This window comes from Streptomyces sp. NPDC059010 (assembly GCF_042740355.1).
In the GTDB taxonomy this organism is placed as follows: domain Bacteria; phylum Actinomycetota; class Actinomycetes; order Streptomycetales; family Streptomycetaceae; genus Streptomyces.
This window is the reverse complement of sequence record NZ_JBHYJA010000030.1, coordinates 18,576-74,776: the sequence shown is the minus strand read 5'-3', so window position 1 is coordinate 74,776 and position 56,201 is coordinate 18,576. Positions and strand designations below refer to the sequence as shown.

The following is a 56,201-nucleotide window of genomic DNA, read 5'->3' as shown; positions in this document are numbered from 1 at the left end:
GCCTGAGTAGAGATACTCAGGCCCCCGGGCCGCGTTCTCCCGGCTCAAGGCCGGGCGCGGGGATCAGTACTGCTCGGTCTCCACGAAGCCCGCGTCCGCGTTGTCGTCCGCGTCGAAGGCGGCGGCGGTCGGGTCGAATCCGGGCGGGCTGTCCTTGAGGCCGAGGCCCAGGCCGGCCAGCTTCGCCTTGACCTCGTCGATGGACTTCGCACCGAAGTTGCGGATGTCCAGGAGGTCCGCCTCGGAGCGTGCCAGGAGCTCGCCCACGGAGTGGACGCCCTCGCGCTTGAGGCAGTTGTAGGAGCGGACGGTGAGCTCCAGCTCCTCGATCGGCAGGGCGAGGTCGGCGGCAAGGGCGGCGTCCGTGGGGGACGGGCCCATGTCGATGCCCTCGGCGTCGATGTTCAGCTCGCGGGCGAGGCCGAACAGCTCGACCAGCGTCTTGCCGGCCGAGGCCATGGCGTCACGCGGACGCATGGCCTGCTTGGTCTCGACGTCGACGATCAGCTTGTCGAAGTCGGTGCGCTGCTCGACACGGGTCGCCTCGACCTTGTACGTGACCTTGAGCACGGGGCTGTAGATGGAGTCGACCGGGATACGGCCGATCTCCTGGCCGACCTGCTTGTTCTGCACGGCGGAGACGTAACCGCGGCCGCGCTCGACCGTGAGTTCCATCTCCAGCTTGCCCTTGCCGTTGATGGTGGCGAGGACCAGGTCGGGGTTGTGTACCTCGACACCGGCCGGGGGCGCGATGTCGGCGGCGGTGACCAGACCCGGGCCCTGCTTGCGCAGGTACATCACGACCGGCTCGTCGTGCTCCGAGGAGACGACCAGCTGCTTGATGTTGAGGATCAGGTCGGTGACGTCCTCCTTGACGCCCGGCACGGTGGTGAACTCGTGCAGGACACCGTCGACGCGGATGCTGGTGACAGCAGCGCCGGGAATCGATGAGAGGAGCGTACGACGCAGGGAGTTGCCGAGGGTGTAGCCGAAGCCCGGCTCCAGCGGCTCGATCACGAACCGGGAGCGGAACTCGTCGACGACCTCTTCGGTCAGGGACGGACGCTGAGCGATCAGCACGAGAGTCTTGCCTCCAATGTTTGGCGCCCGCTATGTGACGCCGTAGACAACACGAGGGTAAGGGCGGTTCGGCCTCCTTCAAGACCGAACCGCCCGACCCCGCCCGTGCGGAAGGGGGTCAGTGTGACGGGAAGAACACCGTGAGGCGTCCCCAGGCGGCCAGCGTGAGCACCGTGCACGGAAGAATCCACCACGGCCGCAGCCAGCGGCGGGCGACGGCCAGGATCGTGACCGGTGCGGTAAGCAGGGCGACGGTGAAGCCCAGTTCACCGAAGAGACGGATGTGGTCGAAGGACTGGTGGTCCCAGGGGCCGAGCGGGTTCGACAGGTACGCGATGCCCGTTGCGGCGCCCGCCGCGAGGTGGCCGAGGACCAGCAGGGTCGCGCACACGACGCCCATCACCCCTGATACCCGGGTTGCCCGAGTGGCCCGGGTTGCCCCTGATGCCTGCGGTGCCGTCATCCTTCGAGTGCCCGCCTCGCGTTCCCCACGTTCTCGTCGAACCTCCGGCCGTACACCTGAGCGTCGTCGCTCCGGTAGTAGGGGCCGCCGTTGTAGCGCGCCGCCAGCTCCTGCATCTGCTCTCTCGTCATCCGCTCCGGCGGTACGTCGGCGAATTCGCTCTCGGCCTTCAGCTGGGCGAGGTACTCCGAGGCGATGTAGATGTTCTGGCCGGGGTCCTTGGAGGCGTTGACCACCTCTTCGCGCTGTGCGTCGGTCAGGTGTTCAGGGTCGTAGCCGAGGACTTCGGCGGAGCGGCGTACCTGGATCGCGATCGGGCCCATGGAGGTCTGGTCCGCCTCGCCCAGGCCGGGGACGTGACGGCGGACCCCGTAGGCGGCGTCGTCGATCCAGGAGGGGTCGCCTTCGACTTCCTGCCAGGCGATGCCCGCCAGCATCTCAGGGGGCAGCCCGGAGTTGCGCGCGGCGTCGTTGATCAGCGCCTTGTTTCCCGCGATGTACTTGCGGCGGCCGGCGTCGTCGTTCGACGGCAGGTACAGGTAGTGGTCCTGCGCGGGCGGCAGGTGCGTGAGCCTGTCCCGTATGCGCTGCAGCGACGGCGAGACCGCGGTATCGCTCGGCACCCCGGTCATCGCGTCGGCCTTCATACCCGTGCCGGCGAGCTGCGTCATCGGGTCATGGCTCGCGGCGCTCACCTCCTGGCGCAACGCGTCCACCGCGCCGACCAGGAGGGCGGGGTAGTCGCCGTCGCCACCGCGGAAGTCCGGCAGGGACCGCAGGGCCGCCCGGATCTCGTGGAGGCAGTCCTCCCGGGCCGCGGACTCCACGCGCTGGGCGTCGCCGTAGTGGTTCTTGGTGGCGTGGTAGTAGTGCTCGGCCTCTTCGCGGATCGCGTCCACGTCGGCGGTGAGTTCCGCCGCCCAGTCGAGGAAGCCGGTCGTGGAGCGTAGGTCTTCCCACTGGTGCAGGGGTTCAGCGGCGCGCGCCGTGGGAGTGATCGGGTCGGCTTCGCGGGACATCACCTCGGCCAGACGGCTCTCCGTGGCCTGTCCGCTCTCGAAGTGGCCCTTGGCCCGCTCGACGGCCGTGGCGTAGTCGTCCAGCGCCCTGCGCACCCGGCCGAAGGCCGCCGAGAGGTGTTCCGCCAGGTCGAGCGCTTCCCTCAGCCGCCTGGTGTAGCGCTCCCGGTGCTCGCTCTCCCACTCGACCTTGCCGGCCTTGCGGAAGTCGTCGTCGCAGGAGGCCAGGAGGGTGTGGAGGCGGCCGTACTCGGCTGCGGTCCGTTCGATCAGCCGAGGGTTCGACGCGTCGAGGAATGCGACGTCCGCGCGGTACGCCATCGTGCTCACCGGTCCTCGGGGGCGACGTAACGCCCCTTGTCGAGGATGTCGTCCATCGCCCGCTGTGCGTCGGTGTCGGCCTGCACATAGGCGTTTCCGGTCGACCGCAGCTTCGTCGACAGGGCCGACAGCAGCGTCACCAGGTCGCCGTACTGATCCCCCGCGAAACGCGCGAAGTCCTCCACCGCTTCCGCCACTTGGGGGTGCGCGCGCGGTACGCGGCACTGGGTGGCGTTCTCCCCGTCCATCCGCCCGGCGTACAGCAGTCCGGCCAGTTCGTTCAGAAGATGCGAACTGCCGTCGATGGACTCGGCTCGCGCCGAGAACCCTCCAGGCCCTGTGGTCACCGTTCCCCCGATGTCGACAATGATCGCGACTGTGACGACCGTGAGCATGCCAGTTGCGGATGCAAGCTGTCACGTCGTGGTCTCCCACTCGACCGGACTCTGGTCATGCCGCCCACACCCCACGGGGCGGACGGTCAGTCTGCCCCCTTCGATGTGCCAGAGCGCGTCCGCGCGGGCGGCGAGCGCGGGGTCGTCGGTGACGTAGATGACCGTGCCCGGATAGCGCTCGAACAGCCGTTCCGCCAGGTCGGAACCGAGCGCCTCGTCCAGTCTGGCCTCGTCCAGCAGCAGCACCCGGGGTGCGCTGCGCAGCGCCCGCACCATCGCCACCTGGTAGCGCACGGCCATGGACAGACCGTGCCCGCCTTCGCCGAGCCGGGTGCGCAGACCGTGGGGCAGCAGCTCGGCCAGGGCCTCGACGTGGTCGCCGCACCCGTTCACGTCCCGGTTCGCATCCCCGTTCACGTCCCCGCTCCCGTGCCCGCCCTCGCCCGCCCCGACGGCAGCCCCCTTGGCAGCCCCTTTGGCAGCCCCGCTGACCGCCCCCGGAGGCTCCCCGAGCCGCAAGTTATGGCCCACGCTGCCGCGCAGCAACGGCAGTTCGGGGCTGGTCAGCCGGATCGCGCGCCGTACCGATTCGGGGTCGTGGCGGGCGAGGTCCTGCCCGTCGAGGAGCACGGCGCCGCCGTCCGGCTCCTGGAGGCGGGCGATGAGGCGGAGCAGCAGGGACTTTCCGGCGCCCGGAGGCCCCTGCAGCACTATTCGCTGGCCGGGCAGGGCGACGGCCGACATCTCCTTCAGTACGCCGTCCACGCGCAGGCCCGCCAGCTCCAGCCGCCCGGGCCCGTTCGCGAGGGGCTCGGCCCGGCGGGGCCGGCCCAGGCGGGCCGGTGCGGCGAGGATCTCGGTGATACGGCCGCGGGCGACGCGCGACTGCTGCCAGTGCTCCTGGACACGGACCAGTGACGACAGGGGCGCGCCCAGGAAGCCCGCCACCGTCAGCAACGAGGCGAGGGCCTCCCAGGTGGTGCCCGCCACCAGGCCCACGGTGACCACGATCAGCAGGATCCCGATGCCGCACGCCTCGGCCGTGGCCGACATCGCCCCGGTGAGACGGGCCTGGCGCACCATGGCACGGCCGTAGTCGCGACTGCGGCGCCGCATGACCCGGCGCTCCTCGCCGACCCGGCCGAGGGACTGCATGACGGCGGTGTGGGTGACGCGTTCGTTGACGAAGGCGGCGAGCCTGCCGTTGTGCCGTCTGGTGTCACGGACGCGTTCGCGCAGCCGCCGCCCGAACAGCGTGACGGCGGCCGCGGCGAGCAGGACCAGCGCCACCGAGAGCGCGCCGATGCCGGGCGCGGTGACGGTCAGGATGACGAGCGCGCACGCCACGAACACCCCGTCCACCAGGATCGGTGCCACGCCCTTGCTGATCCACAGCCGTAGCGCGGAGGCGTCGCCGGTGAAGCGGAGCACGGTCACACCGACGGTGCGCCGGTACGGTCCCCCGGCCTCGCTGGCGGCGACGTGGTCGAAGAGCCGCATTCTGACGCTGTGTACGTAGCTCTGGGCGAGGCGTTCCGCGAGTGGTTCGCCCGCCGCCTTGAGCAGCACGGTCGCGCAGGCCGACGTGATGAGTCCGACGGCGAGGGTGGTGGGCGCGTACCCGGCGACATGCGTGTAGATGGCGCTGCGGTCGTGGCCGGACGCGGTCTGCCCGCCGTGTGTGACGCGGTAGGCCGCGCCGTGCACCAGCAGGGCGAAGGCGACCACGCAGACCGCCTGCCCGAATCCCGCGAGTACCAGCAGCAGCATCAGTCGGCGCCGCACACCGCCCAGTGTGTGCGGCATCCGGACCCGCCGCCGCCGTGCCGCCGCGCTCACGCCACCGTTTCGGCCGGCAGCGGACCGCTGTAGGCGGCCGGCCGGCCGCGCTCCTGCGGCAGCCCGCCGTAGTCCGCCAACTGACCGGCGTCCTCCGGCAGCCTGCTGCCTTCTCCTACGACCCCGGCGGTGACGGTGCCGGTGAGCAGCTGGACGGCGACGGCCGGGTTGGCCATGGCGGATGCCGCGTACACCGGGATGTCCACGCCGGTCACCGCTTCGGCCGTGGCCAGCGGAGACGACGTCAGCACCCCGCTCAGGGCCACGACGGGAAGTCCCTCCTCGCGCAGCTGCCGTACGCCCGCCACCGCGCTGATCGAGTCACCGGCCGCGAACACGATGCCGTCGACACTGGAGCGGAACTCCGGTGTCCGCAGGAGCGCCGCCGTCTCCTTTTGGAGGAGTCCGTCCGCGACCTCCAGCACGATGGCGTCCGCCTGGTGGCTCGTCAGATCCGTGATCGCGCTGCGCAGCACGCGGATCACCTGCGGCATCGGCAGCTGGTAGGTGGTGGGGAAGCCCAGGTCGGTGAAGTCGATGACCCGCGAGGCGCCCGCGTCGGCCATCAGGGTCGGGTCACCGGGGGCACCGGTGCCGGTCACCTTCGCGGCGCCGACGCGGCGGCCGGCCAGGCCGAGGCCGCGGATGAGGGCGGCGGCCACGGTCGTCTTGCCCGCGTTCATCGAGGTGCCGAGTACGGCGATGGTGCGTGGGCGCGGAGCGAGGACCGGCACCACGGGCCGGGCCAGACGGGCGAGGTTGATGACTTCGCCGTGTTCGTCGGTCACCAGGCCCAGGGGCTCCACCCGGGTGGGGGTTTTCATTCTTGAGTGGGAGGCCACCACCCGTCCGGCTATGCCGCCACCGGCGACCAGATCGCAGGGTCCGAGGTGGTCGGGCACCTCCGACTCGAATTGGTCCGGGGCGTAGCGTGCGCCATAGGCGACCACGATCAGGTCGCCCACGAACAGCCGATTTCGCTTTCCGTGCACCTGCCCCAGGAATCTGTGCTGGCCGATTTCGGTGACCCGGCAGAGCACCAGGTCACCGGCGCGCGGAGGTACGTCCTCCACGCTCAGCCCCAGTGCTTTGGTGCTTCCGTAGCCCAGTTCGACAAGGCGGCGAGCCGTATAGGAAACCTTCGCCACCTCATTACGGGCTGAATTGAACCGCACGCTCTGCATGCATTTCTCCTTTACCCCGTCGTCCCGCGGAGCACCAGCATCCGCCGCACTCGGGGACCTCGCACTCCGGCCTCCGTCATCTGCGCCAAACGGGAACTCCTAATGGACGACGCCCCGATGGAGCAGGCGCTTCACCCGCGCGCGGCAGAACGGCACCCCAGCGCTTCGAATCCCCCTTTTCCGAAGGCGCTGGGATGCCGTGGATTCACTGTCCTGTACGCGAGCCGTTCAGGTCGTTGGCGGAGCGTGCGGTTCTTCTTCGCATCCAGTGCACTCAGCGCGTCCGCCCGTACCTCGCTCGGCGGCACGCCGTACGTGTTGCGGAAGGCCCTGCTGAAGTTCCGGATCGGCCAGGTGGTGGTCGATGAAGGCGTTGACGCGGGCCAGCAGGGTGGCCTGCCGGGTCTCGGCGGGCAGCCGGTCCGTGTCGCCGAGGTGCGCGGCCGGCAGGGAGGCGGCCAGGTCCACTCCGACGGCACCGAGCCTGGCGAGCTCGGCCGTACCCGCCTGGTCCGGCAGAGCCCACCCCGGTCGAGGCCCACCATGTCCCCCCACCAGCCGAACCGGTCCGGCGCCGGGATCGCATCGGTGTCCACCGTCACCACGGGCCCCGCCGCGGCGCTGTTCCGCTCCGCCGTCTCCTTGAGGATGGACATACAACGATGATGCAGGGCCGGGGAGTTGACCACTACAGGCACGATCGGAGACCTGCCGCGACGGAAGCCGGGTTCGGCCGGCTCGCACCGAACAGGCCGCACCGTGACTCAGGGCTTGCGGCCCACCCCGCAGTAGGCGTCGACCGCGGCCGTGGCCGGATCCGTGGGGCCGAGGGCGTCGGGGCGCCACTCGGGTACCTGGACGATGCCCGGGTCCACCAGGTCGAGCCCGTCGAAGAACCCGGCGATCTCACCGATGCTGCGGACGTGGTACGGCACGGCGCCGCTCGCGTTGTACGCCTCCGACGCGGCGATCATGCCCTCACTCGTCGCCGTACTGTCGCTGATCACCAGGTGGCTGCCCGACGGGAGGCCGTCCAGGAGGCGGCGTACCAGGTCACGGGCCTGGTCGTAGTCGGCGACATGGCCGAGCGTGTTGAGGATCATCAGGGCGACCGGGCCGGACAGGTCGAGCGTGCCCGCGGCGGCCTCCAGGACGGCGTCGGGGTCGTACAGATCGGCGTCCAGGTACGTCGTCATGCCCTCGGGCGTGCTGGTGAGCAGGGCGCTCGCGTGGGCCAGCACGACGGGGTCGTTGTCGACGTACACGATCCGGGCGTCCGGGGCCACGCGCTGGGCCACCTCGTGCGTGTTGTCGGCGGTCGGCAGCCCGGTGCCGACATCCAGGAACTGCCGTATGCCCACGTCGCCTGCGAGATGGCGGACCGCACGGCCCAGGAAGAGGCGGCTGGTGACGGCCACGTCGACCAGGCCGGGGAAGATCTCCTTGATCTCGTCGCCGATCTGCCGGTCCACCTCGTAGTGGTCCTTGCCGCCGACGAAGTAGTTCCAGAAGCGCGCCGAGTGCGGCTTCGTGGTGTCGATCCGGGCCCGCGCCCGAGCGGCCGCGGTGATGGAGGTGTGGGGATCGGACACGGTGGGCCTCCTGGGTACGGTGCGCATCGCTGCCGGTGATCAATTCAGCACTCAACCTAAGTCAACTGCCTTTGATACAGCGGCAGTTGGCGCGGAAACGCCTCACGCACCGTGATGTTTTGGCCATCTCTCGCGTCACTGGTCCAGATAGGCGAGCACCGCCAGCACCCGCCGGTTGTCCGCGTCCGCCGGAAGCAGTCCCAGCTTGCCGAAGATATTGCCGATGTGCTTGGCGACCGCCTTCTCCGAGATGAACAGCCCTTGTGCGATACCGGCGTTGGAGCGCCCCTGCGCCACCCACTCCAGGACCTCGCGCTCCCGTGCCGACAGGCTGCCCACGGCCTCGTCGCGCTCCTTGCGGACCAGGAGCCCGGCGACCACCTGGGGGTCCATCACGGTGCCGCCCCCGGCCACCCGGCGGATGGAGTCCAGGAACTGGGCCCCGTTGGTGACCCGGTCCTTCAGCAGATAGCCGACGCCCCGGCCGCCCCCGGCGAGCAACTCACGGGCGTAGAGCGGCTCCACGTACTGGGAGAGCAGCAGAACCGGCAGCTCCGGCAGCCGCTCGCGGGCCGCCAGCGCCGCGCGCAGCCCCTCGTCGGTGAAGGTCGGCGGCAGCCGGACGTCGACGACCGCGACGTCCGGCCGCTGTCTGATCAGCGCGTCCAGCAGCTCCGTACCGTTGTCCACGGCGGCCACCACCTCGTGGCCGTGGGCGCCGAGCAGCCGGATGAGTCCGTCCCTCAGGAGGAAGTGGTCTTCGGCGAGGGCAATACGCACGGAAGCTCCATCGTCACCGTCGTCGGTCCGTTCACGGGGCTGTGCACGGCCAGCACCCCGTCGAACGTGGCGAGCCGGCGCTCGACGCCCCGCAGACCGCTGCCGCGCAGGACGTCCGCGCCGCCGTGGCCGTCGTCCGTGACGGTGATGCGCAGCATGCCGCGAGCGTAATGGATGTCGATCAACGCCCGGTCGGCACCGGAGTGCTTGGCGACGTTGGCGAGGAGCTCCGAGACCGCGAAGTACGCGGCCGACTCGACCGGCATCTCGGGGCGGCCCGGCAGGTCCACCCGGACCTCGGTGCGGACCGGGCAGACCATCGCCAACGCCCGTACCGCGTCCGCCAGTCCGCGGTCGGCGAGGACCGGCGGATGGATGCCGCGGACCAGGTCACGCAGCTCCTGAAGCGCCTTGGCGGAGGACTCGCGCGCCTCGGCCAGCAGGGCGCGCACGGCCTCGGGGTTGGTCTCCAGCAGGGTCTCGGCGGCGTCCAGGGTCATGCCCATCGCCACCAGCCGGGCCTGGGCGCCGTCGTGCAGGTCGCGTTCGATACGGCGGATCTCGGCCATCTGTGTGTCGACGGCGTCGGAGCGGGTGGCGGCCAGATGCCGGATGCGGCTCGCCATCAGCTCGGCTTCGCTCGGGGCGAGCATCGCCCGGGTGTACAGGGCGTGCCGGCGCACGACACGCGGCGCCGACCACAGGGCCAGCGGCAGTTGCAGAACGCCGAGCACACCGGCGAGTACGGCGGTGGCCTGTCCCTCGATCGGGATGAACTGGTACCAGAGCCCGTCCCACTCGACGGACAGCGGAACGCCGAAGAAGCCGAGGAAGACGCCCCACACCCCGCTCAGGACCAGGGCGACCGGCAGGAAGGCGAGGAACGCGCCGGCCAGCGGGTCGGCCAGCACCCAGACGTACTCCCGCCGCAGCTGCGGATCGCTCATGATCCACCGGTAGCGGGCCACCGCCCCGGAGGCGCCCTCGGGTGCGGGCGGCAGCGGACCGGGCGGGCCCGGTATCTCCACCCCCGCCCAGCGCAGCGCCAGTTCACGCCGCCGCGCGGCCAGAGCGCGTACGCCCTCCATGGCGCGCGGCACCATACCGAGGCCGGGCCCCACCAGGGTGATCGCCCCGGAGACCGCCAGGGAGCGGCCCAGGGCCGCGACCGACGACCAGCACAGGGCCGTCGCCCGCCGCAGCCCGACTGCTCCGGCCGTGACGGAGAACCCCCTGATCTCGTCCGGCATGCGGTCCATACGCGGTGCTCCTCTCGCTGTTGCCTGTGGGCGCCGAAGTGCCCGTGCCCTCATTCTGGCGAGGCCCGGGGCAGAGATCAGTGGGAATAACTCCCCTCTTCGGCCTCCCTCCCGGCCACCCGGGAAGGGCGCTGCAGGCCGGCCGCCGCCAGCGACAGCGTCACCGCGACCGACGCCACCGCCATCACCGTCATCCCCTGGGCGGGCGAGGTCAGTTGGGCCACCGCGCCCGCCAGCGCCGCACCCACCCCCTGCATGGTGAGCATCCCGGAACCGTGCAACCCCAGGACATGACCGCTGAGTTCGTCCGGGGTCAGGGCCATCAGCCGCTCCTGCTGGACGAGGCTCGCACCGAAACCGACGGAGGCGACGGCCGCGGCGACGGCGGCCAGTGGCACCGCCGGACGCAGGGCGAAGAGCAGATACGGGGCGGCCAGCAGGAGCAGCAGCGGTACGCCGAGCCGCGGGCGCAGCCGGGGCGGCACCAGACGGCCCACCGTCACATCGCCGACGAACATCCCGAGCGCCGCGCAGGCGAACAGCGTGCCCGCCGCGTCCGGGGCGTAGGAGACGTACAGGGATTCGCAGCCGACGATCAGGCCGTTGGGGATCCACAGGGCGAGCAGGACGAGGCGGCGCGGGCGCGAGGACCACAGCAGGGCGTTGTTGCGCCAGGTCGCCGCGACCGACGGGCGGCCCTCGGCGCGGGGCGGACGGGCGGTCAGGCCGAGGCGGAGCCCCGCTGCCGCCACCCCGTACAGCGCCGCCGCCAGCAGCAGGGACAGACGCGGCGACAGGGCCGTCACCAGGATGCCGCCCGTCGCATAGCCGGTGATCTGGGTGATCCCGGCCATCATGTTGAAGAGCGAACGCCCCAGCATGAAGCCGTCCTTGGTGAGGATCTCGTTCACCAGTCCCCAGCGGACGCCGCCGCCGAGCGAAGCGACCAGGCCCTGTCCGAGGCTGACGGGGAACACCGCCCAGAGGGGCAGCGCGGGCAGCGCGAGGACAGCCGTGGTGGCGGCGAAGGCGAGGGAGATCCCGGTCAGCGCGGCCCTCGGGGACAGCCGGTCGGCGCCGGACAGCAGGAAGGTCGCCCCGAGCACCTGCGCCAGCGACGGACCGAACATGCTCACCGCCGACAGCAGCGGCGACTGCGTGGCGCGGAACACCAGGACGCCGAGGGCGAGACCGCTGATCGTCTGGGCCATGACGTTGGCCGAGGAGGCGAGGAAGAGGGGGGTGAACTCCGGGGTGCGGAAGAGGTGTCGGTAGCTGCGCATGCGCGGAGTCTGCGGCGGCCGGGAAACCGGTCGTTATTGTTTCGCCGGGACGCGAAAGGTTGGGGAGGCCGAGGCCACGGGGACGGCCAGGGCCGCTGGGACGGCCACGGGGAGGGTTCATGGGCTGGTGGCAGATCAACGCCGACACCCTCGCCGCGAGCCGGTTCGTCCTCTCGCCGTTCGCCGAGACCTTCGCCGCGCTGAAGCTGCTGCACTCGGCCGCCGCCGCCCACCCCGGCGAACGCGCCTGGCTGGACGCCCGGCTGCCCGGCTACCGGGCCCGCCTGGCCGCCGACCCGGTCACCGCACGGCTGGTGCGGGCCGGGCTCGGCAAGGACTGGATCGCCGACTTCCTCACCCCGACCCCGAAGGACGGGGAGACCTTCGAGGAGACCGTGGACCGGGTCCGCGCGGCCGACCCCGGCGAGGCCCGCGCCCACCTCACCGTCTCCCTCGCCGGCCCCCTCCCCGCCGTACTCGACCGGGACGACCTGCCCGAACGCGCCGCCGCACTCCTCGCATACGTCTGGACCGAGGCGGTACGCCCGGACTGGGACCGGCGTCGACGCGTCCTGGAGGCCGATGTCGTCGCGCGGACCGCGCAGGTGAGCCAGGGCGGCTGGGCGGCCGTACTGGACTCCCTGCGCCCCGGACGCACCCGCTGGCTCGGCGACAGCAGGCTCCAGGTGAACCTGCACGAATACCCGCCCCGCGAGATCTCCGGCGCCCAACTCCTCTTCGTCCCGGTCACGCCGAAGGGCGGCTGGGTGTCCTGGGAGGGAGCCGACCCCGACCGGTACGCCGTGGTCTATCCGTGCGCGGGCGCGCTGACCGACCCGGGCGCCAGGGCGGTCCCCGCGAGCCTCGGCGCCCTGCTCGGGCCCGCCCGTGCCGCGGTGCTCGTCCTGCTCGGCTCCCCGCTGAGCACGACCCAGCTGGTCGCGGTGACCGGGCAGGGACTGGGTTCCGTCGGCCGCCATCTGAAGGTCCTGCTGGACGCGGGCCTGGTGGAGCGGCGGCGGGCCGGGCGGGCGGTGCTGTACTCGCGTACGGCGGCCGGGGAGGTGCTGGTGGAGGCCCGGCACCGGCGCGACACTTACCGGAGTTAGCATCCGGTAATGACGACCAGTGACAGCAACTCTCCCCTCTCCGTCGAGATCGGCACCCTCCAGGGCGGCTCCGCGGACCTCTCCCAGTACGCGGGCAAGGCCGTGCTCGTCGTGAACGTCGCCTCCAAGTGCGGCCTCACCCCCCAGTACACCGGCCTGGAGAAGCTCCAGGAGCAGTACGCGGACCGTGGCTTCACCGTGCTCGGCGTGCCCTGCAACCAGTTCCTCGGCCAGGAGCCCGGCAGCGCCGAGGAGATCGCCGAGTTCTGCTCGGCGACGTACGGCGTGACCTTCCCGATGACCGAGAAGGTCGAGGTGAACGGCGAGGGCAGGCACCCGCTGTACGACCGCCTGGTCGGGTTCGCCGACGCCGAGGGGCACAGCGGCGACATCCGCTGGAACTTCGAGAAGTTCCTGATCGGCCGGGACGGCAAGGTCGCCGCCCGCTTCTCGCCGCAGACCGAGCCGGCGGCGGCGGAGCTCGTCGCGGCCGTCGAGGCCCAGCTGGCGTAGCCGGGCGTTGACCTTGCCCCTGGGGCAGGGCCGACCGTTCTTCGCACCGGGCGGAGCAGCCGCCCGGTGACGGAGGATGAGGCGTGGACGACGAACTGCTCACCATCGGCGCGTTCGCCGCACGGGCCCGGCTCTCGGCCAAGGCGCTCCGGCTGTACGACCGCCTCGGACTACTGCCTCCCGCCCACGTCGACGAGCTCAGCGGTTACCGCTACTACCGCGCCGACCAGATCGAACGCGCCCGCCTGGTGGCACTCCTGCGCCAGCTGGACATGCCGCTCGCGCGGATCGCCGAGGTGGTCGAGGCCCCGGACGGGGCCACGGCGGCCAGCCGGCTCACCGCGTACTGGGCGGACGTCGAGGCGCGGATGGCGGGACAGCGGACACTCGCCGAGTACCTCCGTGGACGACTGTCGGGGAGGAGCTCCGAGATGTACGGGAAGTTCGAGGTCGAGACGGTGGAGGTGCCCGAGCAGGTGCTGATCACCGAGACCCGGCATGTGCTGGCGGGCGAGCTGCCGGCGTGGATCGGGGCGTCACTGGGGCGGCTGGAGGAGGGCGCGCGGGAGTGCGGCGGCATCACGGCGCCGCCGTTCGTCGTCTACCACTCCGAGGTGTCGATGGAGAGCGACGGCCCCGCCGAGTCGTGCGTGCCGGTGGCCGACGAGGCCGCCGCCCGGGCGTGGGTCGAGAAGCAGGGCCGCACCCATGCGACGAAGCTGCGCGTGGAGCCGGCCCAGCGGCTGGCGTACACCAGGATCACCAAGGCCCAGGTCGCCCATCCGCAGATCCTGGCCGCCTTCGAAGCGGTGGAGGAGTGGATTCCGCGGCAGGGTCTGTGGATGGCGGGCCCGTGCCGGGAGGTCTACTTCGCGGACTGGGACGCGGCGGGCGCCGAGGACCCGGTGTGCGACGTGGCGTTCCCGGTGCGCTGACCGGCAGACCAGCCGGCCGACCCGCCCGGCTGACCAAGGCGGGCTGCGCCGGGCTCAGCCCTGGCGCAGCTCGTCCGGGCAGGGCGTCCCGCGCGGCACGTCGTACGGCGCCGCCAGGCGGTAGGTGCCGGCCTTCGGCGCCAGCAGCACCGTCCACTTGTCGCCGAACGCGTCCTCGTCCGTCTCCATCAGGCAGCCGTTCACGTTGTCGTACGACTTCGGTCCGCCGTCGGGGCGGTTCTTGGACGCCTTCGTCTCCCGCGGCGGGTCGAGCTTCGCGCCCTCGGCGTCGACGATGCTCAGCCACGGCGAGTAGGGGATGCGGATGAGGACGCGGCCCGGCTTGCTCACCCGCATCGTCATCTCGCCCTGCTCGGCCCGGTCCACGACCGCGTTCGGCTCAGCGAACGGCGCTGGGGCGGTCACCTGGAACAGCTGCCAGTTGGCGTCGCCCCACACCTGCTTGAGGTACGGCAGGCCGCGCCGCAGCAGCTGCCGCTCGCGCTCGGCGGCTGTGGGGTCCGGCTCGTCCTTGGGCAGCACGACGAAGTGCACGGCCCAGCGCTGGAGCCACTCGCGGTAGTTCGCGGAGTTGAGCGTGTCGTCGTAGAAGAGCGGGTTGCGCTCCATGTCGAGTTGGCGGTTCCAGCCGCGGGCCAGATTGAAGTACGGGGCGAGGGCGGAGGCCTCGCGGTGGGAGCGGGCGGGCACGACCTCCACCCGGCCCTTCTCGGCGCCGACCTCCTGGAGCTCGTTGACCAGCGGCGCCAGCTCGCGGGCCCAGGACGCCTCCGGGGCGGCGTGGACGATGTCGTCGCCCGTCTTGTAGCCGATCCAGCCGGCGAAGGTGACCAGGGCCAGCACGGTCGTGTACCACTTGCGCGAGCGCGGCACCGTGAACGGCAGGGCGGCGACCAGGACCACTCCGGCGAACAGCATCGCAAGGCGCGTGATGTTGGAGCCGATCTGCGAGCTGACCACCCAGACCAGGACGACGGCCAGGCCGTAGACCGCGGCCACCAGCCGGACCGTCTTCCACTCCTCCGGAACGACCACGAAGGTCACGACCGCGAACAGCAACGGCAGCAGCACCGAACCGATCACCATCGGCTGGGTGCCGGAGAAGGGGAAGAGCCACGCGGACACGGCCACGACGGCCGTCGGCGCCAGGCCCAGCGCCCATGCGCCCGGCCGTCGCTTCTGCAGGAACAGCGCGACCGCGACGAAGCCCACGAACAGCCCGGCCACCGGCGACGCCATGGTGGCGAGCGCGGCCAGCGGGGCCGCGCACAGGGCCTTCGCCCACCGCTTGTAGCGCCAGCGGTACGGCCAGCAGAACACCACGGCGACCGCGCCCAGCGCGAACATCGTGCCCAGGGCGAAGGTCACCCGCCCGGAGATCGCGTTGGCGATCAGCCCGAAGACCCCGGCGAGCGAGGCCCACAGCGGGTTCCGTACCGAGCGGGTGCGCAGGAGCACCAGCATCAGCAGGCCCGCGGAGATGGTCCCCGCGATCATCATCGTCGTACGGACACCGAGGACCGACATCAGATACGGCGACACCACGCTGTACGACACCGGGTGCATCCCGCCGTACCAGGCGAGGTTGTACGCCGAGTCGGGGTGCCGGCCGACGAACTCGGCCCAGGCGTCCTGGGCGGCGAGGTCGCCGCCGCTGCTTGCGAACGTGAAGAACCAGATGACGTGGAGAAGCCCGGCGAGGGTCGTGATCGACAGCACCGGGTGACGCAGCAGACGCTCACGCAGGGCGTGGACGGAGGCGGTCAGCCGCGACGGCGGTCTGTCCTGCGGACGGCTCGGGCCGTCTCCCTGGCGCGGCGCGGGCACGCGTATTCGCGGTCCGGCTCCTCGTCCCGGATCGGCGTCGTCGGCGCGTGTCGGCTCCGCAGTGGCCACTTGTGAGGCACTCCCCGTGTGTCCCGTCTTCTGTTCTGGCCGCGTCCCGTTTCCCGCGTGTTGTCGGCCCAGACCCTGAAGGTTCTCCGGTCGCGCCTTGTGAGCGGCGACCTGCCCGTTTCGTGACGCTAGCACGCGGCCCGCCGACGAGCGCCGTCGAGCGCCGTCGGCGGGTGCGTGCTGCGGGTCAGCCGACGCGGGTCAGCTTCTGGGCGAAGCCGGGTTCCGTGAGGTCCTTCTGCAGGGCCACCGGGACCTTGACCGCGCCGCTGGTGCCGTCGCCGACGGTGAGCGTGCCCACCTTGGTGCCGGCCTTGGCGGTGTGCGGGACGTCGTCGGCGTCGAAGGACAGCTTCACCTTGAAGCCTGCCCAGCCGACGGCGGTGACGTCCTTGGTGAGTACGACCGGGGTGTGACCGCCGAGGCCGTCGTCGACGTACCCGACGACGTCGCCCTTCTTCAGGATCTTCGCCGAGGTCAGCTCGTCCTGGGCGGCCAGCATCACGACCCTGCTGACGTCGTTGACGGTCTTGATGATCGGCGACTTGTGCTGCCCGAGGACGGCGCCGACGAGGGTGATGGTCTCGCCACCGACCTCCTTGCGGGCGGCGAAGAGCAGGTTGCCGCCGGCGGCGCTGGTCGTGCCCGTCTTGATGCCGATGGCTCCGTTGTACGGGACCAGGTAGTTGTAGTTGTAGTGCTTCTTCCCGGAGGGGTCGAACCACTGGCCCATGGAGGTGATCTCCACCAGCGCCGGGATCTTGACCAGCTCATGGCCCAGCTTCACCTGGTCCTCGGCGGTGGAGACGGTGCTCTCCTTCAGGCCCGAGGCGTCGGTGTACGTGGTGTTGGTCATGCCGAGTTCCTTGGCGGTGGCGTTCATCTTCTCGATGAACGCCTTCTCCGAACCGGCGTCCCAGCGGGCCAGCAGGCGGGCGATGTTGTTCGCGGACGGGATCATGATGGCCGCGATCGCGTCGTGCAGCGTGATGACGTCGCCCTCCTTGACGGTGTTGAGGGTCGACTCGTTGTCCTTGTCGTAGCCGCCCTCCTTCTCCGCCAGGGCGTCGATCGTGATCTTCTCGCCGTCGTCGCCCGACTTCAGTTCGTGGTCCTTCAGGACGACGTACGCGGTCATGGCCTTGGCGACGGAGCCGATGGCCACGGGCGTCTGCTTGCCGAAGTTGCCCATCGTGCCGATGCCGTCGACGTCCATCCAGCCCTGGCCCTCGCCGGGCCAGGGGAGGGCGGCCTTGTTGCCCTCGAAGGCGTACGACTCCTCGGCGGTGAGCGCGAGGGTGGGGGCGGGCAGCGGGCGTACGGCCTGTGCGATCGCGAAGACGACCGCGAGCAGGAGGACCAGCGGGGTCCAGATCTTGATACGCCGGACGACCGTCCGGACCGCCGTGTCCGGGGGCGGCGGGGTGTTCGTCAGCTCGGCCAGCAGGTCGAGCGGGGGCTTGGGGGGCAGGGGTTGCTGGGCGGTGCGCTCAGGGCCGACCTGGGGGACGGCGGCGGTCTCGTCGGGGGCCGGGGCCTTCGGCGCGGCCGGGGTGTCCTGCTTTATGTCCGGCTTGAGTGCGACGAACTTGCTGGTGCGTTCGGCGGGGGCCTCGGGCTTGGGGGCCTTCAGCGGGGCCTTCAGCGGGGCCTTCAGCATGGTGGTGGGCTGGTCCACGTGGGGCTTGGGTGGACGTACGGCCTTGAACACGGCGGTCGGCTGATCCACGGCCTCGGCTACGCCTTCGGCCTTGGTGCTCCCACCCGCACCACCCGTGCCACTTTCGTCGTCGGCTGCGGGTGGCCCCTGCGGGGCGCCCTCGCCGTCGGCGGCTGCGGGTGCGTCGTCGGGAGCGGGGGTGTCGCCCGGAGCGGTGGTGCCGCCGGGGGCGAGGGTGGTGGCGCGGTCGGTGGTGGCGGCAGGGTCGGCGCCGGTGGGCTCAGGCGCGGTGTCAGCCTCAGGCTCGGGCTCGGGCTCAGTCTCGGCCTCGGCCTCGGGCTCGGCCCCAGCCTCGGGCTCGGCGTCGGGCTTGGCGTCGGGCCTGGCGTCGGGCTTGGCGTCAGCCTCGCGGGTAGTGGCGGCCTCGGGAGCGGTGGCGGTGTTTTCGCCCTCGCCTGCCTCCTCGGCCGCTTCGGCTTCGGCTTCCGCCTCCGCTTCGGCGTCCTTGGCCGGTTCGGTCTCAGCGTCCGGCTCGGTTTCGGCGTCTGCGGGGGTCGCGTCGGCAGGGGCGGCTGCGGTGGCGGTGTCCACGCCCTCGCCCTCGCCCTCGCCCTCGCCCTCGTCCTCGCCTCTGTCGGCCTCCTGGGCCGCGTCCGCCTCGGGGAGCGTCTTCGAGCCACCCGTGGGCCCGTCCGAGCCGTTCTCGGCGTCGTCAGCCTCGCCGGACGCCTGCGTGTCGTCCTCGGCCTCCGCCTTGTTGCTCGCGTCGGAGTCGGCGTCTGCGTCGGCATCCGGACCCTCGGCAGGCCCGTCCTCCCCGTCCGCGGAAGCCACCCACGCCGCCACAGCAGCCCTCAGCCGGTCATCACCCTGCGCAGCGGAGCCGTCGCCCTTGCCGTCGCCCTCGGCCTCCGCCGTCTCGGCGTCTCGGACCCGGTCCTCATCGCGCCCGGCGTCGCCGGCCTCAGCCTCATCGCCCCCGGCGTCGCCGGCCTCGGCCTTCGCCAGTTCCGCGCGCACCGCCTCCAGCTCGCGTCGCGACAGCACACGCGTGGCCGTGTCCACGCCACCACGCGGTGCGGTGATCGAGCTCTTCGGCGCGGCGTCCTCGCGGGCCATGGCCAGCCTGGGATCGCGCTTCTCGGATGGGGCCGGACTCGCTGCGGCGGTGGATTCGGGACGTTCGGGAACCGGACCCGCGCTCCCCGACGTCGGTTCTGCCGACGACTCGCGCTTCTTCGACCTGTCGGGGGACTCGCCCGCCACCGATGCCTCCTCCATGTGCCCCGCACGCGCCGCGTGCGTCTGCCGAACCGTGAGCCGTCGCCCGGACACGGCGTCCGTGCGACCCCCGTGTCGCTGTCCGAACCATGTACCAGTGTCCTGTGCGCTACCCACTACCGGTGCGGTAGACGAGAACGACATACCTACTGGTTCCCTCACAAACAGGTCACGCACTCTCGACAGACCAATGTGAGAGGGGTCACCCTGTCATTCATCCACGCGGGGAGGCATGGATGGGCAGGAGCCGCAGAACAATTCCGGAGGAGCTTCTGCTGCTGGCGTTGGACCCGACCACGGGAACCACCGCACAGCCGCAGTCGCTCGACCTCGGCCTGGCCGGAGCACAGCTAGTGGAGCTGGCGCTGGCCGGTCGGATAGCCCCTGACGGGGATCGTATCGCCGTGGTAGTACCACGGCCGACTGGAGATCCGACACTGGACTGCGCGTTGGAGTTGCTGCGAAGGCGTGGCGCTCCCGTGCGTGCCGTCCATTGGATTGGCGGGCCCCGGCTGGGGCTGCGCCAGACCTATCTCTCGCATCTGGAGAGGTGCGGCATGGTTGCCGCCGTACCAGGACAGATGTGCGGAGTGCTGCCGACGACTCGCTACCAGGCGACGGACAACGACATCAGCCGGGAGATCAGGGCCCGGCTGGATTCCGCGATCCGTACCGGCGTACCGCCGGACCCACGGACCGCGGCGCTCGCCGCCCTGGCACACGCGGTCGGCCTCGGCAAACACCTGTATCCGGGCAATGAGGGCAGGTCCTCAAGGTCCCGGCTGCGGGATCTGATCAGGCACGACCCCATGGGCGGTCTCGTCGCGCACGCCGTGATGGACGTCCAGAACGGTGCGGCGGCCCAGCCGCGCCGCAGCCCCGCCCCGGCGGCCGGCCGTCAGGCCGCACCCGGAGGCAGGGCCGCAGCGGAACCCGCCCGTGGCGTTCCGGTGCAGCCGCACCGCGGATCCATGGCGCGTGTCGTGGCCCACTGAGCCGCAGTCCCACGACCGCACCACCGGAGCCGTTCACCCAGCACAACCGCAGGCACCACGTACGACACGCTCCACACGCACACCGAGCGCCGCGCCGCAGTCCCCAAGACCCGGTTCGGGAGCCGCTGGTCCGCGCGGGGCGACGGAACCGTATGTCCGTGAGACACGGACGGGACACGGGTTCCGCCGCCCCGCGCGGCCGCATGTCCCGGCGTTGTCCCCGAACTGGCGCGTATCCAGCGCATATCCACCGTTTCCCAGCGGTAGTAAGCACCTTGGTGGCAGTCTGCTCAACAGCAGATACGCAAAGTGGCAATCACAGGCAGGCAGCCGGAGGTGCACGTCCCGTGGCGTCCAATGTCAATCCCACCGTCAGGCGACGCCGGCTGGGCCAGGAGCTGCGCCGGCTCCGCGAGCTCAAGGGCATGACGGCCGAAGAGGTGGCCGAACGGCTGCTGGTGTCGCAGTCGAAGATCAGCCGGCTGGAGAACGGACGGCGCAGTATCAGCCAGCGCGACGTCCGCGATCTGTGCGGGGTCTACGAGGTGGAGGACCACCGGATCGTGGATTCGCTGATGCAGATGGCCAAGGATTCGCGGCAGCAGGGGTGGTGGCATTCCTTCGGCGACATCCCTTACAGCGTCTACATCGGGCTGGAGACGGACGCGGCGAGTCTGCGCGTGTACGACCCCCAGGTCGTCCCGGGCCTGTTGCAGACCAAGCAGTACGCGGAGGCCCTGATCTCCGGGGCGTTGCCGGAGACGGCGCCGACCGAGATCGAGAAGCGGGTCCAGGTACGGATGCGGCGACAGGAACGAATCTCCACCCAGGAGAACCCGCTGCGCCTGTGGACCGTCATGGACGAGGCCGCCCTGCGCCGGGTCGTCGGCAACCGCTCCCTGATGCGTGACCAGTTGGAACAGCTCGTCGAGCAGTCCCAGCTGCCGCACGTCACCGTGCAGGTGATCCCCTTCGAGATGGGCTCGCACCCGGGCCTGAACGGGCAGTACGCGATCCTGGAGTTCCCGGACGCGGCCGACTCCAGCGTCGTCTACATCGAGGGCGTCACCAGCGACCTGTATCTGGAGAAGGCGAACGACGTCCAGAAGTACAGCGTGATGTACGAGCACCTGCGGGCGCAGGCCCTGAACGTGGACCAGTCACGCCAGTTCATCGCGGACATCGCGAAGGAATACGCCCGCTGAGCACCCCGTCCCGACCGGAGGACGCCGCACGGTACACCTCCTCCAGGGCGGGATGGAAGAGTCCACTGGAATATGCACCCACCCGAGTGAATAGTCGCTTCGTAAGCCGATGTTGGCGAGTAGCGTCGATCACGCCACCGAGCAACAAGGTTGGCGTGAATCGTCCCGCAGGTCCCGGCCTGCAGTTCCGGTCCGGACACGCGGGACGGTGACAGCATTCAACATCTGGCAATTCGGAGCAAACATGGCAATTCGTCAGGGTTCCACGGACACGTGGACCAAGTCCTCGTACTCGACAGGAAACGGCGCGTGCGTCGAGGTCAAGTCACCGGTCACGGCGGCCATGGCGGTGCGGGACTCCAAGGTCCCCGCGGGCCCGATCCTGGCGTTCCCCGCTGACGCGTGGAACACGTTCGTGGCGTCGGTCAAAGCGTAAGGGGCGGGTCTGTCTGATCCTCACCCGTCAACCGACTCCACGATCGACAACTGCACAAGCACCACAGCCAGAGCCCTCTCGACCAGCCCGCCGTCCTTGCCGAGGGGGCTCGGCCATGCCCGCGTCCGGCCGCGACAGTGCGGAGCCCGGCCGCCTCTGCGCAACGCCGGCCCTCTTCAGCGCAGTTCCGCCACGTACCGGTCCGTGCCCGGCACCGTAGGCACGAACGGCGCCACCAGCTCCACCCTCCCCAGCCCCGACTCCCCCACCGCCGTGCCCAGGTCGGTGAAGTGTTCCTCCCAGCACTGCCTGGGGTCCTCCTCCAGGAACCACAGCAGCGTCAGGCGGGTGTCCGTGCCCTCGACCTGCTTGACGTACGACATGCGGTCCAGCGGGAGGGGCGTGGGCCGGAAGAGAGTCACCATCGCGGCCGGTGAGCCCGCGAGGCGCTTGGCGAGATGGCGGGCGCGCAGCCACTCCAGCAACTCGGCGCGCCGCTCCGGCGACTCGGCGTCGACGACCTGCACGACCAGGCCCGCGTAGGGGTGGTCCAGGGCGTGGAAGTCGCGGGGGCCCGCCGCGCCGTCGCGGTACACCGTCGCCTCGTGGTCCTGGAACGCCGTGAAGACATGGGTGCGGTCCTGGTAGACGCGGGCGTCGCGGTTGAGGCGCTTGTTGATGGCGACCGTCCAGCGCATGTGGTCGGCGTAGCGGCCGGCGGTGATCCAGTACGTCGAGATGTAGCAGCCGGCGGTGACCGGCTGGGCTATCGCCGACTTCTCGGGGTAGCGCAGGAGCTGGAGATCACGGGTCGCGACCCAGCGGCGGCCCGCGTACATCCAGGGCATCGCCATCGCGCCGGCGTAGTAGTGGTCGTCCTCGTACCAGCGGTTGTAGGCGTACTCGTGCCCCGGGTGCGGCTCGACCATGGTGATCAGGGCGTGGCCGGGGCGGACTCCGTACGGGCCTACGGCGGCCAGTTCGGCGTATGCCTCGCTATGCGTGTCCTCGCTGCGGGTGTCCTGGCTACGCGTGTCCTCGCTCATGCGGTTCCCCTTTCCTGCTGTCACCCATACTCTGACGGGCCGTCAGATATCGCGTCCAGAGTCGGGAGGCAGCGGAATGTCACTGCTCGTAGGCAAGACCGTCGTCGTGTCGGGAGTGGGCGCCGGCCTCGGTCACCAGGTCGCCGCCGCGGTGGTGCGCGACGGCGGGAACGCGGTCCTCGGGGCGCGCACGGAGGCCAACCTCGCCAAGAGCGCGGCCGAGATCGATCCGGACGGGGCGCACACGGCGCACCGGGCGACCGACATCACCGACGAGGCGCAGTGCGAAGCGCTGGCGGCGCTCGCGCGGGAGCGGTTCGGGCGGATCGACGCGGTCGTCCATGTGGCCGCCTGGGACAGCTACTTCGGCGGCCTGGAAGACGCGGACTTCACCACGTGGCAGTCGGTGATCGACGTGAACCTGCTGGGGTCGCTGCGCATGACACGGGCCTGTCTCCCGGCCCTCAAGGAGCGCGGGGGCTCGGTCGTCTTCATCGGGACACAGTCCTCGGTCGCCGCCCCCTCGCAGGTGCGGCAGGCAGCGTACGCGGCGTCGAAGGGAGCGCTGACCAGCGCGATGTACTCACTGGCCCGCGAGCTCGGCCCGCACCGCATCCGGGTCAACACCGTGCTGCCGGGCTGGATGTGGGGGCCGCCGGTGCAGGCGTTCGTCCAGTTCACGGCGCACACGGAGGACGTGCCGGAGGCGGACGTACTCAAGCGGCTGACGGAGCGGATGGCGCTGCCGGAGCTGGCCACGGACGGGGATGTGGCCAACGCGGCCGTGTTCCTCGCGTCGGACCTGGCGCGGGCGATCACCGGGCAGTCATTGCTGGTCAACGCCGGGGAGCTGATGCGATGACGTTCATGTAGATGAACGCAGGCCATCATGCCGAATACTTTTACCTCCCTTTGACCTTACACTCACTTGTCGTGTTCACGCGACAGCACCCACGATGAGCCCCGGGCCGAACCCTGGGAGGACGCACATGAACGGTCTCGACTGGGCCGTGCTCGTCGGCTACTTCGGCGTGATGGTGGCGATCGGCGTCTGGTCGCACAAGCGGGTGGACAACGTCAGCGACTTCTTCACCGCGGGCGGCAAGATGCCGTGGTGGCTGTCCGGGATCTCGCATCACATGTCCGGATACAGCGCGGTGATGTTCACCGGATACGCGGGCATCGCCTACACCTACGGCGTCACGTCCTTCGTCACCTGGTCCTTCCCCATCGCACTAGGCATCGCCATCGGCTCGAAGCTTTTCGCGCCGCGTATCAACCGGCTGCGTTCACGGCTGCATGTGGCCTCTCCGCTGGAGTACCTGAAGAGCCGTTACGACCTGAAGACCCAGCAGGCGCTGGCCTGGTCCGGCATGCTGCTGAAGATCGTGGACGTGGGCGCGAAGTGGGCGGCGATCGCGACCCTGTTGTCGGTCTTCACCGGAGTGTCGCTCAACCAGGGCATCCTCATCACCGGCGGCATCACCGCCGTCTACTGCACCATCGGCGGGCTGTGGGCGGACGCGCTCACCGAACTCGGCCAGTTCGTCATCCAGTTGCTGGCAGGCGTCGCGATGTTCGTCGCGGTCATCCTGAAGCTGAACGACAAGGGCATCGGCTTCCTCGGCGCCTGGGACGAGCCGGAGCTGCAGGGACACGGCGAGCCGCTGGTCGGCCCGTACGGCACGGTCTTCCTGCTCGCCTTCCTCTTCATCAAGCTCTTCGAGTACAACGGCGGCATGCTCAACCAGGCCCAGCGCTACATGGCCACGGCCACTCCGTACGAGGCCGAGCGCTCGGCACGGCTGTCGGCCCTGCTGTGGCTGGTCTGGCCGGTGGTGCTGTTCTTCCCGATGTGGATGTCGCCGCTGCTGGTCGAGTCCCAGAAGCCGGACGGATCCGACTCCTACGGCCTGATGACCGAACAGCTGCTCCCGCACGGCCTGTTGGGCCTGGTCATCGTCGGCTTCTTCTCACACACCATGGCCATGTGCTCCTCCGACGCCAACGCCATCGCGGCCGTGTTCACCCGGGACTGCGCGCCGGTGATCTGGCGCCGGGCGCGGACCTGGAGCGAGGGGCAGGGGCTGAAGGTCGCCCGGATCACCACCGTCGTCTTCCTCGGCCTGTCCATGGCGGCGGCGACGCAGGTCAACTCCCCCGCGTTCAAGGACATCATCACCGTCGTGATCAAGTGGGTGGCCGGCCTGATGGGCCCGATGGCGATCCCGATGATGCTGGGCCTGCTCCGCCCGTTCCGCCGCTCCGGCCCCACGGCCGCGCTCACCAGCTGGTCGATGGGCCTGCTCGCGTTCTGGCTGGTCAACTACCCGATCAGCTGGCAGATCGAGGGCGGCGTACCGCTCCAGTACCAGGTCTCCATCCCGCTCGCGGTCTCGCTGGTCCTGTACATCCTCATCGGCTTCCTCAAGCCGGAGGACACCCCGGAACGGCTCGCGATCGTGGAGCGCATCAATACGGACGGGGACGGGGCCGCGGCGGCCGCGGTGCCGGCGCCCGCCGGGGGCGTGGAGGACGCGGTGGGCACGCACGCGAAGGACTGACATCCCGCGCCGGTGTGGGCGCCTGCCGCGGCGAGCCCACACCGGCCAAGCAGGCCGGTGGGACGGTCGAGCTCAGGACTGGGGTACTGGCGGTGGTGTGGACGGGGCGTCGTCGTCCAGGTCGCCGCGCAGGGCGGCGAGGACGAAGGCCACCATGCAGGCCAGGAGGAGCAGCGCGAGCGGCCCCCAGATCGCCGGGATCGCCCACATCGGCCAGTCGTTGGCCGACTGCGCCCAGAGCGTCAGGATGGCCGCGCCCCCGATACCGACGGCGTGCCACCGCACCACGGTCGCCGCCTTCGCGTGCCGCCGGTTGCGCCGTGCGAAGAGCGGCCACAGCGATCCGACCAGGGCGGTCAGGCCGAACGCGGTACAGGCGAGCGCGCCGCCGAGGCGGTCCTCGGGCCACCCCACGGGCCCGGACGAGGTCTGCTGCCGTCGTCCGTCGGCGTCCCGGACCTCGACGACCTGACCGTGCCAGATCAGGCCCACGACCTTCTCGCCCGGTGCCATCTCCGACACCACCGGATCCGCCTGCCGGAACGTCACCTCCCACGGTTTACCGCTCGGCAGCAGCAACTCCGCCTCAGGTGACCCGTTCCTCCTACCGCGGTTCAATTCCGCCGCCCGAACGGTGAAGTCCTGCTCCCACCGGCACCCCGATGCCTTCACCGGGACGGAGGCGCACGTCGGCGCGGCACGGAACTCCCGCTCCCGCTCCATCGCTCCGCGGACCTCGAAGGCCATCACCACTCCCAGGACGAGAGCCGTGGCGGACAGCACCAGCCATATGACGGTCCGTACGACCTTGTTCCCCGCCGCCCCCACCGTTCCCCCTAAGCCCGTGGATATCTGGCCAGCCACCCCGGGGACGAGCCCCCCGGCCCGTGCAGGGCCGGCCCCTGGGTCATCTCCATCGCGAAGTCGTCGGCCAGTTCGAGGATCGTGGGGCGGCCCTCCAGTTCGGCCAGCCACGCCGGGGGCAGGGCGGTCTCGCCGTGCAGGGCGCCGAGCAGGCCGCCGGTGAGGGCGGCCGCGGCGGCGGAGGGGCCGTCGTGGTTCACGGCGAGGCAGAGCCCGTGCCGGACGTCCTCCCCCACCAGGGCGCAGTACACGGAGGCCGCGAGCAGTCCGTCAGCCGAGCCGTCGGCCGCGAGTTCCTCCACCCGCGCCGGGCTGGGCATGCCCTGCCGTACGGCACCCAGCGCATGCTGCAACGCGTCGGACACGGGCTCGTGCCCGGGCCGCAGGGCGAGCAGTGCGAGGGCCCGCTGTACGGCGCCGTCGAGGCTCTCCCCGCAGGCGAGGCCGTGCACGATCACCGCGTACGCGCCCGCCGACAGGTAGGCGACGGGGTGGCCGTGGGTCTGCGTCGCGCACTCCACGGCGAGCTGCACGACGAGCTGCGGCTCCCAGCCGACGAGCAGCCCGAAGGGCGCGGAACGGGCGACTGCCTCCGGCCCGAGCTCGGCGGCGTTCTTGGGCGACTCCAGCGTGCCCATGGCGTCGTCACCGAGGCCGAGGAGCAGGGCGCGCGTCGGGTCCCGGCGGGCGTACAGCCACTCCTCGCGGGCCAGCCAGCCGTCGTCCTTGCGGCGCTCGTCGGGTCCCCAGTCCCGCTGGGTGGCGGCCCAGCGCAGATACGCCCGGTGCAGGTCGGTCGGCGGATGCCAGGCGCCGGTGTCCCGTCTCACCTGGGCTCTTATCAGGCCGTCGACCGAGAAGAGGGTCAGCTGGGTGAGATGACTCACGGCGCCGCGCCGACCGTACCCGAACCCGAGATCGGCGAGGCCCTCGGCGCCGTACTGCTCCTGGATCTCCTCCAGCCCGAGCCCGTCGACGGGCGCCCCGAGGGCGTCTCCGACGGCCACACCGAGCAGCGTGCCGCGCACCCGGCTACGGAAGTCCTGCTGTTCGGTACGGCCCCAGACGGCGCCGGCTGTCGCACTCACCAAGACCTCCCCGGGACACCGTCCGACCGCACGACAGTTCGCCACTGTAATCGACCGGGGACGATCGGTTCAGGGTGCGGATCGGTATGCGAGGTGTGACCGAAGTGGTCCTGAGTGATCCCGGGTGGTTCCGAATGGTCCTGAGTGGTCAGCTGTCCCCCGGACCGGGGCCGGCCGCCCAGTCCGTCACAGTCCCGCCTCTGCCTCAGCGGTCTCTCGGATCGCGCGGATCTCGGCGATCGCCTCCGCCGGGTCTGCTCCCCCGCGTCCACGATTCGCTCCAGCTCACGCAGCCGCGCCGCGCGTTCCGGGTGCCGTTCGATCGCCACGAACACGGCCCAGGAGTGAACGAAGGTCGCAGCGGGGCGAGGCTCTGGGTCTGCTGGGCGTTCGTCGTGGCCTCGAAGAGGTGTTGTGTGGCCTGGATCCGGCTCGGCGCGATGCGCGCGACGGCAGCCCGCAGCGCGTCCGGAGTCAGCTCAGGCATGGGGGATCAGCGGTCTCTACGCCGCCACGCCGACCGGACGGCAGTCCCGGCATCGTCCCGGCCGTGAAGAGCGGAACGTACGCTCGCAGCCGTCGCAGGTCTGGAGTGGATCCGGGCGGACGGGGGTCGGGGGATGTGCCGGGGCCGGGAGAGGCGGCGGGAGGAGCGCTTCGAGGCGGTGGGCCAGGAATGCCGCCGGGTTCTTGATGGGGTCCGCGGGCAGGCCGTTCGTCAGGGCCCCCTGTACGACGGTGGACGGAACACCCCTCTCCAGCCAGGCGGAGACCGCCGGGGCCAGGCGCCGTACGTCCCGTTCGGCCAGCAAAGGTCATTCCGCTTAACGCGCCCGTACCGCCTCGCATGCCTCGGTGACCGCCGTCAGGCGGGGGGCGAGGTGGGTCCGGTGCGTGTGGGGGCTGTCCAGGAGGTCGGTGAGGATGGCGGCGACGTTCGCCAGTTCGTCCCAGCCCGGCTCCATGGCGAAGAAGTCGGCCAGTCCTTGGTCGGCCTCGGCCCAGTCGGCGAGTGCGCAGGCGATGAAGCAGCGTGCCTGGGCGCGTTCCGGCTCCCCCAGCTCATCGTCCTCGTCCAAGGACCGGGCCAGCTCCCGCCACAGAGGTTCCGCCGACCGCAGGCCCTCGGATCGGCCCATGGTCAAGGCCAGTTGGAAGGTACCGGCGAGGGGCTCCGTCTCGCGCAGCCGTTCGGCGATTCGTCGTGCCTCCGACCAGTTTCCGCTGTGACGGTGCAGCTCGATGCGTAGATCGTCCAGGTCGGCTCCGTCGGGTGACCCAGCTCCTTCCGCGTCGGCCAGACGGGCGGACGCCTCCTCCCAACGGCCGCACAGCATCAGCACCTCGATGGCGGCGCGGCGCGCCCACTCCGTCTCCGACTCCAGCGCGACGCACCGGTCCAGGTCGGCGAGAGCCTGCTCGCTCCGCCCGATCGCCAGACAGACTCGCGCCCGCTGGCCGTAGGCCCATCCGTAGTCCTGGTCCAACGCCGTCGCGCGATCCAGATTGCGGAGGGCCTCCTCGTAGTTCTTCAGGGCGCGGTGGGTCGCCCCGAGGGAAGCCCATGCGTAGTCGTAGTCCGGATCCTGTTCCAGAGCCCGGTGGAATGCGGCGAGCGCCTCGTCGTAGCGGTCGGCGAGCCGGTAGGCCTCGCCCAACTCACCGGCGGCCCAACCGCCTTCCGTCTGCACCTCGTCGGCTCGCCGAAGATCCTCGAACCTGCCTTCCTGGTCGTCCAGTCCGCCCCTCACCCGGGCCCGCATCACCAACGCCCAGGTGTAGTCGGGGGTCAGCTCGATGGCACGGTCGAGATCGGCCAGAGCCTCCTCGTGGCGGCCCAGCTCAAGCTGGGCGCAGCCCCGGCTCGCGAGCGCCGAGCTGTAGTCGGGCTTGAGGGCGATCGCTCGGCCGAGCTCGGTGACGGCCTCCTCGAACCTGCCCGTGAGCCGGTAGGCGTCACCGCGTTCCGATGCCACCCAGGAAGAGTCGGGCGCGATACGGACCGCGCGGTCGAAGTCCGCGAACGCCGTGTCCCACTCTCCCGTCATCCGGCGCAGGCGGGCCCGGCGCACAAGCGGCCACACATGGTTCTCGTCGAGGCTCAGCGCCTGATCGAAGTCGGCGAGTGCCTCGTCGTACTGCCCGAGCGCCTGTCGGCACAGGCCTCGGGCGGTCAGGAACGCGGGATCGGTCGGGTCGAGGGCGATGGCCCGGTCGAAGCCGGCGATGGCTTCCTCGAAACGGCCCGCCATCCGGCAGGTCTGCGCCCGCTCGGCGGTGATCCACTCATCGTCGGGGGTCAGCGCGTCCGCACGGTCGAAAGCGGCCAGTGCCGCCGCGAAGTCACCGAGAGCTCGGTGAGTGAGACCGCGGCCGGCGTGGGCCGGGGTCAGCTCCGGATCGAGCTCGATGGCCCGGTCGGAATCGGCCAGGGACAGTTCGTACTTTCCCTCGTGGCGCAGTTCCCTCGCCCGGAACGTGTACGCGGCCGCCCGCCCGCGCGCGTCCAGCCCGGGACGGGACAGGACCAGGTCCGCGAGCCTGGTCAACGCGGTCGCGTCGTCCGCGAGGGCCTCGCGCAGCAGCCGGCCCCACTCGCGCAGGGCCGGGTCGTCCGTCGCCTCGCCCGCCTCCGCCAGCATCCGGGCCCAGCGGCGGGCGGCCACCTCGTCGGTGCCGCAGACCCACACCAGGTCCCGCAGCGCCTCGGCGAGCGCCGCACGCGGGCGGGCGCACAGCGCGTGGTACGTCTCCTCCAACCGCAGCTCGCGCCACGGCTCGTCCGCCCATTCCAGATAGGCGCCCAGGCCGCTCGCCGCCTCCTCGCGCCAGCGCCCGAAGACACCCGCGAGCCTCTCGTGGCGCTCGGTCCAGCTTCGGGGAGACCGCCGCCGCTGCAACCGGAGCATCGGCTCACGCACCAGGTCGTGATAGCGCGGCCGGTCCCCGCGGTCGTCCACGAACGACAGGGCGCGCAGCCAGCCGAAGAGCGGGTCGACGTCCTCGTCCGGGCATTCCACGGCCGCCCGGAAGACGTCCACGTCGAGGCGCCGGGGCAGTGCGCACGCGAGGGCCACTGCCCTGCGTACGGGATCCTGCTCCCACTTCAGGAAGCGTTCGACGGCCGTGGCGCTGGGGTCGCCCACGTCGTCCGGGCCGGTGGGCCGCTGGTCAGCCAGGGTCGAGACCAGTACCGGCAGTCCACCGGTGAGGCGGAGCACCTCCTCCACCACCGGCTCGGCCACGACTCCCTTGTCCGCGAGCAGTCCGCGTGTCTCGGTCTCCGTGAACGGGCCGAGCGGCACGTCGGTCATGAAGTCGGCGAAGCCGCCCCAGCGGGCGGTGTCGAAGGGGTGCTGGCCTGCGGTGACCACGACGACCGTGGCGGGCAGCGTGCCGTGGCGGTCCGTGGTCATCACCTCGTGCAGCCAGCCGTCCAGGAACGGGCCGGTGCGTTCGTACGTGTCGAAGAACAGGACGATCCAGGGCGCCGCCGTTGCCGCGTCGGACAGCTCGGTGAGCAGCACCGGTGTGAGCACGCGCTCCGGGGACAGCACCAGCTGCACGTCGTCCTCGTTTCGGAAGCGGGAGCTGAGCCCCGCGCGCAGCCGGTCGGCGCCCTGCGCGAGGTGGGCCGCGTCGAGGGCCCCGGCGAAGGCACCGATCCCCGGCACCATGCCCAGCCCCACCAGCCCGGCCCGCATCACCGCCGTACTGCCGGCCGACGGCGCCTGCGGCTCCGGGTCCAGCGCGGCGACGGCGGCCTCCGCCTCATGCCGTCGTTCCCGATGGGCGGCGAGCAGCCGCTCAAGTTCCTTGAACTTGTGTCCCTGCGCGGCAAGTTGACGGCTGATCGCCGCCATCGCCTCCGGCACGCTGCCGACGGTCTCGTCGACGTACGCCGTGTGCGCCCCCTTCTCGCGGGCGACCTGCTCCAACTCCCGTACCAGGAAGGTCTTGCCGACGCCCGCATTGCCGTGCACATGGAAGAGGAAGCGATGTCGCTCGTCCTCCGGCTGCAGGTCGAGGTTCTCCCGGAACGCGGCCCGCTCGGCCCCCCGCCCCACGAACCCGGCCCGTCTGCGCTGCCGGATCAGCTCCTGCATCGACGGCCGCGCCTGCGCCATTCAGGGTCCCCTCTCTCCGCCGACCGGCCTCCCTCATTCTGGCTCAACTCCGGTGTGCAGACTTCCGACGGAACTGGCTCAATGCGTTCCGCACACAGCACCCGCACAGGGAAGATGACCATCATGTCAACCACACCCCCACGCACCCCCCTCCACCTCGCGGCCACCCTGCTCACCGCGACCGTCGCCCTGTACATCGCCCTCGTCGCCTTCGGGAACATCACCGACTTCGGGACGAACCAGCAGTTCGTACACCACGTCCTGGCGATGGACACCACGTTCAAGGACGACGACCTGATGTGGAGAGCCGTCACCAGCAAGGGACTTCAGGACGCGGCCTACGTCGCGATCATCGTCTGGGAGACGGTCGCCGCCCTCGTGCTCATATACGGCACCTGGCTCTGGTTCCGTCGCGACGACGCCCGTGCCCGTCGCTTCTCGACGTACGGTCTGCTGATGCTCATGCTGCTGTTCGGCGCCGGGTTCATCGCGATCGGCGGTGAGTGGTTCTCGATGTGGCAGTCCGGGGACTGGAACGGGCTGGACGCGGCGACGCGGGTGTTCCTGTTCAGCGGGCTCGTGCTGCTCGTCATCCATCTGCCGTTCGGACAGGGGCGCCAGCAGACCGACGCCGCCTGACGCGCATCCCTGACCCCTTTCAGTGACGCAGGGCCCATTTCTGGACCGACTCCAGGGGCCCTGCCGAGAAACGCCGCAGCCACAGCGTGGAGCCCACCATCAGCACCGCGCAGACCGTGACCCACAGCCCCACGACCCACCAGGGGCGCGCGCCGTCGAGCCGTTCCGCCAGGCCCAGCCCGATGCCGTACGACACCAGCACGCACAGCACGTTCTGGAGGACGTAGCCGGACAGGGCGGTGCGGCCGACGGAGGTCAGGCCCGTCAGCAGCGGGCCCGGCCGCCGCACCCGGTCCACCACCGCGCCGATCAGGCCGATGTACCCGAGCGCCAGCAGCGGGGCGGTGCCGTAGCGGGCCAGGAGGAAGAGGTCCGGGCCGGCCAGTACCGCCGCGAGGTTGAGCGGCAGGCCGAGGCCCAGGCCCCACGCCAGCAGACGGGACCGGATCCGGCGGGCCTGCTCGTCCGCGCCGAACGCGCCCGCCCGGAACAGCCGGACGCCCAGCAGGAACAGGAAGACCAGGAGGAAGAAGGTCAGCACCGGCTCCATGCGCAGCGCGATCGCGTTCTCCAGGCGGAAGGAGATCTGGTCCAGGTAGCTGCCGTGCGCGTACAGGTCCACGACTTCGCGGGAGACGGTGCCGCCGCCGTCGCTGCCGTCACCGGTGCCGGCTATCGCGACGGTCAGCAGACCCATCAACGTCAGATGCAGGCCCGCCGCCCACCACATCACCCGCCGCTGGGCCCGTTCCGAGCGGGTCAGCAGCCAGGCGACGAGGAGTGCGGTGACCGCGTACCCCATCAGTACGTCCCAGGCGAAGACCAGCACGAAGTGCACCGTGCCCTCGCCGAACAGGAACAGCGCACGCCACCGGTAGCGCCCCGGCCACGGCTGCCCGCGCCGCTCCGCCGACGCGTACTGGATGGCCAGCCCGACCCCGAACAGGATCGTCAGCAGCGACAGGAACTTGCCGTTCGCCAGCACGCTGAACGTGCCTTCCACGACCCCCGTGTGCGTCCCCGCCTGCTGGGCTCCCCACTCCGCGCCCGGCCCCGTGAAGATCCATACGTTCGTCATGAGCGTGCCCAGGATGGCCGCCCCGCGCAGCACGTCGAGGAGGGGAAGCCGTCGTCCGGTGGGGGCGGCCTGCGGTGTCCGTGTCGCTCGCGCGTCCGTGTGCGTCATGCATTCATCGTCACGGCGGTACCGGACGCAATCGTCATGAGCGAAGGCGAACCCGGCCTACATCGAAGGATGCAGTTCACCCCCGGTGGCTCCTACTTGACCACGACCACCGGCGTACCCGACTCCCCGAACGCCCACAGTGCCGCCCCGTCGGCCGCGTGCATCCGGACCCCGCCGGTCTGCTTGCCCCCGGCGGGCGGGGGCGAGGAGCCGTCCACGGCGTTGGAGAAGGCGATGGAGAGGCCGGACTTCGCGGCGAAGTAGACGATGTTCTCGATCTTGACGCCGTCCGAACCGGTGGTCGACTCGTTGCGCGAGGACACCGTGTAGCTGCCGAGGTCCGGGTCCACGGTGCCCGGCCAGACGGCGAAGGTGCGGCGCGCCGCGTCGCTCGCGTCGACCAGCCACACCCGCTTCTGCCCGAGGGAGTACACGATCCGGCGTCCCGTGCCCGAGCCGTCCGGCACGGTGGCGGGCGACGCGGACTTCGACGGGGCGGGGCTCGCGCCCGGGGACGCCGACGCGCTCGGCCGGGCCGCCGCGGCCGTCGGGTGCGGCCCCTTGTCGGCCTGCACGGCGAGGACGGCGACGGCGGCTATCGCTCCCACCGTCAGACCGGTCACCCAGACCTTGGGAGCAGGCACGGCACGCATCTCCTCGGTGACGAAAGCTACGGAAGGCTATGGAGGGCTATGGAGGGCTGTGGAAAGCCACGGGTGGCTACGGATGGCTACGGAACCCCTTCGACGGGGGTCGGATCATCGTACCGACCCCCGCGAGGCCGTCCTCCTCAGTCCAGCACCGGCAGCAGCTCCGGCAGATGTCCGTCCGAGGCCGTCGCCGCCCGCTGTCGTTCCTCCGGTACCTCGCCGTACAGGGTCGTGCGGGGCTTCGCCGGGCGCCCGGCCGCCTCGGCGACGGCCACCAGGTCGCGTACCGACTTGTAGGAGCCGTACGACGAACCCGCCATCCGCGAGATCGTCTCCTCCATCAGCGTGCCGCCCAGGTCGTTCGCCCCCGAGCGGAGCATCTCCGCCGCGCCCTCGGCGCCCAGCTTCACCCAGCTGGTCTGGATGTTGGGGATGTGCGGGTGGAGGAGGAGACGGGCCATCGCCGTCACCGCCCTGTTGTCGCGGGTCGTCGGGCCGGGGCGGGCGATGCCCGCGAGGTAGACGGGCGCGTTGGTGTGGATGAACGGCAGGGTGACGAACTCGGTGAAGCCGCCGGTGCGTTGCTGGATGCCGGCCAGGGTGCGCAGGTGGCCGAGCCAGTGGCGGGGCTGGTCGACATGGCCGTACATCATCGTCGACGAGGACCGGATGCCGAGTTCGTGGGCCGTCGTGATCACCTCGATCCACGTCGCCGTCGGCAGCTTGCCCTTGGTCAGGACCCAGCGGACCTCGTCGTCGAGGATCTCGGCGGCGGTGCCGGGGATGGAGTCCAGGCCCGCCTCCTTCGCCGCCGTCAGCCACTCGCGGATGGACAGGCCGGTGCGGGTGGCGCCGTTCACCACCTCCATGGGTGAGAAGGCGTGGACGTGCATGCCCGGCACCCGCGTCTTGACCGCCCGTGCGATGTCGAAGTACGCCGTCCCGGGCAGGTCCGGGTGGATGCCGCCCTGCATGCAGACCTCCACCGCGCCCACCTCCCAGGCCTGTTGGGCGCGGTCGGCGACCTGGTCCAGGGAGAGGGTGTAGGCGTCGGCGTCCGTGCGGCGCTGGGCGAAGGCGCAGAAGCGGCAGCCCGTGTAGCAGACGTTGGTGAAGTTGATGTTGCGGGTGACGATGTACGTCACGTCGTCGCCGACCGCCGATTTACGGACGTCGTCGGCGACCCGGGTGAGCGCGTCCAGCGCCGGGCCGTCCGCGTGCAGCAGCGCCAGTGCCTCGTCGTCGGTCAGCCGGGTCGGGTCGTCGGCCGCGACCCGCAGGGCCTGGCGGACGTCGGTGTCGATGCGCTCGGGCGCCATGCCGGGGGCGGCGGCCTCGCGCAGGGCGCCCCAGTCGCCGTACACCTCGTCGAAGTCGTCGCGGCGGTCGGACGTACGGCCCTCGGTGTCGATGGTGGTGTGGAGGTCGGTGCGGCCGGATGCGACGAAGGCCTCCTCCGGCTCCTGCCACGGACGCCCTTCCGGAAGGACGTCCACACGCGCGAGGCCCGTCTCCGGGTCGGCGAGCGCCCCCACGTGCGGACGCAGCCGCGGGTCCAGCCAGGGCTCGCCGCGCTGCACGAACTCCGGGTACACACAGAGGCGTTCACGCAGCTCGAACCCGGCCGCCGCCGACCGCTCGGTGAGCTCCTCGATCTGCGGCCAGGGGCGCTCGGGGTTCACATGGTCGATGGTCAGCGGGGAGACGCCGCCCCAGTCGTCGATGCCGGCCGTGATCAGCCGCTCGTACTCGCTGTCGACCAGGTTCGGCGGGGCCTGGATGTTGGCGGCGGGGCCGAGGATGTGCCGGGCGACGGCGACCGTGGCGACGAGTTCGTCCAGTTCCGCGTCCGGCATGCCGCGCATCGCGGTGTCCGGCTTGGCGCGGAAGTTCTGGATGATCAGTTCCTGGATGCTGTGGTACGACCGTGCCACGCGGCGGAGTGCGAAGAGGGACTCGGCCCGCTCCTCGTACGTCTCGCCGATCCCGATCAGGATCCCGGACGTGAAGGGGACGGAGGACCGGCCCGCGTCCTCCAGGACGCGCAGGCGGACGGCGGGTTCCTTGTCGGGGGAGCCGTGGTGCGGGCCGCCGGGCTCGGACCACAGGCGGGTCGCGGTCGTCTCCAGCATCATGCCCATCGACGGGGCCACGGGCTTGAGGCGCTGGAAGTCGGTCCAGGTCATGACGCCCGGGTTGAGGTGGGGCAGCAGACCCGTCTCCTCCAGGATGCGGATGGAGATGGCGCGGACGTAGGCGATGGTGTCGTCGTAGCCGTGCGCGTCGAGCCACTCCCGCGCCTCGGGCCAGCGGTCCTCCGGCTTGTCGCCGAGGGTGATGAGGGCTTCCTTGCAGCCGAGGGCCGCGCCCTTGCGGGCGATGTCGAGGACCTCGTCCGGGGACATGAACATCCCGTGCCCGGCGCGGCGCAGCTTGCCGGGCACGGTGACGAAGGTGCAGTAGTGGCACTTGTCCCGGCACAGCCGGGTGAGGGGGATGAACACGCTCTTCGAGTAGGTGATGACGCCGGGCCGGCCCGCGGCTTCGAGGCCCGCGTCGCGCACCCGGCCGGCGGACGCGGCGAGGTCGTCGAGTGCCTCGCCGCGGGCCTGGAGCAGTACGGCCGCCTCGGAGACGTCGAGCGCGACGCCGTCCCGGGCGCGTTTGAGGGCGCGACGCATGGAGTTCTCGGTCGGGCCAGGTGTCGAGCCGGTTCCGGAGGTCGCGGAAGTCGTCATCCTTCGAGCATACGAGCGAGCTGATCAGTGCAATTGGGCGCCGCCCGATTCAGGCGACCTGGGCCGGAGCGCTGTGGTTGACGTCGGCGCTCACCGGCGGCCCCGGGCCGCGGGCGCCGGGGCGAATTCGTCCGGCAGCCGGGGAGGGGTGCCCTGGGTCCACACCACCCGCAGTGCCGAGGCGGCGATCCGCCAGCCGTCGGCCGTCCTGACCAGTTCGGCGTCGGCATGGCCTGCGGAGATGAAGACACTGCCCGAGCCGTCCGCCAGGACGTGGGTGCTCAACTGGGCGCCACGGGCGGTGGCCCGGGGACCGTCGAGCTCGATGACGGCGTTGGTGCCCATATGCACGGTCCGGTCGAACAGCGCCATCCCCTGCTGGATACGGGCCAGCAGGGCATCGCGGCCGTGGACGGTGCCGATGGGCATCTCCACGGTGACGTCCTCGGTGTGAAACGCGCGAGCCCACTCCTCATCGAAGACACCGTCGTCCAGGGACCGCAGATAGCGGTCCATCAGATCGGTGATCTCGGCGCGGTCGGTCAGGGCCCGCAGCTGTCGCTGCATCTCTTGGATCTCTTCGGTGTCCATGACGGAAGCCTCCTTCCTCAAGCACGCTTGAGGTCAAGAAGCACGCTTGAGGTCAGGGCGCCGTCCGCTCCTCACAAGAACTGCGCGTACTCGTCCAACGCCCCCAGAACCTCCGCCTCGCCCCCCGGAGGCAACTGCACCACGACCTCCTCGATCCCCAACTCCGCGTAGTGCGCGAGCTTGCCGGGGCTGGGATACACGGCGTACGGCACGACCTGGAGGGACTCCGGGTCGCGTCCGGCGTCGGCCCAGACGGTCCGCAGCCGGGGGAGGGTTTCGGACAGCCCTCGGCCGCCGATCGGCAGCCACCCGTCGGCGTACTCGCAGATGTGCGCGAACAGCTTCGGCCCGGCGGCCCCGCCGATGAGCGTACGAGGGCCGTTGACCCTCGGCCCACGCGGCTTCTGTACGGGCTTGGGGTACGCGAAACTGGGCCGGACCGACCCGAACTCCCCCTCGTACGCGGTCGGTTCCTCCGCCCACAGGGCCCGCATCAGGGCCATGCGGTCCCGGACGAGTTCGCGCCGTGTGCGCCACTCGACGCCGTGATCGGCGGCCTCCTCCACGTTCCAGCCGAAGCCGAGGCCGAGGGTGAAGCGCCCGCCGGACAGGTGGTCCAGGGTCGCGATCTGCTTGGCCAGGTCGATCGGGTCGTGCTGGGCGACCAGCGTGATGCCGGTGCCGAGCCCCAGCCGTTCGGTGACGGCGGCGGCCTGGCCGAGGGCGACGAAGGGGTCGAGGGTACGGCCGTACTCGGGCGGCAGTTCGCCACCGGCCGGGTACGGCGTGGTCCGCTCGACGGGGATGTGGGTGTGCTCGGGCAGATACAGCCCGGCGAACCCGCGCTGCTCCAGCTCACGGGCGAGCCGGATCGGGGTGATGGTCTCGTCAGTGAGGAAGATCGTGACGGAGATGCGCATGTCTGCATCTGTACCGCCTGGACGCCACGATGTCGATACCGACTGGTCGGCACAGATTGCTCGCGGAGGGCCGTGGAGGACCGTGAAGGACCGCCGGGCGTACGACAGCTGCCGATTGGCTGCCGATTCCCTTCCCTTGCCCGGGAGTTCACGGCTCAATACCAGAGTTGCACGCACCACCACTGCACCACCCACGCCATGTCACTCACGACGCCCTGGGGAGCAGCAGCATGTGCGAGGACAATCACACGGACCACGCGGGCCTGGGCAGACGCGCACTGTTCGTGACGGGAGCCGCCGCCGCGCTTACGTTGGGAAGCGTGACCTTCGCTCAAGGCGCCGACGACACCCAGGACGCGGAGACCCGCACGGTGCGGGGCACACTGCCGCCCGGGTCCCCCGACTTCGTGTATCTGCCGGTCGAAGTACCGTCCGGCGTAAGGGAGATCAAGGTCTCCTACACCTACGACAAGCCCTCCGTCCCGGCCGGCACCCCGGGCAACGCCCTCGACATCGGCATCTTCGACCAGCACGGCACCGAGCTCGGCGGCCGTGGCTTCCGGGGCTGGTCGGGCGGGGCGCGCACGGAGTTCTTCATCCGGGCGGACGAGGCGACGCCGGGGTACCTCCCGGGCCCGGTCCGGGAGGGCACCTGGCACATCGCGCTGGGCCCCTACACGGTGGCGCCGCAGGGACTGCCGTACGAGATCACGATCACGCTGACGTACGGGGAGCCCGGCGAGGCCGTGGAGCCGACGTACCCGCCGGAGCGGGCCAAGGGGCGGGGCCGCGCCTGGTACCGCGGCGACTGCCACCTCCATTCCTGGTACTCCGACGGCCGCCGCACCCCCGCCGAGATCGCGGCCCTCGCCCGGGAGGCCGGCCTGGACTTCATCAACAGCTCCGAGCACAACACGCACTCGGCGCACGCGCACTGGGCCGACGTGGCCGGCGACGACCTGCTGGTGATGCTGGGCGAGGAGATCACGACCCGCAACGGCCACGTCGTGGCCCTCGGCATCGAGCCGGGGACGTTCATCGACTGGCGCTACCGGGCCCGCGACAACCGCTTCGGTCGCTTCGCCCGCCAGATCCGCCGCGCGGGCGGCCTCGTCGTCCCGGCCCATCCGCACGCCACCTGCGTCGGCTGCAACTGGAAGTTCGGCTTCAACGAGGCGGACGCGGTCGAGGTCTGGAACGGCCCGTGGACGCCGGACGACGAGGTGGCCCTCGCCGACTGGGACAGCATGCTGGTCGCGTCGGTCCGCGAGAACGGCCGCGGCTGGATCCCGGCGATGGGCAACAGCGACGCCCACCGCAGCCCCGACCCGGTCGGCTCCCCCCAGACGGTGGTGCTCGCCGACGCCCTCACCCGCGAGGCCGTCCAGGAGGGCATCCGCGCGGGCCGTTCCTACATCGCCGAATCCAAGAACGTGTCGCTGTCGTTCACGGCATCCGGCGCCCGCGGCGAACAGGCCGGCATCGGCGAACGCCTGAAGGTCGACCGCGACACCCCGGTGACAGTCCGCCTGAAGGCCTCGGGCGCCCCCCGCTGCACGGTCCGCTTCGTGACGGACCAGGGCGTCCTGCTGACGAGCGCCCCGCTCCCGGTGTCCGGCTCCGGCGTCGTGGAGTGGCACACGACGCCTTCCTACGCGGCCTACGTACGCGCGGAACTACGGCACGAGACGGCGTTGGGCCCGCTGCCGGGCGCATTGGCGGCGTTCACGAACCCGATCTTCCTGGGACAAGGGTGAGGGTCAGGCGGGTCACAGCTCGTCGCTGAGGTCCCCACGCCGCACGGAGTACATCGTCTGCGGGGCGTCCCACTCGATGAAGTTCCTGATCGGGCGCATGCCGATCGCTTCGAGCAGGTGCCGTGAACGGCTGTTGGCCTCCTGGGTGACCGCGATGACGGAGGGATCGTCCGAGGGGATGTGGCCGAGGGCCCAGCCGACCGCGGCCGTCACGGCCTCACGGGCGTATCCCTGGCCCCAGTGTTCCGGCAGGAAGGAGTAGGAGACCTCGCGTCGGCCGTCGAACCGGGACTTCGGATCGATCGACACGGAGCCGAGTACGGCTGTCGCTTGCCGGGAGACCACGGTGAAGAGATGAGGGCGGCCCGCGAAGTTCTGCTGGTAGGCGGCCAGTTGGTCTTCCGCGACAGGCCCTCCCAGGAAGCGGCGGACATCGGCGTCGGTCCACAGCCGGGTGAAGGCGGACGCGTCGGCGGGTTCGGCGGGCCGCAGGGTCAGCCTGGCGGTCCGGAGGACGCACGGCCAAGGCTCACCGGTGGAAAGCGAGGTCATGAGCATGATCGTGACATGGGGCCTTCATTCCCCCAGCTCCGCCACCACCGCCGCATGGTCGGAGGGCCAGATGCCGTCGACCGGGCCGTCGCCCGCGCGCCGGACGGCACGTACGTGGCCCAGTCCTCCCGTGCCGGGTGGCCCCACGTGGATGTAGTCGATCCGCACGCTGGGCTCCAGCCCGGCCGCGACGTACGGGTTCTCGCGGTCCCAGGTGGCCGAGGGGGCGGACGGGCCGGCGTACTGCCAGGCGTCGAAGAAGACCTGGCCGGGCACGACCGGGGCGGTGCGGTAGCCGCCGAAGAGGCGGATCTCGTCGGAGTCGGGCCAGGCGTTGAAGTCGCCGGTGACGATCGTCGGGAAGGGCGTGTCGCCCCGGTTCTCGGCGATGAACTCGGCGAGTGCGGTGACCTGGCGGCAGCGTACGGCCGAGGCGTGCAGGGCGGAGGTGAGGTGGGTGGTGAAGAACGGGATGTCGTAGGCGGGGGTGGCCAGGCGGGTGAAGAGGGCCAGGCGGCCGTCGTCGACGTCGGAGGGGGCGGGGAGGCGCAGGGTGCGCTGGGCGGCGATCGGCCAGCGGCTCAGTACGGCGTTCCCGATGTCGGCCGTGGAGTCACCGATGCGGCGGCGCCAGCGCTCGGGGGCGGGCGAAGGGGCCCAGGTCCAGTGCATGCCGAGCTCGGCGGCCAGCCACTCGGCCTGGTTCTCACCGTCGGCGGCCCACACCTCCTGCAGGCCCACGACGTCGGGGCGCAGGTCGCGCAGCTCGGCCAGGATGGCCTTCTGCCGGGCCTCCCAGGGCCCGAAGCGCCACCACAGGTTCCAGGTCATGACCCGCATCCGCAGCCACCCGCTCTCGTCCTGCCGCGTGGGGGACCATTGAAGCAACAGTTCGACCGTCGCGCCCCGACACCCCGCAGGAGACAGGAGACCCACCGGCATGTCCCGCCTCGCCGAGCTCAGGTTCCGCGCCACCACCGGCTTCCAGCGCCATGTAGGCAATCCGGTACTGCGCCGCCTGCCCTTCCAGACGGTCCTGGAGACCACCGGCCGTGTCTCCGGGCAGCCCCGGCAAACCCCGGTGGGCGGTCGCCGGGTCGGTGACGTGTTCTGGCTGGTCTCGGAGTTCGGTGACAAGTCGCAGTACGTCCGCAACATCAAGGCCGATCCGCGGGTGCGGGTACGGATCAACGGGCGCTGGCACACCGGCGCGGCCCACCTGCTGCCGGACGACGACCCGGTCGCCCGGCTGCGCAGCCTGCCCCGGCTCAACAGCACCGGGGTCAGGGCACTCGGCACCAACCTGCTGACGATCCGCGTGGACCTCACCGGCTGACGCGTACGGCGCAGGTCAGGCCGCCTGCGCACGCTCGCACAGCTCCGTCACCAGCCGCACGACGTCCTCCGGCGCCCGCAGCGTCGGAAAGTGGTCGCAGTCCGGGTGCCGGACCAGCCGGCAGCCGGGGATCCTGGCGGCCATCACCTCGTTGCAGCGGATCACCTCGGGCTGGTCCTTCTCGCCGAGGAGCAGCGTGCAGGGGAGGTCGAGCTCGCCCAGCCGGTCGAAGGCGGGGGCGCCCTCGGTCTCGTGGCCGTATGTCGTGAACCAGGCCGGAATCGCCGCCCGCAGCAGCGTCTCGGCCTCGGTGTCGGGGTCGGGGCCCGCCCCACCCCAGATCCGCAGCGCGAGCTCGACCAGGCCGTCCGTGTCACCGGCCGTGGCCAGCCGGCCGATCTCCTCGGTGATCTCCGGCACCTCCAGGCCGTCGTAGCCGTTGACGCCCGGCACCACCAGGCCCAGAGCCGCCACCCGGCCGGGGTCGCTGAGCGCCAGGTCGATGGCCGTCCTGCCGCCCATGCTGGAGCCGACCAGGACCACCCGGGGCAGCTCGAAGTGGTCCAGGACGCTCCTGAGGTCCTCGGCCTGGGTGTACGAGACGGTGGGCGCGGGCGAACGCCCGAAGCCGCGGGCGTCGTAGGAGATCACCCGGTGGCCGCCGGACGTCAGGCCCGGCCGTACGGGGTCCCAGAGACGGGAGTCCGCGACCCCCGAGTGCAGCAGCACCACGGGCGGCCCCGCCGCCCCGTCGTCGGCCCCCGTGTCGTCGGCCCAGACCTCGCCGCCCTTGACCTGCACCATGTGTCCCATACGGGAGACTCTGCCCGTCCCCTCCTCCCACCGACAGGCACCGGCCGGTCAATCCCCGCGCCTCACCCCGGCCACACGATCGCCTGCACCTCGCTGTACGCGTGCAGGGCATACGACCCCACGTCCCGCCCCACCCCGCTCTTCTTGAAGCCCCCGAACGGCGCCTCCATGTTGCGCCCGACGGTGTTGACCCCGACTCCCCCCGCCCGCAGCCGCCGCGCGACCCGGAAGGCGCGGGCGACGTCGCCGGACCAGACGTAGTCGATGAGGCCGTAGTCGGTGTCGTTGGCGAGGGCGATGCCCTCTTCCTCCTCGTCGAAGGGGATGACGCAGACGACCGGTCCGAAGATCTCCTCCCGGGCGACCCGCATGTCGGCCGCGCAGTCCGCGAGGAGGGTCGGGGCGACGTAGAAGCCCTTCTCGTACGGCGGCCGTTCACCGCCCGCCACCACCACCGCGCCCTCCTTGCGGCCCGTCTCCACGTACGACTCCACCCGGTCCCGGTGCTCCGCCGAGATCACCGGCCCGACGACGGTGGCCGCCTCGCGCGGATCCCCGACCGTCAACCGGCCCGCGTACGCCGCCAGTTGCTCGACCATCCGCCCGTACACGCCCCGCTGGGCCAGCACCCGCGTCGGCGCCGTGCAGATCTGCCCGCTGTAGAAGGAGAACGTGGTCCCGATCCCGGCCACGGCCGACCCGATGTCCGCGTCGTCGAAGACGACCGCCGCGCCCTTCCCGCCGAGCTCCATCAGCTGGCGTTTCATGTCCCGCCCGCACACCTCGGCGATGCGCTGCCCGACGGCCGTGGAGCCGGTGAAGCTCACCATGTCGACGTCGGGGGAGTCCACGGCCGCCTCCCCCACCTCCACGGCCCGCCCGGAGACCACGTTGACCACGCCCGCGGGCACCCCTGCCGCTTCCAGCGCCTCCGCCATCCGGTAGACGGACAGCGGGTCCTGCGGCGCCGGTTTCACCACCACCGTGTTGCCCATGGCCAGCGCGGGGGCGATCTTGCCCGCCGGGTTGGCCCAGGGGTTGTTGTACGACGTTATGCAGGTGACGACCCCGACGGGCTGGCGCACGGCCAGCGCGCCCATCACGCCCGCCTTCCCCATCGGCCCGGCCTCGTTGATCTGCGGCGGAATCGCCCACTCGGCGGGCTCCACGCGCGCGTACCGCCGGAAACGGGCCGCCCCGACGCCCACCTGCAGACCCCGGGCCGTCCCCGTGGTCGCGCCGGTCTCGGCCTGGGCCAGTTCGGCGTACGGCACGAAACGCTCGCCGATGATCTCCGCCGTACGTGCCAGCACCGCCGCCCGCTCCTCCGGCGCCGTACGCGACCACGGCCCGAAGGCCTCGCGGGCCGCGGCGCAGGCCGCGTGCACCTGATCCCGCGAGGCCTCCGGAGCCCACCCGACGGTCTCCTCGCTCGCCGGGTCGACGACGGCGTAGTACCCGCCGTCCGGCTCCACCCACGCCCCCCCGACGAACAACCGCTGCCGGTCAGACGTATAAGGGCCCCCGGCGCTCACCGTGTGGCCACCGTCCTGGTGTCCCGCCCCGAACGCAGCACCCGCCCCGGTACGGCCCCGGTCACCACGTCGTCCCGGATCGCCTCGACCCCGTTGACCCAGACCGCCCGCACCCCGATCGCCCTGGAGTCCAGCCGGGGGCTGTCGCCCGGCAGGTCGTGCACCAGGGTGGCCGTACCGGCGTCGATCCGCTCCGGGTCGAAGAGCACCAGGTCCGCATGGAAGCCCTCCTGGATCCGGCCGCGGTCCCGGAGCCCGAACAACCGCGCGGGATCGTCCGTCAGCATCTTCACCGCCTGCTCCAGGCTCGCCAGCTTCCGCCCCCGCAGACAGTCCCCGAGGAACCGGGTGGTGTACGGCGCCCCGCACATCCGGTCCAGATGCGCTCCGGCGTCCGAGCCGCCCAGCATGACGTCCTCGTGCTGCCAGGCCTCGGCACGCATGGCCCAGGAGGCGGGGTCGTTGTCGGTGGGCATGGGCCAAAGAACCGTACGGAGATCGTCGTTGGCGCAGATCTCGACCATGCACTGGAAGGGTTCCAGGCCCCGCTCCGCCGCGATGTCCTCGACCACCCGCCCGCTCAGCCCACGGTTCGCCTCGCTGTAGGTGTCCCCGATGACGTACCGCCCGAAGTTCGTCAGCCGCCGGAAGACACCGGCCTCCTTGGACTCCGCCCGCCGCAGCAGCTCGGCCCGCACCTCGGGATCCCGCAGTTTCGCGATCCGCTCCGGCACGGGCAGCCCGAGGACCGGCCCCCACCCGGGAATGAGGTTCAGCGCGCAGAAGGTACCCAGCGACATGTTCATCGGCGTGAGGATCGGCATGGTCAGCGCCACGACCCGGCCACCCGCCTTGCGCGCCCGCTCACTGGCCAGCAACTGCCTGGGCACCCGCTCGGGAACCGCCGAGTCGATGGTCAGCACGTTCCAGTTCAGGGGCCGCCCGGCGGCGGCGCTCATCTCCGCCAGCAACTCGATCTCGGCGTCACTGAACTGGTCCAGACACCCCGCGACGATCGCCTCGATCTGCGTCCCCTCGTGCTCCCCGACGGCCTTGGACAGCGCGAGCAGCTCCGGGGCCTCCGCGTGCCGGGACGCCACCGGCTTCCCGTCCCCGTCGGAGTGCGTGGACGACTGGGTGGTGGACAACCCCCAGGCCCCGGCCTCCATGGCGTCATGCAACAGCCGCACCATCTCCGCGAGTTGCGCCTCACTCGGCTGGCCCCCGACGGCCTCCGCCCCCATCACATACCGGCGCAGCGCACAGTGCCCCACCATGAACCCGGCGTTGACGGCGACCCGCCCCTCAAGGGCATCCAGATACTCCCCGAAGGAACTCCAACTCCACGGCGCGCCCTCTTCGAGCGACACCAGCGACATCCCCTCGACCTTGGACATCATCCGCCGCGTGTAGTCGGCGTCCTCGGGCCGCGAGGGATTCAGCGGCGCGAGCGTGAACCCGCAGTTGCCCGCCGCGACGGTCGTGACGCCGTGGTTGAGGGAGGGCGTCGCGTACGGATCCCAGAACAGCTGGGCGTCGTAGTGGGTATGGGGGTCCACGAAGCCCGGGGCGAGGACGAGCCCGGTGGCGTCCTCGGTGGTCCTGGCCTCTTCGGTGACGGTACCGACGACGGCGATACGCCCGTCGCGGATACCGACGTCGGCGGTGTACGCAGGCGCACCCGTCCCATCGACAACGGACGCGCCTTTGATGACGTGATCGAGCATGAACGCTGCCTCCTTGAACTCCGGGCCGGCCTGCCTACCCAGGGGCGCGGGGAACTGCGCGACCAGCCCCCACGCACCCGCACCCCGCGACGACGATCAAGCCCCCGCCCGGAACCGGGACGTCCGATGGACAGGATCCGTATCGATCTTCGGAATCACGTGCTCCCCGATCAGCCGAATCGTCTGCAACGTCTCCTCCTTCGGCACCCCCACCGGCAGCCCGAAACTCAGCTGATCCGCCCCGGCCTGCTCCCACCGCTTGCACTGCCGGAACACCTCGTCCGGGTCCCCGCAGATCAACAGCTCCTCCTCGACGAGGAGTTCGACGAACTCGGGGGTGTACTCGGGCAGCGTCTCCGGCCAGACGGGGAAGCCCTCGGGGCGGGGGAAGGTGTCGTGGTAGCGGAAGACCAGCGAAGGCAGGTAGTGCAGACCGCCGCTGACGGCGATCTCTATCGCCTCCGCGTGGGTCGGCGCACAGATCGCGGTGGTCGTCACCATCACGTTGTCGTTGACGAAGTCCCCCACCGGCTCCGCGTCCACGACCGCCGTCTTGTACTGCTCCAGCACCCACTCCATGTCGGCGACCTTCTGCACACTGAAGCCCAGCACCCCGAGCCCCTTCTTGGCCGCCATGGAGTACGACGCCGGCGATCCGGCCGCGTACCACATCGCCGGATGCGACTTCCCGTACGGCTTGGGCAGGACCTTGCGCGGGGGCAGCTGCCAGTGCTTGCCCTGGAACCCGACGTACTCGTCCTGGAGCCACATCTTCGGGAACTCGGCGATCGTCTCTTCCCAGATCTCCTTGGTGTGGTTCATGTCGGTGATCCCCGGCAGGAACCCGAGGATCTCGTGCGACCCGGCGCCGCGTCCGCTGCCGAACTCGAAGCGCCCCTCGGAGAGATGGTCGAGCATGGCCACCTTCTCGGCGACCTTGACCGGGTGGTTGACCTGGGCGAGCGGGTTGAAGATCCCGGAGCCCAGATGGATCCGCTCGGTGGCGTGGGCCAGGTAGCCCAGGAAGACGTCGTTGGCGGAGAGGTGCGAGTACTCCTCCAGGAAGTGATGCTCGGACGCCCACGCGTACTTGAAGCCCGAGGTGTCCGCCTGGATGACGTACTCGGTCTCCTCCATCAGCGCCTTGTGCTCGGCGAGCGGGTCGGTCTCGGCGCGCTTGCCCACGTATCCCTGTACAAAGAGCCCGAATTCCAAGGAGGTTCACCGTCCCCGGTTCCAAAGATTTCTGACACACCGTCAGTTTCGATGACTGTCGCACCACCGGGATGGAGGGTCAATACCTGATGGACAGTCAGATCAGATGACGCTGACGCCCGCCAGCCAGCCCCCGTCGATCACGAACGGCTGCCCGGTGATGTACGAGGAGTCGTCCGAGGTCAGGAACAGCGCGAGCCGCGCCACCTCCTCCGGCCGACCGATCCGCCCGAGCGGCACGAGCTTGCGGTAGAGCCCGTCGAGCGCCCGTGAGGTCTCCTCGGGGTCCGCCTCCGCATCCAGCAGCGAGGGGTTGGACATCGCGGTGTCGATGGCGCCGGGACACATGGCGTTGACCCGTATCCCACGGGGCGCCAGCTCCAGGGCCGCGACCCGGGTGAGGCCGAGGATGGCGTGCTTGGTGGCGGCGTACGTCCCCACGGCCGCCATACCGGTCACCGCGGTGTACGAGGCCGTGTTGACGATCGTGCCGCCGTCGGCCATCTCCGGCGCCACCGTCTTGATGCCGAGGAAGCAGCCGACCTGGTTGACCTGCACGACCTGCATGAACTCGGCAAGGGGCGTGTCCACGAGGGAGTTGAAGCGCAGGATGCCGGCGTTGTTGACGAGCCCGTCGACCTGGCCGTACGCCTCACGCGTGGCGGCGACGGCGGCCTGCCAGTCGCCTTCCCGGCCCACGTCGAGATGGACGTACCGCGCGCCGATCTCCTCGGCGAGCGCCTCGCCCTGCTCGTCGAGCACGTCGGCGACCATCACGCGCGCACCCTCCGCGGCGAAGAGGCGCGCCTCCTGCTCCCCCTGTCCGCGCGCCGCCCCGGTGACGATGACGACCCGTCCGTCGAGCTTGCCCATTACGGCCCCCTTCACGGTGGACACGGCGGACTCCGCATCGTAGCGCCATACCTGACGATCCGTCAGATGCAAGCCCGAGTATGGCTGCCGGGCGTTGCTGAGGCGAATCTCACGTGACCCGCGAGTAGGGATGTTTGACCCTGTCGGCGTCGGTCAAGGGAATCCAAAATCCCTCCCATGTCCAAGCGGAGACTGAAGAACAGGAAAATCCGGATCGTGGCGGTCGGATCGGCCGTCGTGACCGGCGGGGCCCTGGCCGCCGTACTGCTGCCGTCGGCGAACGCCGCCGAGGAGAAGACGCCGGACCAGATCATGGATCTGTGCAAGCGGGCCGAGGTGCTGAACGGCAAGCAGCAGTCCATTTCCGATTTCGGCGGGCACCCGATCGCCGGACCGAGTTTCGGGTCCGACAACTGCGATTTCGTGGAGACGAAGTTCGAGACCTTCGACGGTCCGGCCGAGAAGTCCTCCATCGATTTCCCGAACTGTGAGCCGAACGCGACCGAAGCGGCGAAGGTGTCGATCACCTGGTCGGCGACGGCGGCCCAGGGCCAGGGCAAGTACACCGTCACCCAACAGGGCGGCGGTGGAGGGGTCTTCGGTGCGCTGAGCGGATCCTGGGTGAAACACAAGGGCACCCTCGACATGACCGTCAGGTCGGCGACCGCCGGTGACACCGAACAGCGAGAGGTGCCGGTCGGCAAGGTGCTCCACATGGAGTTCACGCCGAAGATCCAGCGGATGACCGGCGAATGGCGGGTACGGATCGACGCCGACCCGGGCGGCTTCGCCACGAACCCGTCCCCCGAACAGAACTTCGCGGCGCCGGAGGTCGTCGAGGGCCCCGTCGTCCTGCCGGGCGCGGCGGGTGCTCCCGGTGTCGTGGACGGCACGTCCAAGGCCGTACTGAGCGACTGCTGACCGGTTTGACCGGCTGCCCCTCCTCTCCCTCCCCCACCCCTCACAGGAGAACCCCATGACACGCGCCGGGCGCAGAAGCCACCGGAGCAAGAAGAAGCGCATCACCCTGGCCCTGGCCCCCGTGGCGGCCCTCGCGGTGGCCGTACCGCTGATGAGCTCGGCAGGGGCCGCCACCGCCTCCGAGGTGACCGCCGACTGCTCGGCGGACTCCGGCAAGCTGGAGAACTGCCAGTTCGTTGACGTCCAGTTCAAGCGGGACAGCCTCGGGCCCAACGAGCGGGTCTCCGCGGTGACCGACAACTGCGGATCGACGGCCACCGCCTCGAAGACCTTCAACGTGAGCGCGTCCGTCACCCGGACCATCCAGCTGGAGGACGGATTCACCGCGGGTGCGGACACGAAGCTCGGCAATTCCTTCTTCGAGATCGGCCTGAAGTTCAGCACCTCGGAGATCAACATCACGCGGGACGACAAGACGACCACACTGGCGTTCAGCAGGACGGACACCGTCCAGGGGGACAGCCTCGGATTCTTCATGTGGTCGGCGAAGCGCACGGACGTGAGCGGATTCCTGCGCGCCACCTACAAGGAGGCACAGGACGGCCAGAAGGTGTTCTTCGCCCCGAGCGACGGCGCCGCGAGCGTGCACGTCTTCTATCCGCAGCTACTGAAGAACGGCTCGCCCGACGGGCGGCTGTGGCTGCGCAATGTGAAGTGCGGAACTCCGGAGGCGTCGGGCCTGAGGAATTCGACGCGGGCCCTCAGGTCGGAACCCGGATTCGGTGAGGGCGGCGAGAACGTCACCGACGTCGAGATCCCGCTGGCGGAGGTTCCGGCTCCGTAGTGCGGTTCTCAGGTGCGAAGTACGGGCGCGGCTCCCAGCCAACGCAGGACCGCGTCCGTGCTGCCGCGCGCGTCCAGCTTGGCGTAGATGTTGCTGAGGTTGTTACGGACGGTCTTCTCGCTCAGCCGTAATCGCAGGCCGATCTCCTGCGCACCGAGCCCGGTGGACAGCAGTTCCATGATCTGCCGCTCACGCGGCGACAGCAGCGACCGCAGCCGCTCCATCGCCTCACCGCCCGCGGGCGTCCGCCGGGCCCCCTCCCGCAGGGCCGCGCACGCCACCGGGGAGAGGTAGGTGTGTCCGACCGTGGCGCCGACGACGGCCGAGGACAGCATGCAGGCGCAGTAGTCCCCCTCGACCAGGTATCCCGCTCCGCCCCGGAACATCTCGACGATCGTCTCGGTGTCCCGGCGCCGGCTGACGACGATCACCGGAACGCCCACGGCCCCCAGCTCGGCCAGCGCCCTCGACGGATCACCGCAGTACAGGACGACGACATCCACCCCTGGCGGTACCCGGAACGGCGGAGCAAGGCGCACGGCCCGTCCCACATGGCGGTCGTCCGGAGCCGGCCAGTCGTCGTGCGGCCACTCACCCTCGGCACAGGCGAGGGCGACGGAGAGTCGCTGGGAGGATCGCATCGAACGTGTCCTTCCGCCGGGACCATGACGTCCGTACGTCCGTACATACGCGACCCGGCCCAGACTTGTTCAAGACTTCAACAGGCTGCTGCATGCGGGGGGGGCTCGCAGTACATGACAACCCATCAGATAAAAGTGCCGGAGCCGATGCATCCCATGCGGCCGCTCAACCGTTCTAATCTTGCGACGCTCAACCCTCTTGATCCGGCGTAGGTGAAAGGAAAACGTGTGAGCGGGAATTTAGTGCGGGGATTCGCGGTGGCCTCGGCCACGGCGGTCACCACGGTCGGCGCCGTCACGGGAGTCGCCCAGAGCAGCACCCACCAGGCGGCGGACGACACCGAAACGGCGGCGGGCGACTCGACGCTCCTCGCGGACCTGCCCATGGGGCAGCAGGCCCAGGTACAGGCGGCCTACCTGACCCAGCAGGCCGACACCCAGGCCATCGCCGCGGACAACAGCGCGCGAAGAACCGCGGAGCAGACCGCCCGCAAGCAGGCCGCGCAGGACGCGATCGCCAAGCAGAAGGCGGCTCAGCGGAAGGCGGACCAGCAGAAGGCCCTGCAGGAGGCCAAGGACCGCCAGGAGGCGCAGCAGAAGGCGGCCCGCTCGTCGACGGCCTCGGGCCCCATCAGCCTCGCGCCGCAGTCCTCGTACACCGCCGCCGACGCCAAGGCCATCGCTCGGCAGATGATGTCCGGCGACCAGTTCCAGTGCTTCAGCAACATCGTGGACCACGAGTCCGGCTGGAACTACAAGGCGGTCAACCCCAGTTCCGGTGCCTACGGTCTCGTGCAGGCATACCCCGGCTCCAAGATGGCGTCCGCCGGATCCGACTGGCAGACGAACCCGGCCACCCAGATCAAGTGGGGCCTGAACTACATGAACGAGCGCTACGGCAGCCCCTGCGACGCCTGGACGTTCTGGCAGGCCAACGGCTCCTACTGAGCCACCCCAGGTGGGGCCGCAGCGCCCGCCCCTACAACAGCGGCCCCACCTCCGCACCGAACACCCCGATCTGCTCGGCGAGTTCGGCCCTCCCCCGGTTCCTGAACCGCACCTGGATCTGGTCCACCCCCATCGCGCGATACGCCCGCAGCGACTCCGCCAGTTCCTCCGGCCGGCCGGTGAGGGTGCGGCGGCCGACGTCCCACCCCGGCTCCCCGACGTACAACGGCTCGGTGATGGCGCCGACAGTGAAGGGGGCCTCGATGCCCGCCTCCTCCCTCAGCCGCCGTATCCGCGCGATCTGCGCGGGCAGCCGGTCCCGCGGATCCCCCTGTGGCAGCCAGCCGTCGCCCTTGAGCGCGGCCCTGCGTACGGCGGCCGGGGACGATCCGCCGACCCAGAGGGGGACGCGCTCCTGGACGGGCCTCGGGAGCTGACCGAGGCCCTCGAAGTCGTAGAGCTTGCCGTGGTGCTCGGGGAACTCCTCGGGACCGAGGGCGGCCCGCAGCGCGTCGATCGACTCGTCCAGCACGGGTCCGCGCCGCTCGAAGTCGACCCCCAGCGCCTCGAACTCCTCCCTCACATGCCCGGCCCCGACCCCGAGGATCAGCCGGCCGCCGCTGAGATGGTCGAGGGTGGCGTACTGCTTGGCGGTCAGGAGGGGGTGGCGCAGGCCCACGACCGCGACGTGGCTGAGCAGGCGTACGTGCTCGGTGGCCGCCGCGAGGAAGGCCAGCGTGGCCACGGGGTCGTACCAGATCGTGCTCATCGCGGAGGCCAGGCGGCGCGGGATGGCGACGTGGTCGCAGCAGGCGACGTAGGCGAAGCCGGCCCGGTCGGCGGCGCGGGCGACGGCCAGCAGGTCGTCGGGGCCGGCGGTGGCCTCCCAGGGTTCGGCGTAGATCGTGCTCTGGGACTGGACGGGAAGCTGGATGCCGTAGGCGAGTCGTCGCCCTTCCGGCGGCAGGGCGGGCATGGCGTCCCCTTCACTGGCGGTCCGGCGTATCGAGTGACGCGGACTACATGGTCGTATCTGACGGACCGTCAGACAAGGGGTGGGGCGGTGGCGAATACGGCGAGGGTGCGGTGACGAACACCTCACCCTCCGTGCGCAGCCGGTGCCACCAGACCCCCGGAAGCAACCACGTCGCCCTCCCGGGCATCTACCTCAGTGGACCCTCGGCGGCGTGATCGTCTTCAGGGGGTGTAAGTAGTGATGAATGGGGTGAATGTGGACGGGGATCAGCGACCCGCCATGTCCGACGTCGCCATGTCCGTCGTCGTGATCGTCTACAACGACGAGGCCAGACTGCCCACGGCCGTACGCTCGGTGCTGGAGCAGTCGCTGCGCAGCGTCGAGGTCGTGATCGTCGACGACCACAGCACGGACGGCTCGTACGAGGTGGCCCGCCGGCTCGCCGCCGAGCACCCGGGCCGGGTGCGGGCGTACCGGCTGGCCGAGAACAGCGGCGGCTGCGGCGCGCCCCGCAACCACGGCATCCAGCAGACCCGCGGTGAGTACGTCGTCTTCCTCGACAGCGACGACGTCCTGCAGCGCGACGCCTGCCGCAACTTCCTGGAGGCGGCCGAGACCACCGGCGCCGACCTGGTCTCCGGCCTCACCGTGCGTGTCCACGTGGACTCACGGCACCGCAAGGAGGTCAAGTGGTACCCGTGGCTGTACAGCCGTACCCGCACCCTCGACTCGGTCACCGAGCTGCCTGACCTGCTGGTCTTCGACACCCTGTCGACCAACAAGTGCTACCGCCGTCGGTTCCTGGTCGACGGCGGCCTTGAGTTCCCGGTCGGCATCCACTACGAGGACCTGCTCTTCTCCGCGCAGGCGTACACGGCGGCCCGCCGCATCACGCTGATACCGAACCGGGTCTACGACTGGAACGTGGTCGAGAAGGCCGGTGCCAAGTCGATCAGCAACCGTCGCGCCGAGATCGCGAACTTCGCGCACCGGATGGAGATCCACCGCCGGGTCGACGCACTGCTCGCCGAGAAGGACATGGCGGAGCTGAAGTTCCGCAAGGACGTCAAGTTCCTCAAGCACGACCTGGTGCTGCACCTGCGCGACCTGCCCTTCCGGGACGCCGCCTACCGCCAGGAGTTCGCCGCCCTCGCCCGCACCTATCTGACGTCGATCGACCCGGCCGCGTACGACGAGGTCGAGCCGATCCACGCGGTCTGCGCGTATCTGCTGCGGATGAGCGACTGGGACAACCTGCTGCCGGCCGTGGACACACTCACCAACCGTGACAAGGTCTCCGCCCCGCTCACCGAGCGCGACGGGCGGGTCTACTGGTGCGCCGAGCACATCGACGAGGACCCCTTCGCGCGCCGGATCCTGGACGTCACCGAGCTCGGCTACCACACCCGGCCGGTCGGGAAGCTGTTCCCGCGCAACGAACTCACGGAGTACCGGCAGGACGGGCAGCAGGGCACGGGCGGTGTCGTCCGGCTCGCGGGCCGGATCACCAATCCGCTCGGCGTGATCGCGCCCGGCGCCAAGCTCACCGCCGAGCTGGAGTTCTCCGCCCGCCGCAAGGGGCTGCGCCTGCAGACGTTCCGCTTCCCGGTGGCGACGGTGCGGCACGAGGGTCCGTATGTGTCCTGGGAGGCCTCGGCGAACCTGTCGAAGGGCCTGCGCCCGCTCGGCATCGTGGACGCCGTCTGGGACGTACGGCTCCACCTGGACGTCGACGGGGAGCGTACGACGACGCGCCTGACCGCCACCCGGCCCGGTCTCGCGACCGGCGAGGTGCCGGTGCGCCCGCGCCTGACCCGGCTGGTCGCCGACCGGGTCGAGCCGGAGATCTCCGCCCGCGGCCATCTCGCGTTCCGGCTCGTCCCCGGCAAGAAGGCGAACGACCTGGTCCTGCGCGGACTGCAGGGCGCCCCCGGCCGGCTCGCCAAGGCCGGCTACCGCAAGGCGAAGGCGCTGCGCAAGCGTGCCACCTCCGGTGAGACCAAGCTCCGCGTCTACCACGACGTCTACCTGCGGATGCCGGTGCAGAAGCGGCTGGTGGTCTTCGAGAGCCATCTGGGCCGGCAGTACAGCGACAGCCCCAGGGCGATCTACGAGGAGATGCGCCGCCAGGGTCTCGACTTCCAGGCGGTGTGGTCGTACACGGGCCGCCCGCAGGGCTTCCCGGCCGACGCCACGCTGGTGCGCCGCTGGTCGCTGCCCTACCTGAAGGCGCTGGCCCGCGCCGAGTTCTGGGTCGACAACCAGAGCTACCCGCTGAAGCTGACCAAGCGCCCCGGCACGACCTACATCCAGACCTGGCACGGCTCCGCGCTCAAGCGGATGGGCTTCGACGAGGCCGGCTGGAAGCTCAAGTCCCGCCCCGAGCAGGCGGAACAGCAGCGCACCCTGGACCGTTTCGACCACTTCCTGATCCGCTCGGAGCACGACGTCCGCACCCTCGCCAAGGCCTTCCGGCTGCGCGAGAAGACGCTGCTGCGCGTGGGCTACCCGCGCAACGACGAGCTGGTGGCGGCCCGGGGAGCGACCGAACGCTCCGCGCTCGCCGACGAGTTGGGCATCCCGGCCGACAAGAAGGTGCTGCTGTACGCGCCCACCTTCCGGCAGCAGGGCGGGCGCCGTTTCGCGCTGCCCTTCGACGTGGACCGCTTCGCGGAGGAGTTCGGCGACGAGTACGTCCTCCTCGTCCGCGCGCACTACCTCAACCACGTGGTGCTGCCGCCGTCCGTGCGGGGCCGTGTCATCGACGTCTCCGACCACCACGACGTGACCCCGCTGCTCGCGCTCGCCGACGCGCTGATCACGGACTACTCGTCGGTGATGTTCGACTACGCCCTGCTGGACCGGCCGATGCTGTTCTTCCCGCACGACTACGAGGAGTACGTGCACGAGGGCCGCGGCACCTACTTCGACCTGCTGGAACGCGCACCGGGCCCGGTCGTGCGCACCGAGGACGAACTGCACTCCGTGCTGCGGGAGCAGTCGCTGGAGGAGCAGACCGTCAAGTACGCCTCCGCGCGGGAGCGGTTCGTGGCCGACTTCGGCGAGTACGACGAGGGCACGGCCGCGCAGCGCATCGTCGATGAGTTCTTCACCGACTGGAAGAAGAAGGCACAGTGACGGAAGGCATGACGGAGCAGGACGGGCGGGATGTCTTCCTGGTCGCCAACAGCGTGGACGAACTGGGCGGAGTGACCAGCTGGTCCCACCAGATGGCCCGGCTCTTCACCGAGCGCGGCCACCGCGTCCACGTCATCGGCATCACCACCCCCGAGGACCCGCACGACCTCGGCGAACTCCCCTACCCGACGACCCGGTTGTACGCCGGGCAGCCGCCGGCCCCCGGCCGGGCGCGGGACACGAGCATGCGGGAGAAGGCCGGGGTGCTGACGAACCTGTTCCGCGCCGCGCGCCCGGGCGGGGTCGTCATCGTGACCCAGGTGTGGGCGATGGAGTGGGTGAACCTCGCCGACACCGCCGGGCTGACCGTCATCGGGATGAGCCACGAGTCCTTCGAGACCTCGAAGCGGTCCTCGCGCTTCCGGCGGGTCCTCAAGCACTACGCGGACGTCGACCGGATGCTCGTCCTCACCCGCGAGGACGCCGACCTGTGGATAGGCGCGGGCCTCAACAACGCCTCCTTCATGCCGAACGCCGTGCCCTGGCTGCCGGAGGAGACCTCGCCGCGCACCGAGAAGGCCGTCATCAGCATCGGCCGGCTCAGCGACGAGAAGGGTGTCGACATGCTCCTCGACACCTGGGCGGAGGTGGCCCCGCGCCACCCCGGCTGGGTGCTGAAGGTCTACGGCTCCGGAGAGGACGAGGAGCTCCTCAGGAAGCAGTGCACCGCCCTGGGGCTCGACGACTCCGTGCGGTGGATGGGCCGCACCAGCGATGTGCAGGGCGCCTTGCGGGGCGGCTCGGTGTTCGCGCTGTCCTCCAGGGGCGAGGGCTTCCCGCTCGCGCTCATGGAGGCCATGGCGATGGGCGTCCCCTGCACGGCCTTCGACTGCGCCCCCGGCGTCCACGAGATCATCCGGGACGGTGAGGACGGCCTGCTCGCCAGGCCCGGGAACACCGGCGAACTCGCCCGCAAGCTCGACCTGTTGATGTCCGACGCGGGGCTGCGCGACCGGATGGGCGAGGCGGCGCGGGAGAGCATCCGCAGGTACGGGGCGGACGAGATCGCGGGGCGCTGGGAAGCGCTGTTCGGGTTCCTGGAGAGGTAATGAGGTAATGCGGTGGGGGGGGGGGGGGGGGGGCCCCCCCCCCCCCCCGGGGGTAGTGGTGATATGGGGGGGGGTGTGGGCGCGACCCCCCCCCCCCCCCCCCCCAATAAGTTAGAACGCCACCGGCCCCGACGCTC

Annotated in this window: 47 protein-coding genes; 17 read left to right on the top strand and 30 right to left on the bottom strand. The window is 70.7% G+C overall.

The window, feature by feature from the left end:
* Window positions 1-63: 63 nt before the first annotated feature.
* The 6 genes from ACFWYS_RS29305 to ACFWYS_RS29280 form a co-directional block, all read right to left on the bottom strand.
* Entirely contained in the window at window positions 64-1,080 is a 1,017-nt protein-coding gene (locus tag ACFWYS_RS29305; RefSeq protein WP_384775240.1) for a DNA-directed RNA polymerase subunit alpha, read from the bottom strand.
* A 118-nt stretch (window positions 1,081-1,198) separates the two neighbouring features.
* Window positions 1,199-1,471, bottom strand: a complete 273-nt coding sequence (locus tag ACFWYS_RS29300) for a hypothetical protein (protein ID WP_384775237.1) — start codon at window positions 1,469-1,471, stop codon at window positions 1,199-1,201.
* Window positions 1,472-1,539: 68 nt separating this feature from the next.
* The gene (locus ACFWYS_RS29295) at window positions 1,540-2,883 is read right to left on the bottom strand and encodes a hypothetical protein (protein WP_384775361.1); all 1,344 of its coding nucleotides are present in this window, start codon (window positions 2,881-2,883) and stop codon (window positions 1,540-1,542) included.
* 5 nt (window positions 2,884-2,888) lie between these two features.
* On the bottom strand, window positions 2,889-3,230 hold the full coding sequence (locus tag ACFWYS_RS29290; RefSeq protein ID WP_384775234.1) for a hypothetical protein: 342 nt from the start codon (window positions 3,228-3,230) through the stop codon (window positions 2,889-2,891).
* Between the two features lie 69 nt (window positions 3,231-3,299).
* Window positions 3,300-5,117 carry an ATP-binding cassette domain-containing protein gene (locus tag ACFWYS_RS29285; protein WP_384775231.1) on the bottom strand — a complete coding sequence of 606 codons (1,818 nt, stop codon included), beginning with the start codon at window positions 5,115-5,117 and terminating at the stop codon, window positions 3,300-3,302.
* Window positions 5,114-6,301 (bottom strand): DUF1611 domain-containing protein, encoded by a 1,188-nt coding sequence (locus tag ACFWYS_RS29280; protein ID WP_384775228.1) that lies wholly within the window; start codon window positions 6,299-6,301, stop codon window positions 5,114-5,116. The genes ACFWYS_RS29285 and ACFWYS_RS29280 overlap by 4 nt, the downstream gene beginning before the upstream one ends.
* Before the next feature lie 246 nt (window positions 6,302-6,547).
* Between ACFWYS_RS29280 and ACFWYS_RS29275 the strand changes: the two genes are divergently transcribed.
* Entirely contained in the window at window positions 6,548-6,967 is a 420-nt protein-coding gene (locus tag ACFWYS_RS29275; protein ID WP_384775225.1) for a hypothetical protein, read from the top strand.
* A 98-nt stretch (window positions 6,968-7,065) separates the two neighbouring features.
* Here the strand turns inward: ACFWYS_RS29275 and ACFWYS_RS29270 are convergent, their stop codons facing one another.
* From ACFWYS_RS29270 to ACFWYS_RS29255, 4 genes are all read right to left on the bottom strand, one after another.
* Entirely contained in the window at window positions 7,066-7,893 is an 828-nt protein-coding gene (locus ACFWYS_RS29270) for an SAM-dependent methyltransferase (protein ID WP_384775222.1), read from the bottom strand.
* A gap of 135 nt (window positions 7,894-8,028) precedes the next feature.
* Entirely contained in the window at window positions 8,029-8,673 is a 645-nt protein-coding gene (locus ACFWYS_RS29265; protein WP_384775220.1) for a LuxR C-terminal-related transcriptional regulator, read from the bottom strand.
* Window positions 8,637-9,932 carry a histidine kinase gene (locus tag ACFWYS_RS29260; protein WP_384775217.1) on the bottom strand — a complete coding sequence of 432 codons (1,296 nt, stop codon included), beginning with the start codon at window positions 9,930-9,932 and terminating at the stop codon, window positions 8,637-8,639. The genes ACFWYS_RS29265 and ACFWYS_RS29260 overlap by 37 nt, the downstream gene beginning before the upstream one ends.
* A 77-nt stretch (window positions 9,933-10,009) precedes the next feature.
* Window positions 10,010-11,215, bottom strand: coding sequence for an MFS transporter (locus ACFWYS_RS29255; protein ID WP_384775215.1), 1,206 nt, complete (start codon window positions 11,213-11,215; stop codon window positions 10,010-10,012).
* A gap of 119 nt (window positions 11,216-11,334) precedes the next feature.
* On the opposite strand from ACFWYS_RS29255, the gene ACFWYS_RS29250 reads away from it, so the two are divergent.
* From ACFWYS_RS29250 to ACFWYS_RS29240, 3 genes are all read left to right on the top strand, one after another.
* Complete coding sequence (locus tag ACFWYS_RS29250) at window positions 11,335-12,324, top strand: ArsR/SmtB family transcription factor (RefSeq protein WP_384775214.1); 990 nt, start codon at window positions 11,335-11,337, stop codon at window positions 12,322-12,324.
* 9 nt (window positions 12,325-12,333) lie between these two features.
* A complete protein-coding gene (locus tag ACFWYS_RS29245) occupies window positions 12,334-12,837 on the top strand; it encodes a glutathione peroxidase (protein WP_384775211.1) in 504 nt (167 codons plus the stop codon).
* 83 nt (window positions 12,838-12,920) lie between these two features.
* On the top strand, window positions 12,921-13,772 hold the full coding sequence (locus tag ACFWYS_RS29240) for a MerR family transcriptional regulator (protein ID WP_384775208.1): 852 nt from the start codon (window positions 12,921-12,923) through the stop codon (window positions 13,770-13,772).
* Window positions 13,773-13,826: 54 nt separating this feature from the next.
* Here the strand turns inward: ACFWYS_RS29240 and ACFWYS_RS29235 are convergent, their stop codons facing one another.
* The gene (locus ACFWYS_RS29235; protein WP_384775205.1) at window positions 13,827-15,689 is read right to left on the bottom strand and encodes an MFS transporter; all 1,863 of its coding nucleotides are present in this window, start codon (window positions 15,687-15,689) and stop codon (window positions 13,827-13,829) included.
* A gap of 187 nt (window positions 15,690-15,876) precedes the next feature.
* Window positions 15,877-18,615, bottom strand: a complete 2,739-nt coding sequence (locus ACFWYS_RS29230; protein ID WP_384775203.1) for a D-alanyl-D-alanine carboxypeptidase — start codon at window positions 18,613-18,615, stop codon at window positions 15,877-15,879.
* 251 nt (window positions 18,616-18,866) lie between these two features.
* Here ACFWYS_RS29230 and ACFWYS_RS29225 point away from each other — a divergent pair, with 251 nt between their 5' ends.
* The 3 genes from ACFWYS_RS29225 to ACFWYS_RS29215 all read left to right on the top strand — a co-directional run bounded on the left by ACFWYS_RS29225 (window position 18,867) and on the right by ACFWYS_RS29215 (window position 21,266).
* Window positions 18,867-19,625 carry a GPP34 family phosphoprotein gene (locus tag ACFWYS_RS29225; RefSeq protein ID WP_384775200.1) on the top strand — a complete coding sequence of 253 codons (759 nt, stop codon included), beginning with the start codon at window positions 18,867-18,869 and terminating at the stop codon, window positions 19,623-19,625.
* A gap of 347 nt (window positions 19,626-19,972) precedes the next feature.
* On the top strand, window positions 19,973-20,830 hold the full coding sequence (locus ACFWYS_RS29220) for a helix-turn-helix domain-containing protein (RefSeq protein WP_384775197.1): 858 nt from the start codon (window positions 19,973-19,975) through the stop codon (window positions 20,828-20,830).
* A 244-nt stretch (window positions 20,831-21,074) separates the two neighbouring features.
* Complete coding sequence (locus ACFWYS_RS29215) at window positions 21,075-21,266, top strand: DUF397 domain-containing protein (protein ID WP_384775195.1); 192 nt, start codon at window positions 21,075-21,077, stop codon at window positions 21,264-21,266.
* A 176-nt stretch (window positions 21,267-21,442) separates the two neighbouring features.
* On the opposite strand, the gene ACFWYS_RS29210 is transcribed toward ACFWYS_RS29215, so the two are convergent.
* Entirely contained in the window at window positions 21,443-22,312 is an 870-nt protein-coding gene (locus ACFWYS_RS29210) for a hypothetical protein (protein ID WP_384775192.1), read from the bottom strand.
* 76 nt (window positions 22,313-22,388) lie between these two features.
* On the opposite strand from ACFWYS_RS29210, the gene ACFWYS_RS29205 reads away from it, so the two are divergent.
* Both ACFWYS_RS29205 and ACFWYS_RS29200 read left to right on the top strand, forming a co-directional pair.
* Complete coding sequence (locus tag ACFWYS_RS29205) at window positions 22,389-23,174, top strand: SDR family oxidoreductase (protein WP_384775189.1); 786 nt, start codon at window positions 22,389-22,391, stop codon at window positions 23,172-23,174.
* Between the two features lie 127 nt (window positions 23,175-23,301).
* Complete coding sequence (locus ACFWYS_RS29200; protein ID WP_384775186.1) at window positions 23,302-24,876, top strand: sodium:solute symporter family protein; 1,575 nt, start codon at window positions 23,302-23,304, stop codon at window positions 24,874-24,876.
* Window positions 24,877-24,948: 72 nt separating this feature from the next.
* Here ACFWYS_RS29200 and ACFWYS_RS29195 read toward each other — a convergent pair whose 3' ends face one another.
* From ACFWYS_RS29195 to ACFWYS_RS29185, 3 genes are all read right to left on the bottom strand, one after another.
* Window positions 24,949-25,704, bottom strand: a complete 756-nt coding sequence (locus tag ACFWYS_RS29195; RefSeq protein ID WP_384775183.1) for a hypothetical protein — start codon at window positions 25,702-25,704, stop codon at window positions 24,949-24,951.
* Between the two features lie 8 nt (window positions 25,705-25,712).
* The gene (locus ACFWYS_RS29190) at window positions 25,713-26,828 is read right to left on the bottom strand and encodes an ADP-ribosylglycohydrolase family protein (protein ID WP_384775180.1); all 1,116 of its coding nucleotides are present in this window, start codon (window positions 26,826-26,828) and stop codon (window positions 25,713-25,715) included.
* Between the two features lie 824 nt (window positions 26,829-27,652).
* A complete protein-coding gene (locus ACFWYS_RS29185; RefSeq protein ID WP_384775177.1) occupies window positions 27,653-30,955 on the bottom strand; it encodes a tetratricopeptide repeat protein in 3,303 nt (1,100 codons plus the stop codon).
* Between the two features lie 123 nt (window positions 30,956-31,078).
* On the opposite strand from ACFWYS_RS29185, the gene ACFWYS_RS29180 reads away from it, so the two are divergent.
* On the top strand, window positions 31,079-31,594 hold the full coding sequence (locus ACFWYS_RS29180) for a DUF2165 domain-containing protein (RefSeq protein ID WP_384775174.1): 516 nt from the start codon (window positions 31,079-31,081) through the stop codon (window positions 31,592-31,594).
* Between the two features lie 19 nt (window positions 31,595-31,613).
* On the opposite strand, the gene ACFWYS_RS29175 is transcribed toward ACFWYS_RS29180, so the two are convergent.
* The 5 genes from ACFWYS_RS29175 to ACFWYS_RS29155 form a co-directional block, all read right to left on the bottom strand.
* The gene (locus ACFWYS_RS29175; protein ID WP_384775171.1) at window positions 31,614-32,780 is read right to left on the bottom strand and encodes a DUF418 domain-containing protein; all 1,167 of its coding nucleotides are present in this window, start codon (window positions 32,778-32,780) and stop codon (window positions 31,614-31,616) included.
* A 92-nt stretch (window positions 32,781-32,872) separates the two neighbouring features.
* Complete coding sequence (locus tag ACFWYS_RS29170; protein ID WP_384775169.1) at window positions 32,873-33,433, bottom strand: hypothetical protein; 561 nt, start codon at window positions 33,431-33,433, stop codon at window positions 32,873-32,875.
* Window positions 33,434-33,570: 137 nt separating this feature from the next.
* Window positions 33,571-36,168, bottom strand: coding sequence for a bifunctional FO biosynthesis protein CofGH (locus ACFWYS_RS29165; protein ID WP_384775166.1), 2,598 nt, complete (start codon window positions 36,166-36,168; stop codon window positions 33,571-33,573).
* Window positions 36,169-36,258: 90 nt separating this feature from the next.
* Window positions 36,259-36,759 carry a nuclear transport factor 2 family protein gene (locus ACFWYS_RS29160; RefSeq protein WP_384775163.1) on the bottom strand — a complete coding sequence of 167 codons (501 nt, stop codon included), beginning with the start codon at window positions 36,757-36,759 and terminating at the stop codon, window positions 36,259-36,261.
* A 71-nt stretch (window positions 36,760-36,830) separates the two neighbouring features.
* On the bottom strand, window positions 36,831-37,679 hold the full coding sequence (locus ACFWYS_RS29155; protein WP_384775160.1) for an LLM class F420-dependent oxidoreductase: 849 nt from the start codon (window positions 37,677-37,679) through the stop codon (window positions 36,831-36,833).
* Window positions 37,680-37,909: 230 nt separating this feature from the next.
* Between ACFWYS_RS29155 and ACFWYS_RS29150 the strand changes: the two genes are divergently transcribed.
* Window positions 37,910-39,436, top strand: a complete 1,527-nt coding sequence (locus tag ACFWYS_RS29150) for a CehA/McbA family metallohydrolase (RefSeq protein ID WP_384775157.1) — start codon at window positions 37,910-37,912, stop codon at window positions 39,434-39,436.
* A gap of 12 nt (window positions 39,437-39,448) precedes the next feature.
* Here ACFWYS_RS29150 and ACFWYS_RS29145 read toward each other — a convergent pair whose 3' ends face one another.
* Window positions 39,449-39,988: a GNAT family N-acetyltransferase gene (locus ACFWYS_RS29145; RefSeq protein WP_384775154.1), complete on the bottom strand. Its 540-nt coding sequence runs from the start codon at window positions 39,986-39,988 to the stop codon at window positions 39,449-39,451.
* Window positions 39,989-40,012: 24 nt separating this feature from the next.
* Window positions 40,013-40,828, bottom strand: coding sequence for an endonuclease/exonuclease/phosphatase family protein (locus ACFWYS_RS29140; RefSeq protein WP_384775359.1), 816 nt, complete (start codon window positions 40,826-40,828; stop codon window positions 40,013-40,015).
* Window positions 40,829-40,928: 100 nt separating this feature from the next.
* On the opposite strand from ACFWYS_RS29140, the gene ACFWYS_RS29135 reads away from it, so the two are divergent.
* Window positions 40,929-41,324, top strand: a complete 396-nt coding sequence (locus ACFWYS_RS29135) for a nitroreductase/quinone reductase family protein (protein WP_384775151.1) — start codon at window positions 40,929-40,931, stop codon at window positions 41,322-41,324.
* Between the two features lie 15 nt (window positions 41,325-41,339).
* Here the strand turns inward: ACFWYS_RS29135 and ACFWYS_RS29130 are convergent, their stop codons facing one another.
* From ACFWYS_RS29130 to ACFWYS_RS29110, 5 genes are all read right to left on the bottom strand, one after another.
* Window positions 41,340-42,137, bottom strand: coding sequence for an alpha/beta fold hydrolase (locus ACFWYS_RS29130; RefSeq protein ID WP_384775149.1), 798 nt, complete (start codon window positions 42,135-42,137; stop codon window positions 41,340-41,342).
* A 62-nt stretch (window positions 42,138-42,199) separates the two neighbouring features.
* On the bottom strand, window positions 42,200-43,672 hold the full coding sequence (locus tag ACFWYS_RS29125; protein WP_384775146.1) for an aldehyde dehydrogenase family protein: 1,473 nt from the start codon (window positions 43,670-43,672) through the stop codon (window positions 42,200-42,202).
* Window positions 43,669-45,399 (bottom strand): amidohydrolase family protein, encoded by a 1,731-nt coding sequence (locus ACFWYS_RS29120; RefSeq protein ID WP_384775143.1) that lies wholly within the window; start codon window positions 45,397-45,399, stop codon window positions 43,669-43,671. The genes ACFWYS_RS29125 and ACFWYS_RS29120 overlap by 4 nt, the downstream gene beginning before the upstream one ends.
* 96 nt (window positions 45,400-45,495) lie before the next feature.
* Entirely contained in the window at window positions 45,496-46,614 is a 1,119-nt protein-coding gene (locus ACFWYS_RS29115) for an LLM class flavin-dependent oxidoreductase (protein WP_384775140.1), read from the bottom strand.
* A gap of 102 nt (window positions 46,615-46,716) precedes the next feature.
* A complete protein-coding gene (locus ACFWYS_RS29110; RefSeq protein ID WP_384775356.1) occupies window positions 46,717-47,487 on the bottom strand; it encodes an SDR family NAD(P)-dependent oxidoreductase in 771 nt (256 codons plus the stop codon).
* Window positions 47,488-47,664: 177 nt separating this feature from the next.
* Here ACFWYS_RS29110 and ACFWYS_RS29105 point away from each other — a divergent pair, with 177 nt between their 5' ends.
* Together ACFWYS_RS29105 and ACFWYS_RS29100 are read left to right on the top strand one after the other, a co-directional pair.
* A complete protein-coding gene (locus ACFWYS_RS29105) occupies window positions 47,665-48,408 on the top strand; it encodes a hypothetical protein (protein WP_384775137.1) in 744 nt (247 codons plus the stop codon).
* A gap of 55 nt (window positions 48,409-48,463) precedes the next feature.
* The gene (locus ACFWYS_RS29100; protein WP_384775136.1) at window positions 48,464-49,252 is read left to right on the top strand and encodes a hypothetical protein; all 789 of its coding nucleotides are present in this window, start codon (window positions 48,464-48,466) and stop codon (window positions 49,250-49,252) included.
* A gap of 8 nt (window positions 49,253-49,260) precedes the next feature.
* Here the strand turns inward: ACFWYS_RS29100 and ACFWYS_RS29095 are convergent, their stop codons facing one another.
* Window positions 49,261-49,893, bottom strand: a complete 633-nt coding sequence (locus tag ACFWYS_RS29095) for a response regulator transcription factor (RefSeq protein WP_384775133.1) — start codon at window positions 49,891-49,893, stop codon at window positions 49,261-49,263.
* Between the two features lie 228 nt (window positions 49,894-50,121).
* Here ACFWYS_RS29095 and ACFWYS_RS29090 point away from each other — a divergent pair, with 228 nt between their 5' ends.
* Window positions 50,122-50,841: a transglycosylase SLT domain-containing protein gene (locus tag ACFWYS_RS29090; RefSeq protein ID WP_384775130.1), complete on the top strand. Its 720-nt coding sequence runs from the start codon at window positions 50,122-50,124 to the stop codon at window positions 50,839-50,841.
* Between the two features lie 31 nt (window positions 50,842-50,872).
* On the opposite strand, the gene ACFWYS_RS29085 is transcribed toward ACFWYS_RS29090, so the two are convergent.
* A complete protein-coding gene (locus ACFWYS_RS29085; protein WP_384775127.1) occupies window positions 50,873-51,817 on the bottom strand; it encodes a TIGR03619 family F420-dependent LLM class oxidoreductase in 945 nt (314 codons plus the stop codon).
* Window positions 51,818-52,096: 279 nt separating this feature from the next.
* Between ACFWYS_RS29085 and ACFWYS_RS29080 the strand changes: the two genes are divergently transcribed.
* A complete protein-coding gene (locus ACFWYS_RS29080) occupies window positions 52,097-54,955 on the top strand; it encodes a CDP-glycerol glycerophosphotransferase family protein (RefSeq protein ID WP_384775126.1) in 2,859 nt (952 codons plus the stop codon).
* Window positions 54,956-54,963: 8 nt separating this feature from the next.
* Entirely contained in the window at window positions 54,964-56,064 is a 1,101-nt protein-coding gene (locus tag ACFWYS_RS29075) for a glycosyltransferase (RefSeq protein WP_384775124.1), read from the top strand.
* Window positions 56,065-56,201 lie beyond the last annotated feature (137 nt).

Excerpts from the sequence above, each read along its gene's own strand:
- ACFWYS_RS29250 (WP_384775214.1), top strand. The coding sequence starts at position 11,335 with ATGGGCTGGTGGCAGATCAACGCCGACACCCTCGCCGCGAGCCGGTTC.
- ACFWYS_RS29145 (WP_384775154.1), bottom strand. The coding sequence starts at position 39,988 with ATGACCTCGCTTTCCACCGGTGAGCCTTGGCCGTGCGTCCTCCGGACC.
- ACFWYS_RS29150 (WP_384775157.1), top strand. The coding sequence starts at position 37,910 with ATGTGCGAGGACAATCACACGGACCACGCGGGCCTGGGCAGACGCGCA.
- ACFWYS_RS29180 (WP_384775174.1), top strand. The coding sequence starts at position 31,079 with ATGTCAACCACACCCCCACGCACCCCCCTCCACCTCGCGGCCACCCTG.
- ACFWYS_RS29205 (WP_384775189.1), top strand. The coding sequence starts at position 22,389 with ATGTCACTGCTCGTAGGCAAGACCGTCGTCGTGTCGGGAGTGGGCGCC.
- ACFWYS_RS29280 (WP_384775228.1), bottom strand. The coding sequence starts at position 6,301 with ATGCAGAGCGTGCGGTTCAATTCAGCCCGTAATGAGGTGGCGAAGGTT.
- ACFWYS_RS29095 (WP_384775133.1), bottom strand. The coding sequence starts at position 49,893 with ATGCGATCCTCCCAGCGACTCTCCGTCGCCCTCGCCTGTGCCGAGGGT.
- ACFWYS_RS29260 (WP_384775217.1), bottom strand. The coding sequence starts at position 9,932 with ATGGACCGCATGCCGGACGAGATCAGGGGGTTCTCCGTCACGGCCGGA.
- ACFWYS_RS29165 (WP_384775166.1), bottom strand. The coding sequence starts at position 36,168 with ATGACGACTTCCGCGACCTCCGGAACCGGCTCGACACCTGGCCCGACC.
- ACFWYS_RS29295 (WP_384775361.1), bottom strand. The coding sequence starts at position 2,883 with ATGGCGTACCGCGCGGACGTCGCATTCCTCGACGCGTCGAACCCTCGG.
- ACFWYS_RS29215 (WP_384775195.1), top strand. The coding sequence starts at position 21,075 with ATGGCAATTCGTCAGGGTTCCACGGACACGTGGACCAAGTCCTCGTAC.
- ACFWYS_RS29175 (WP_384775171.1), bottom strand. The coding sequence starts at position 32,780 with ATGACGCACACGGACGCGCGAGCGACACGGACACCGCAGGCCGCCCCC.
- ACFWYS_RS29080 (WP_384775126.1), top strand. The coding sequence starts at position 52,097 with ATGTCCGACGTCGCCATGTCCGTCGTCGTGATCGTCTACAACGACGAG.
- ACFWYS_RS29160 (WP_384775163.1), bottom strand. The coding sequence starts at position 36,759 with ATGGACACCGAAGAGATCCAAGAGATGCAGCGACAGCTGCGGGCCCTG.
- ACFWYS_RS29105 (WP_384775137.1), top strand. The coding sequence starts at position 47,665 with ATGTCCAAGCGGAGACTGAAGAACAGGAAAATCCGGATCGTGGCGGTC.
- ACFWYS_RS29210 (WP_384775192.1), bottom strand. The coding sequence starts at position 22,312 with ATGAGCGAGGACACGCGTAGCCAGGACACCCGCAGCGAGGACACGCAT.
- ACFWYS_RS29255 (WP_384775215.1), bottom strand. The coding sequence starts at position 11,215 with ATGCGCAGCTACCGACACCTCTTCCGCACCCCGGAGTTCACCCCCCTC.
- ACFWYS_RS29110 (WP_384775356.1), bottom strand. The coding sequence starts at position 47,487 with ATGGGCAAGCTCGACGGACGGGTCGTCATCGTCACCGGGGCGGCGCGC.
- ACFWYS_RS29200 (WP_384775186.1), top strand. The coding sequence starts at position 23,302 with ATGAACGGTCTCGACTGGGCCGTGCTCGTCGGCTACTTCGGCGTGATG.
- ACFWYS_RS29245 (WP_384775211.1), top strand. The coding sequence starts at position 12,334 with ATGACGACCAGTGACAGCAACTCTCCCCTCTCCGTCGAGATCGGCACC.
- ACFWYS_RS29140 (WP_384775359.1), bottom strand. The coding sequence starts at position 40,828 with ATGCGGGTCATGACCTGGAACCTGTGGTGGCGCTTCGGGCCCTGGGAG.
- ACFWYS_RS29075 (WP_384775124.1), top strand. The coding sequence starts at position 54,964 with ATGACGGAGCAGGACGGGCGGGATGTCTTCCTGGTCGCCAACAGCGTG.
- ACFWYS_RS29155 (WP_384775160.1), bottom strand. The coding sequence starts at position 37,679 with ATGCGCATCTCCGTCACGATCTTCCTCACTGACGAGACCATCACCCCG.
- ACFWYS_RS29185 (WP_384775177.1), bottom strand. The coding sequence starts at position 30,955 with ATGGCGCAGGCGCGGCCGTCGATGCAGGAGCTGATCCGGCAGCGCAGA.
- ACFWYS_RS29170 (WP_384775169.1), bottom strand. The coding sequence starts at position 33,433 with ATGCGTGCCGTGCCTGCTCCCAAGGTCTGGGTGACCGGTCTGACGGTG.
- ACFWYS_RS29135 (WP_384775151.1), top strand. The coding sequence starts at position 40,929 with ATGTCCCGCCTCGCCGAGCTCAGGTTCCGCGCCACCACCGGCTTCCAG.
- ACFWYS_RS29085 (WP_384775127.1), bottom strand. The coding sequence starts at position 51,817 with ATGCCCGCCCTGCCGCCGGAAGGGCGACGACTCGCCTACGGCATCCAG.
- ACFWYS_RS29100 (WP_384775136.1), top strand. The coding sequence starts at position 48,464 with ATGACACGCGCCGGGCGCAGAAGCCACCGGAGCAAGAAGAAGCGCATC.
- ACFWYS_RS29120 (WP_384775143.1), bottom strand. The coding sequence starts at position 45,399 with ATGCTCGATCACGTCATCAAAGGCGCGTCCGTTGTCGATGGGACGGGT.
- ACFWYS_RS29225 (WP_384775200.1), top strand. The coding sequence starts at position 18,867 with ATGGGCAGGAGCCGCAGAACAATTCCGGAGGAGCTTCTGCTGCTGGCG.
- ACFWYS_RS29130 (WP_384775149.1), bottom strand. The coding sequence starts at position 42,137 with ATGGGACACATGGTGCAGGTCAAGGGCGGCGAGGTCTGGGCCGACGAC.